Annotated in this window: 43 protein-coding genes and 1 pseudogene; 22 read left to right on the top strand and 22 right to left on the bottom strand. The window is 69.9% G+C overall.

Translation table 11 applies throughout. The annotated features are described in order from the left end of the window. Positions 1 to 175: 175 nt before the first annotated feature. Together ACWCPI_RS01875 and ACWCPI_RS01870 are read left to right on the top strand one after the other, a co-directional pair. Positions 176 to 472: a DUF4193 domain-containing protein gene (locus tag ACWCPI_RS01875; protein WP_005481602.1), complete on the top strand. Its 297-nt coding sequence runs from the start codon at positions 176 to 178 to the stop codon at positions 470 to 472. A gap of 13 nt (positions 473 to 485) precedes the next feature. Beyond that, on the top strand, positions 486 to 1,412 hold the full coding sequence (locus ACWCPI_RS01870; protein WP_451036228.1) for a hypothetical protein: 927 nt from the start codon (positions 486 to 488) through the stop codon (positions 1,410 to 1,412). A gap of 151 nt (positions 1,413 to 1,563) precedes the next feature. Here ACWCPI_RS01870 and ACWCPI_RS01865 read toward each other — a convergent pair whose 3' ends face one another. Continuing rightward, positions 1,564 to 2,025 (bottom strand): DUF3093 domain-containing protein, encoded by a 462-nt coding sequence (locus tag ACWCPI_RS01865; protein WP_388810560.1) that lies wholly within the window; start codon positions 2,023 to 2,025, stop codon positions 1,564 to 1,566. 58 nt (positions 2,026 to 2,083) lie between these two features. Between ACWCPI_RS01865 and ACWCPI_RS01860 the strand changes: the two genes are divergently transcribed. From ACWCPI_RS01860 to ACWCPI_RS01835, 6 genes and pseudogenes are all read left to right on the top strand, one after another. After that, on the top strand, positions 2,084 to 2,668 hold the full coding sequence (locus ACWCPI_RS01860) for a PaaI family thioesterase (RefSeq protein WP_451036227.1): 585 nt from the start codon (positions 2,084 to 2,086) through the stop codon (positions 2,666 to 2,668). Further along, positions 2,665 to 3,216, top strand: a complete 552-nt coding sequence (gene dut, locus ACWCPI_RS01855) for a dUTP diphosphatase (RefSeq protein ID WP_451036226.1) — start codon at positions 2,665 to 2,667, stop codon at positions 3,214 to 3,216. The genes ACWCPI_RS01860 and dut overlap by 4 nt, the downstream gene beginning before the upstream one ends. 1 nt (position 3,217) lies before the next feature. After that, the gene (locus ACWCPI_RS01850) at positions 3,218 to 3,976 is read left to right on the top strand and encodes a DUF3710 domain-containing protein (RefSeq protein ID WP_388810552.1); all 759 of its coding nucleotides are present in this window, start codon (positions 3,218 to 3,220) and stop codon (positions 3,974 to 3,976) included. Between the two features lie 79 nt (positions 3,977 to 4,055). Beyond that, a pseudogene (locus ACWCPI_RS01845) lies at positions 4,056 to 4,648 on the top strand (alginate lyase family protein); the annotation flags it as partial. Between the two features lie 125 nt (positions 4,649 to 4,773). After that, positions 4,774 to 5,172, top strand: coding sequence for an OB-fold nucleic acid binding domain-containing protein (locus ACWCPI_RS01840; protein WP_451036225.1), 399 nt, complete (start codon positions 4,774 to 4,776; stop codon positions 5,170 to 5,172). Between the two features lie 3 nt (positions 5,173 to 5,175). Beyond that, positions 5,176 to 5,970, top strand: coding sequence for a DUF3159 domain-containing protein (locus ACWCPI_RS01835; RefSeq protein WP_451036224.1), 795 nt, complete (start codon positions 5,176 to 5,178; stop codon positions 5,968 to 5,970). A gap of 71 nt (positions 5,971 to 6,041) precedes the next feature. Here ACWCPI_RS01835 and ACWCPI_RS01830 read toward each other — a convergent pair whose 3' ends face one another. Together ACWCPI_RS01830 and ACWCPI_RS01825 are read right to left on the bottom strand one after the other, a co-directional pair. Continuing rightward, complete coding sequence (locus tag ACWCPI_RS01830) at positions 6,042 to 6,719, bottom strand: potassium channel family protein (protein WP_451036223.1); 678 nt, start codon at positions 6,717 to 6,719, stop codon at positions 6,042 to 6,044. Next, positions 6,719 to 7,390, bottom strand: a complete 672-nt coding sequence (locus ACWCPI_RS01825; RefSeq protein WP_388810540.1) for a potassium channel family protein — start codon at positions 7,388 to 7,390, stop codon at positions 6,719 to 6,721. Before ACWCPI_RS01825 ends, ACWCPI_RS01830 begins: the two co-directional genes overlap by 1 nt. A gap of 747 nt (positions 7,391 to 8,137) precedes the next feature. Here ACWCPI_RS01825 and ACWCPI_RS01820 point away from each other — a divergent pair. Together ACWCPI_RS01820 and ACWCPI_RS01815 are read left to right on the top strand one after the other, a co-directional pair. Then, complete coding sequence (locus tag ACWCPI_RS01820; RefSeq protein WP_451036222.1) at positions 8,138 to 10,186, top strand: APC family permease; 2,049 nt, start codon at positions 8,138 to 8,140, stop codon at positions 10,184 to 10,186. Between the two features lie 121 nt (positions 10,187 to 10,307). Continuing rightward, on the top strand, positions 10,308 to 11,636 hold the full coding sequence (locus ACWCPI_RS01815) for a class I SAM-dependent RNA methyltransferase (protein WP_451036221.1): 1,329 nt from the start codon (positions 10,308 to 10,310) through the stop codon (positions 11,634 to 11,636). Positions 11,637 to 11,829: 193 nt separating this feature from the next. On the opposite strand, the gene ACWCPI_RS01810 is transcribed toward ACWCPI_RS01815, so the two are convergent. Next, positions 11,830 to 13,077 (bottom strand): condensation domain-containing protein, encoded by a 1,248-nt coding sequence (locus tag ACWCPI_RS01810; RefSeq protein WP_451036220.1) that lies wholly within the window; start codon positions 13,075 to 13,077, stop codon positions 11,830 to 11,832. A gap of 984 nt (positions 13,078 to 14,061) precedes the next feature. Between ACWCPI_RS01810 and ACWCPI_RS01805 the strand changes: the two genes are divergently transcribed. The 3 genes from ACWCPI_RS01805 to ACWCPI_RS01795 all read left to right on the top strand — a co-directional run bounded on the left by ACWCPI_RS01805 (position 14,062) and on the right by ACWCPI_RS01795 (position 17,450). Then, positions 14,062 to 14,250, top strand: a complete 189-nt coding sequence (locus ACWCPI_RS01805) for a hypothetical protein (protein WP_451036219.1) — start codon at positions 14,062 to 14,064, stop codon at positions 14,248 to 14,250. Beyond that, complete coding sequence (locus tag ACWCPI_RS01800) at positions 14,247 to 16,598, top strand: xyloglucanase (protein WP_451036218.1); 2,352 nt, start codon at positions 14,247 to 14,249, stop codon at positions 16,596 to 16,598. The genes ACWCPI_RS01805 and ACWCPI_RS01800 overlap by 4 nt, the downstream gene beginning before the upstream one ends. 135 nt (positions 16,599 to 16,733) lie before the next feature. Continuing rightward, complete coding sequence (locus ACWCPI_RS01795) at positions 16,734 to 17,450, top strand: GH12 family glycosyl hydrolase domain-containing protein (RefSeq protein WP_451036217.1); 717 nt, start codon at positions 16,734 to 16,736, stop codon at positions 17,448 to 17,450. 169 nt (positions 17,451 to 17,619) lie between these two features. Here the strand turns inward: ACWCPI_RS01795 and ACWCPI_RS01790 are convergent, their stop codons facing one another. From ACWCPI_RS01790 to ACWCPI_RS01775, 4 genes are all read right to left on the bottom strand, one after another. Next, entirely contained in the window at positions 17,620 to 18,642 is a 1,023-nt protein-coding gene (locus tag ACWCPI_RS01790; RefSeq protein ID WP_451036216.1) for a LacI family DNA-binding transcriptional regulator, read from the bottom strand. A gap of 63 nt (positions 18,643 to 18,705) precedes the next feature. Further along, entirely contained in the window at positions 18,706 to 19,542 is an 837-nt protein-coding gene (locus ACWCPI_RS01785; protein ID WP_451036215.1) for an ATP-binding cassette domain-containing protein, read from the bottom strand. Further along, complete coding sequence (locus ACWCPI_RS01780; RefSeq protein WP_451036214.1) at positions 19,539 to 20,552, bottom strand: ABC transporter permease; 1,014 nt, start codon at positions 20,550 to 20,552, stop codon at positions 19,539 to 19,541. The genes ACWCPI_RS01785 and ACWCPI_RS01780 overlap by 4 nt, the downstream gene beginning before the upstream one ends. A gap of 220 nt (positions 20,553 to 20,772) precedes the next feature. Further along, positions 20,773 to 21,789, bottom strand: coding sequence for a substrate-binding domain-containing protein (locus ACWCPI_RS01775; RefSeq protein WP_451036213.1), 1,017 nt, complete (start codon positions 21,787 to 21,789; stop codon positions 20,773 to 20,775). A 244-nt stretch (positions 21,790 to 22,033) separates the two neighbouring features. Here ACWCPI_RS01775 and ACWCPI_RS01770 point away from each other — a divergent pair, with 244 nt between their 5' ends. Together ACWCPI_RS01770 and ACWCPI_RS01765 are read left to right on the top strand one after the other, a co-directional pair. After that, positions 22,034 to 22,996, top strand: a complete 963-nt coding sequence (locus ACWCPI_RS01770; protein ID WP_451036212.1) for a carbohydrate kinase family protein — start codon at positions 22,034 to 22,036, stop codon at positions 22,994 to 22,996. 78 nt (positions 22,997 to 23,074) lie between these two features. Beyond that, complete coding sequence (locus tag ACWCPI_RS01765; protein WP_451036211.1) at positions 23,075 to 23,377, top strand: putative quinol monooxygenase; 303 nt, start codon at positions 23,075 to 23,077, stop codon at positions 23,375 to 23,377. A gap of 160 nt (positions 23,378 to 23,537) precedes the next feature. Here the strand turns inward: ACWCPI_RS01765 and ACWCPI_RS01760 are convergent, their stop codons facing one another. Both ACWCPI_RS01760 and ACWCPI_RS01755 read right to left on the bottom strand, forming a co-directional pair. Beyond that, entirely contained in the window at positions 23,538 to 26,102 is a 2,565-nt protein-coding gene (locus ACWCPI_RS01760; protein ID WP_451036210.1) for a GH32 C-terminal domain-containing protein, read from the bottom strand. A 308-nt stretch (positions 26,103 to 26,410) separates the two neighbouring features. After that, positions 26,411 to 27,679 carry a DUF418 domain-containing protein gene (locus ACWCPI_RS01755; RefSeq protein ID WP_451036209.1) on the bottom strand — a complete coding sequence of 423 codons (1,269 nt, stop codon included), beginning with the start codon at positions 27,677 to 27,679 and terminating at the stop codon, positions 26,411 to 26,413. Between the two features lie 307 nt (positions 27,680 to 27,986). Between ACWCPI_RS01755 and ACWCPI_RS01750 the strand changes: the two genes are divergently transcribed. Continuing rightward, positions 27,987 to 29,777: an ABC transporter ATP-binding protein gene (locus tag ACWCPI_RS01750; RefSeq protein ID WP_451036208.1), complete on the top strand. Its 1,791-nt coding sequence runs from the start codon at positions 27,987 to 27,989 to the stop codon at positions 29,775 to 29,777. A gap of 233 nt (positions 29,778 to 30,010) precedes the next feature. Here the strand turns inward: ACWCPI_RS01750 and ACWCPI_RS01745 are convergent, their stop codons facing one another. The 4 genes from ACWCPI_RS01745 to ACWCPI_RS01730 all read right to left on the bottom strand — a co-directional run bounded on the left by ACWCPI_RS01745 (position 30,011) and on the right by ACWCPI_RS01730 (position 35,018). After that, entirely contained in the window at positions 30,011 to 31,120 is a 1,110-nt protein-coding gene (locus tag ACWCPI_RS01745; RefSeq protein ID WP_451036207.1) for a sensor histidine kinase, read from the bottom strand. Next, positions 31,117 to 31,824 carry a response regulator gene (locus ACWCPI_RS01740; protein WP_451036206.1) on the bottom strand — a complete coding sequence of 236 codons (708 nt, stop codon included), beginning with the start codon at positions 31,822 to 31,824 and terminating at the stop codon, positions 31,117 to 31,119. Before ACWCPI_RS01740 ends, ACWCPI_RS01745 begins: the two co-directional genes overlap by 4 nt. 361 nt (positions 31,825 to 32,185) lie before the next feature. Next, positions 32,186 to 33,487, bottom strand: coding sequence for an RICIN domain-containing protein (locus tag ACWCPI_RS01735; protein WP_451036356.1), 1,302 nt, complete (start codon positions 33,485 to 33,487; stop codon positions 32,186 to 32,188). A gap of 100 nt (positions 33,488 to 33,587) precedes the next feature. After that, positions 33,588 to 35,018 carry an endo-1,4-beta-xylanase gene (locus ACWCPI_RS01730; protein WP_451036205.1) on the bottom strand — a complete coding sequence of 477 codons (1,431 nt, stop codon included), beginning with the start codon at positions 35,016 to 35,018 and terminating at the stop codon, positions 33,588 to 33,590. 1,241 nt (positions 35,019 to 36,259) lie between these two features. On the opposite strand from ACWCPI_RS01730, the gene ACWCPI_RS01725 reads away from it, so the two are divergent. Then, complete coding sequence (locus tag ACWCPI_RS01725) at positions 36,260 to 37,687, top strand: non-reducing end alpha-L-arabinofuranosidase family hydrolase (protein WP_451036204.1); 1,428 nt, start codon at positions 36,260 to 36,262, stop codon at positions 37,685 to 37,687. Between the two features lie 195 nt (positions 37,688 to 37,882). On the opposite strand, the gene ACWCPI_RS01720 is transcribed toward ACWCPI_RS01725, so the two are convergent. The 8 genes from ACWCPI_RS01720 to prcB form a co-directional block, all read right to left on the bottom strand. Continuing rightward, entirely contained in the window at positions 37,883 to 38,740 is an 858-nt protein-coding gene (locus tag ACWCPI_RS01720; RefSeq protein ID WP_451036203.1) for a PhzF family phenazine biosynthesis protein, read from the bottom strand. Then, positions 38,737 to 39,024, bottom strand: a complete 288-nt coding sequence (locus tag ACWCPI_RS01715) for a DUF1330 domain-containing protein (protein WP_388810492.1) — start codon at positions 39,022 to 39,024, stop codon at positions 38,737 to 38,739. The genes ACWCPI_RS01720 and ACWCPI_RS01715 overlap by 4 nt, the downstream gene beginning before the upstream one ends. Before the next feature lie 26 nt (positions 39,025 to 39,050). Continuing rightward, entirely contained in the window at positions 39,051 to 40,040 is a 990-nt protein-coding gene (locus tag ACWCPI_RS01710) for an ornithine cyclodeaminase family protein (protein WP_451036202.1), read from the bottom strand. Positions 40,041 to 40,077: 37 nt separating this feature from the next. After that, the gene (locus ACWCPI_RS01705; RefSeq protein WP_451036201.1) at positions 40,078 to 40,677 is read right to left on the bottom strand and encodes a hypothetical protein; all 600 of its coding nucleotides are present in this window, start codon (positions 40,675 to 40,677) and stop codon (positions 40,078 to 40,080) included. After that, on the bottom strand, positions 40,674 to 41,720 hold the full coding sequence (locus tag ACWCPI_RS01700) for an aminotransferase class IV (protein WP_451036200.1): 1,047 nt from the start codon (positions 41,718 to 41,720) through the stop codon (positions 40,674 to 40,676). The genes ACWCPI_RS01705 and ACWCPI_RS01700 overlap by 4 nt, the downstream gene beginning before the upstream one ends. After that, entirely contained in the window at positions 41,717 to 43,138 is a 1,422-nt protein-coding gene (locus tag ACWCPI_RS01695) for a phenylacetate--CoA ligase family protein (RefSeq protein WP_451036199.1), read from the bottom strand. Before ACWCPI_RS01695 ends, ACWCPI_RS01700 begins: the two co-directional genes overlap by 4 nt. A gap of 36 nt (positions 43,139 to 43,174) precedes the next feature. Next, positions 43,175 to 43,471 carry a Dabb family protein gene (locus ACWCPI_RS01690; RefSeq protein WP_388810479.1) on the bottom strand — a complete coding sequence of 99 codons (297 nt, stop codon included), beginning with the start codon at positions 43,469 to 43,471 and terminating at the stop codon, positions 43,175 to 43,177. 959 nt (positions 43,472 to 44,430) lie between these two features. Continuing rightward, complete coding sequence (prcB, locus tag ACWCPI_RS01685; protein ID WP_451036198.1) at positions 44,431 to 45,282, bottom strand: proteasome subunit beta; 852 nt, start codon at positions 45,280 to 45,282, stop codon at positions 44,431 to 44,433. Positions 45,283 to 46,047: 765 nt separating this feature from the next. On the opposite strand from prcB, the gene ACWCPI_RS01680 reads away from it, so the two are divergent. The 5 genes from ACWCPI_RS01680 (at position 46,048) to ACWCPI_RS01660 (ending at position 57,600) form a co-directional block, all read left to right on the top strand. Continuing rightward, complete coding sequence (locus ACWCPI_RS01680; protein WP_451036197.1) at positions 46,048 to 47,925, top strand: non-ribosomal peptide synthetase; 1,878 nt, start codon at positions 46,048 to 46,050, stop codon at positions 47,923 to 47,925. A 275-nt stretch (positions 47,926 to 48,200) separates the two neighbouring features. Next, on the top strand, positions 48,201 to 49,502 hold the full coding sequence (locus tag ACWCPI_RS01675) for a cytochrome P450 (RefSeq protein ID WP_451036196.1): 1,302 nt from the start codon (positions 48,201 to 48,203) through the stop codon (positions 49,500 to 49,502). Further along, the gene (locus tag ACWCPI_RS01670) at positions 49,502 to 49,711 is read left to right on the top strand and encodes an MbtH family protein (RefSeq protein WP_388810471.1); all 210 of its coding nucleotides are present in this window, start codon (positions 49,502 to 49,504) and stop codon (positions 49,709 to 49,711) included. Before ACWCPI_RS01675 ends, ACWCPI_RS01670 begins: the two co-directional genes overlap by 1 nt. A gap of 11 nt (positions 49,712 to 49,722) precedes the next feature. Beyond that, the gene (locus tag ACWCPI_RS01665) at positions 49,723 to 55,743 is read left to right on the top strand and encodes an acyltransferase domain-containing protein (RefSeq protein ID WP_451036195.1); all 6,021 of its coding nucleotides are present in this window, start codon (positions 49,723 to 49,725) and stop codon (positions 55,741 to 55,743) included. A 72-nt stretch (positions 55,744 to 55,815) separates the two neighbouring features. After that, on the top strand, positions 55,816 to 57,600 hold the full coding sequence (locus ACWCPI_RS01660) for a beta-ketoacyl synthase N-terminal-like domain-containing protein (protein ID WP_451036194.1): 1,785 nt from the start codon (positions 55,816 to 55,818) through the stop codon (positions 57,598 to 57,600). Positions 57,601 to 57,671 lie beyond the last annotated feature (71 nt).

Below are 57,671 nucleotides of genomic sequence, written 5' to 3'. Positions count from 1 at the left end.
TGTACGGTCCCGTTCGCCATCCAAGCCGATCACTCTTGAGGGGTCCGGTTGGGTGTCGATTGAGTAACAGACCTTGATGTGAGGCAAAATCTCCGCCTCGGGTCGGGCACAAGTCCGGCCTCTCACGCGTTACGTGCGCTGGAGACACCGCAGACACCCAGAGGGGGAGAGCGACATGGCAACGGATTACGACACCCCACGCAAGACCGACGACGACGTCGACTCGGACAGCCTTGAAGAGCTGAAGGCCAGGCGGAACGACAAGTCGACCTCCGCTGTGGACGTCGACGAGTTCGAGGCCGCCGAGGGCCTGGAGCTGCCCGGAGCCGACCTCTCCAATGAGGAGCTGGCCGTCCGGGTGCTGCCGAAGCAGCAGGACGAGTTCACTTGCATGAGCTGCTTCCTGGTGCACCACCGCAGCCAGCTGGCCCGGGAGAAGAACGGTCAGCCGATCTGCCGCGACTGCGACTGAGAGCGGGTCGGGCATGACAGGCTCGACCCCTTCTCGGAAGCGCCGCTTCTCGTTCAGGGGAGCGGACCAGGGGCCGTTGGAGGGCCCCCACGGCGTGCGTGACGACGAGCGGGGCTCAGCCGGTACGGGAGCCTCGCTCGAACCGGCGTCCGGCCGGGCCGACCTCCCGGACCAGGCGGCGGTTCCGGTACCGGTCGCCCGGCGAAGGGTCGCGGCGATCCGGCAGAAGGCGCAGGAAGGCGTCCGTAAGGGCGGCAGCCGCGCTCGGGCGGGCCTCGGGTACCTCGCTGACCGGATCATCGAGAACGCCCCGCGGATCCCCGTACGGGACCTCGCGACGCTTCGCCGGCAGTTCCCGGGCCTCGGGCCCGAGCAGATCGCGGACAAGCTCGTCGCGGGCGCCGCGAACGCGAGCTCGACCGTCGGCGCGGGAGTCGGCGCGGCGGCGATGCTGCCGGTGCCGCCCGCGATGCCGGCCGAGTTGGCCGCCGAGATCACCGGGGTGGCCGCGATCGAACTGAAACTGATCGCCGAGCTGCACGAGGTGTACGGCGTACGCCCGCCCGGCGGTCTCAAGGACCGCAGTGCCGCGTATCTGTCCTCGTGGTCGGAGGAGCGCGGCATCGACCCCATGAAGCCCGCGACGTTGAACGCCGCTCTCGGCGGGCAGATGAAGCGCGAGCTGCGTCAGCAGATCATGAAGCGCATGGTGCGCAACCTGCCGAACCTCATGCCCTTCATGGTGGGCGCCGCGGTGGGTGCGCTCATGAACCGCAGAGACACGAAGAAGCTCGCCGCCCGGATCCGCGCGGACCTGCGCAAGATGCAGGTGCCGTGGGAGGAACTGCCGCCGCAGCAGCCGCTGGAGCGGCCGGCGGACGCCCTGGAGATCGAGGACGTCGTGAAGTGGCGCGGGCGCAAGGGGCTCGGGCGCGGCTGAGATCCCGGCGCCGGGCCGCGGAGGGCGCGGCAGGGGCCCCGTGGCGCCCCGGAGTGCGGCGCGTGTTCGCTCGGTGACCGAGGCTCTCGGCGCGCGGCGAAGCCATGGCGGCCGGCGGAACAGGGGGCCGGTAACGGCCCGCTCGGGTGTGCTAGGCCGAGGCCTTCGCCGCCCTGATCGCCTCCGCCAGGCGCTCCGGCTCCCGGGTCGACAGGTACAGGTAAGGGGTCGGGTCCTCGGGGTCCGAGACCTCCACGCGCAGGGCCCCGGGGATGTAGGCGCGCAGCAGCAGGAACGCCCGGGTGTCGGCCTTGTAGGTGCGCCAGGCGCGGGCCTCCTCCGCGTCCAGGACATGCGTCTCGCCCAGCGCCCGCAGCGGAATCCGCGCCTCGCCCGCGATCAGCGAGTCACCCACCACGCGGATGCGGACCGAACCGTAGGAGCTGGCCATGACGGCCGCCGCCGCGGTGCCGCCGACCAGGGCGGTGAGCATGGGCAGAGTGCCGAACGGCAGGACGATCAGGGCGAGGGAGACCCCGACCAGGAACGAGATCAGCCACCACGAGCGGGGGGCGGTGAGACGTTCTTCGTAGGGGGCGGCGGAAAGCTGCATGGAGCCAAGCTTGGCACGGTGTCCGACAGCTGCCGACGCGCGGGTAAGGTCTGCGGCTGTGAGTGGTACTTCAGCGGCTCTCAAGCCGCCGGTCGACGCCGTGAAACCGACCCGTCACCCTGACGCTCCCGCACCCGGGGAGCTTCTCGGCGCGCACTACGGCGAGTGCTTCGGCTGCGGCGGGGAGCAGGCCCACGGGCTGCACCTGGAGGCGCGGGCCGGGGAAGGTGTCCGGATCACCGCCGAGTTCACCGTGCAGCCCGCCCATCAGGGCGCTCCGGGGCTCGCCCACGGTGGTGTGCTGGCGACCGCGCTCGACGAGACCCTCGGCTCGCTCAACTGGCTGCTGCGGACGATCGCCGTGACCGGACGGCTGGAGACCGACTTCGTGCGGCCGGTGCCGGTGGGCACGGTGCTGTACCTGGAGGCAGAGGTGACGGCGGTGGCGGGCCGCAAGATCTACTCGACCGCCACCGGGCGGATCGGCGGTCCCGACGGGCCCGTGGCCGTCCGCGCCGACGCCCTCTTCATCGAGGTCAAGGTCGACCACTTCATCGACAACGGCCGTCCGGAGGAGATCCGGGCCGCCATGAACGACCCGGACCAGGTCCGGCGTGCCCGTGCCTTCGAGGTGAACCCGTGAGCCGTGAACCCCTGAACGTGCTGATCCGGCGCGTCGACCCGGACGTACCGCTTCCGGCGTACGCGCATCCCGGTGACGCCGGAGCCGATCTGCGCACCACTCAGAGCCGTGAACTCAAGCCGGGGGAGCGGGCCGTGCTGCCGACGGGGGTGTCTGTGGCACTGCCGGAGGGGTACGCGGCCTTCGTGCACCCGCGCTCCGGTCTCGCCGCCCGCCTCGGTGTCGCTCTCGTGAATGCCCCGGGGACGGTTGATGCCGGGTACCGTGGGGAGATCAAGGTGATCGTGGTGAATCTCGACCCGCACGAGACAGTGCGGTTCGAGCGCTTCGACCGGATCGCCCAACTGGTCGTCCAGCAGGTCGAGAGGGTCCGCTTCCAGGAGGTCGCGGAGCTTCCCGGCTCGGCGCGGGCCGAGGGGGGCTTCGGGTCCACCGGGGGCCATGCCGCAGTGGGCGGTACAAGCAGCACAAGCGGTCAGGCCGCCACCGGCGGCCGGGCGGGTGGGAATCGATACGCTTCGGTCGTATCCGACCGGGAAGGACAGTGACGTGTTCGGACGTCGCAAGAAGAAGGGTGCCGCCGAGGACGCGGCCGGCGAGCCCGAGCAGGTCGTCGACATCGACACTGAGGCGGACGACGACGGCACGCGCGAGCGCGTGAGGCTCGAGCCGGAACCGCGGCCCGACGGGCCCTGGGACAGCTCCGAGGTGCGCGACCCCGGCGAGGGACGGGTGGACCTGGGCGGCCTGTTCGTGCCGGGCGTCGACGGCATGGAACTGCGCGTCGAGGTAGCGGGTGACGCGATCGTCGCGGCGACCGTCGTGCTGCGTGACAGCGCCATCCAGTTGCAGGCCTTCGCCGCACCCAAGCGCGAGGGCATCTGGGGCGAGGTGCGCGAGGAGATCGGCTCCGGCATCACCCAGCAGGGTGGCATCATCGACGAGGTCGAGGGCCCGCTCGGCTGGGAGCTGCGGGCCCAGGTGCCGGTGCAGCTGCCGGACGGCACGGGCGGCTTCCAGGTCGTGCGGTTCGTCGGCGTGGACGGCCCCCGCTGGTTCCTGCGCGGTGTGATCTCGGGGCAGGGCGCGGTGCAGCCGCAGGCGGCCGGTCTGCTGGAGCAGATCTTCCGGGACACCGTCGTGGTCCGTGGTGACGGCCCGATGGCGCCCCGTGACCCGATCGTCCTGAAGCTGCCGAACGACGCCCAGATGGTTCCCGAGGGCGTCCAGCAGGAGGAGGCCGGTTCGCGCTTCTCCGGTGGCATGGGCCAGCTCCAGCGCGGGCCGGAGATCACCGAGGTCCGCTGAGCACCGTAGAGACACCAGGGCCGCATCCCGTAGGGGGTGCGGCCCTTTCTCGTGCGCGGACCGCCGAGGACGCGGCCGGCGCAACTGGGAACTGTCGATGATGGAGGCCGCCGTCGGCATCTCCGTCCTCCTGGAGGACAAGGCGTCGTACGACAGGGCCATGGCGAAGTTCCGCACTCGCACCGCCGCCTGCGTCTACCTGTCCTCCGACGGCGAGGTGCCCAGGACCGTGCCGAGCCAGAACCCCGACACCCGCGACAAGATCGTCAGGTACCGGCAGGGACAGTCCACCCTCGTCACCGGCCTCACCCAGGAGACCTGCCGCGACCTCACCCTCACCGGGTAAGGCATCTCCGCCGTCTCGCACGTCGCGGAGACCAGCCGGATCCAGGGCCAGGACCTGTAGGCACCGCCGTCGGCGAGCGGCTGCGGCACGCGCTCGGGTTCCAGGCCAGGTACGCGTTCGGGGCGGCCGTACCCGGCTGGCTGTGCGGTGGCTCGCTGCACCGCGGGCTCGGCCCGGTCACCGAGGTCGGGCACAAGGCCCTGGCCGACCGGCCCGGCCGTGCCATGACCGACACCGGGACGCTCAACGACCGCAACCGCCCGGCCGGCAGCAACAACCTCTTCGTCGCCTGGGAGACCCTCACCCACGGCGACAACCCCGGCTGAGCCCCGGCACTGCGGCGCGGGAGCGTCCGGACGCCCTCGGGAAAACCGGCTGGTCGAAAGGGGTCGGTTCGAGCGTCGGTACGGTGGGTACGAAGGTGTCGGCGGGCCCCGGTACGCTTCAAGACATGAGTGCTGTTCCTCGTTCCGAAAAGTCGGTGGGCCGGTTCCGGCGCATGCTCGACCGGCTCTCCTCGTCGCAGGAGGACCTGGAGTCCGAGGAGCTGCGTGAGGACGCCGAGACGGCCGGCTGTATCAAGATCGGTGACTGTCATGACCGACAGGTGGTGACGGTTACTGGTACCTTGCGCACGGTCACGCTGCGGCCCCGTGCGGGAGTCCCGGCTCTGGAGGCCGAGCTGTTCGACGGCTCCGCCGCGCTGGACGTGGTGTGGCTCGGCAGGCGCTCCATAGTCGGGATAGAGCCGGGGCGCCGACTGATCGCATCGGGCCGGATCGCCATGAGCCGGGGCCGCCGGGTGTTGTTCAACCCGAAATACGAACTGAGACCCCTCGGACGGGAGTAGCCGGTGACGTCGCTCGACAAGCCGACCGAAGACACCACCGCAGACGCCGAGCACGACGCCCGGGCGGTGACCGAGGCCGCGCTGTTCGAGGCCTTCGGCGGCATGCGCGGCATGATCGAGACGGTGCTGCCCGGCCTGCTCTTCGTCACCATCTACACGATCAACAAGGACCTGCACCTGTCGGCGATCGCCGCGCTCGCGGTGTCCCTGGTGCTCGTGGTGGTGCGCCTGGCGATGCGGGACACCGTCAAGCACGCGTTCAGCGGGGTCTTCGGCGTCGCCTTCGGCGTCGTGTTCGCGATGATGACGGGCAACGCGAAGGACTTCTACCTGCCCGGCATGCTCTACACGCTGGGGCTGGGACTCGCGTACATCATCACGACCCTGTGCGGCGTACCGCTGATCGGACTGATCCTGGGGCCGGTGTTCAAGGAGAACCTCTCCTGGCGCACGCGCAACCCCGGCCGCAAGAAGGCCTACGCGAAGGCCAGTTACGCCTGGGGCGCGATCCTGCTCGCCAAGTGCGCGATCCTCTTCCCGCTGTACTGGTGGGCGGACACCACGCAGCTGGGATGGGTGCTGGTCGCCCTGAAGATCCCGCCGTTCCTGCTGGCCGTGTGGCTGACATGGGTGTTCCTCGCGAAGGCGCCCGCCCCGATCGACGTGTTCGCGGAGATGGAGGCGGCGGAGAAGGCCGAGGAGGAGCGCAAGGCGGCGTCGGCCGCGGAGCGGTTCACGGAGCAGTCGTCCGCGGAGCAGGAGGAGGCCGCCGGCGGGCGGCACCGCCGAGAAGGCTGACGGTCCCTACGACGACGGAGGGCGCCCCCGAACACTCGGGGGCGCCCTCCGTCGTCACAGCCCGTGAAGGCTCAGCTCTTGGTGCCCTCGCGGCGCACCGACAGCAGGTCCTCCAGCTGCTCCTCCCTCGCCTGGGCGGCGACGAAGAGGAGCTCGTCGCCCGCTTCGAGGGAGTCCTCGCGGGACGGGGTCAGGACCCGGGTGCCGCGGATGATGGTGACCAGGGAGGTGTCCTCCGGCCACTCCACGTCGCCGACCTGGGTGCCGGCCAGGGCCGACTCCTCCGGAAGGGTCAGCTCGACGAGGTTGGCGTCGCCGTGGCTGAAGCGGAGCAGACGGACCAGGTCGCCGACGCTCACCGCCTCCTCGACCAGGGCCGACATCAGACGGGGGGTGGAGACCGCGACGTCCACACCCCAGGCCTCGTTGAACAACCACTCGTTCTTGGGGTTGTTCACTCGGGCCACGACGCGCGGAACGCCGTACTCCGTCTTCGCCAGCAGGGAGATGACCAGGTTGACCTTGTCGTCTCCCGTCGCGGCGATCACCACGTTGCAGCGCTGAAGCGCCGCTTCGTCCAGCGATGTGATCTCGCAGGCGTCGGCCAGCAGCCACTCCGCCTGCGGGACGCGCTCGACCGAGATGGCGGTCGGCGCCTTGTCGATGAGCAGGACCTCGTGGCCGTTCTCCAGCAGTTCGCCCGCGATGGAGCGGCCCACCGCGCCGGCACCGGCAATGGCGACCCTCATCAGTGACCGCCCTCCTCTTCGGGACCCTTGGCGAACGCCGCCTCGACCTTGTCGATCTCCTCGGTGCGCATCATCACGTGCACCAGGTCGCCCTCCTGCAGCACCGTCTGCGACGAGGGCAGGATGGCCTCACCGAGCCGGGTCAGGAACGCGACGCGAACGCCCGTCTCCTCCTGCAGCCTGCTGATCCTGTGACCCACCCAGGACGGGGACGTGTGCACCTCGGCGAGCTGGACGCCGCCGGTGGGGTCCCGCCACAGCGGCTCGGCGCCGGAGGGCAGCAGACGGCGCAGCATCTGGTCGGCCGTCCAACGGACCGTGGCCACGGTGGGGATGCCCAGGCGCTGGTAGACCTCGGCACGGCGGGGGTCGTAGATACGGGCCGCGACATTCTCCACGCCGAACATCTCGCGGGCGACGCGCGCGGAGATGATGTTGGAGTTGTCACCGCTGGAGACGGCGGCGAAGGCGCCCGCCTCTTCGATGCCCGCCTCGCGCAGGGTGTCCTGGTCGAAGCCGACGCCGGTCACCCGACGGCCGCCGAATCCGGGGCCCAGCCGGCGGAAAGCGGTGGGGTCCTGGTCGATCACGGCGACCGTGTGCCCCTGTTGCTCCAGGGTCTGGGCAAGAGCGGAGCCCACCCTTCCGCAACCCATGATGACGATGTGCACGGCGCTTACCCCGCACTCCTCGTTAGGCGTCTGACTTGCGTGAACGTGGTGCTCATAACCTTCTCTCGGCTCGCCGGGCAACACTCGCGGCCCGGTCCCGGACCGCTGGGAAACATCATGCCGGGGAAACCCCCCGATGATCCCTCGTGGTCGGATCCTGGGCTCGGATGTGCCTCAGTCCACCGTAACGTCAGGGTCCGACAGCCCCTGACGGGGTATCCGTACCGGCCGGATCGCGGGTCCGGGCAGGCCGACCGAGGGCAGGCCGACCGAGGCGCCGCGGGCGTGCCGGTGACCTGTCGGTGGCGGCGGTCGGAGGAGGCGGCCGACGTGCTCGGGGCGTCGTGGTTCAGGCGTCTTCGGGCCGGCATCGAGCAGAGTGGCCCAGGCTGCCGGACGGCGGGAGACGGCGGGAGACGGCGGGAGACGGCCGGGCTGTCCCCGTGGACGTGGCAGTGAGCGGGCCGCCATCGGCCCGCGTCTCAGCGGCGGTTGAAGCTCCGGACACTGGCCAGTGCCAGAGCGGCGAGTCCGGCGAGCGCGACGAGGGCACCGACGAGCTGGGCGGTCGCGTGCGACATGAGGTCTCCCGGATGTGATGAGCCGAACCGACGCAGGTCATGGAGGCACGCGCCTGCCTCCCGGGCCGGTGCCCGGCGCGAGCGCGACGGTGAATTCACCCCCGCGCCGCGCGCGATTTCACCCGGATGTGCTCCGCCCCAGGCAGGGGGCCTACGATTCTCTGTTGTGTCCAAACTGACCGACGTGCCCAAGCGGATTCTGATCGGGCGCGCGCTGCGCAGTGATCGGCTGGCTGAAACGCTCCTGCCGAAGCGCATCGCCCTGCCCGTATTCGCCTCCGACCCGCTGTCCTCCGTGGCGTACGCACCGGGAGAGGTGCTGCTGGTCCTGTCCATCGCGGGCCTGTCGGCTTACCACTTCAGCCCCTGGATCGCCCTCGCGGTCGTCGTGCTGATGTTCACGGTGGTCGCCTCCTACCGGCAGAACGTGCACGCCTACCCCAGCGGCGGCGGCGACTACGAGGTGGCCACCACCAACCTCGGCCCCAAGGCCGGTCTCACGGTCGCCAGCGCCCTGCTCGTCGACTACGTCCTGACCGTCGCCGTCTCCATCTCCTCCGGCATCGAGAACCTCGGTTCCGCGGTCCCCTTCGTGGTCGAGCACAAGGTCGAGTGCGCGGTCGCCGTGATCGTGCTGCTGACCCTGATGAACCTGCGCGGCGTCAGGGAGTCCGGCAGCCTCTTCGCGATCCCGACGTACGTCTTCGTCGCGGGTGTCTTCACGATGATCGCCTGGGGCGCGTTCCGCGCGCTCGTCCTGGACGACACCATGCGGGCCCCCACGGCGTCGTACGAGATCAAGCCGGAGCACGAGGGACTGGCGGGCTTCGCGCTCGTCTTCCTGCTGCTGCGCGCCTTCTCCTCCGGCTGTGCCGCGCTCACCGGCGTCGAGGCCATCTCCAACGGCGTCCCCGCCTTCCGCAAGCCCAAGTCGAAGAACGCCGCGACCACCCTCGCGCTGATGGGCCTGCTGGCCGTCACCATGTTCTGCGGCATCATCGTGCTCGCGCTGGTCACCAAGGTCCGCATGGCCGAGAACCCGGCCGTCGACCTGCTCAAGGACGGCGTCGCGGTCGGTGCGGACTACGTACAGAACCCGGTGATCAGCCAGGTCGCCGAGGCGGTCTTCGGCAAGGGCAGCTTCCTGTTCATCGTGCTCGCCGCGGCCACCGCGCTGGTGCTGTTCCTCGCGGCGAACACCGCCTACAACGGCTTCCCGGTGCTCGGCTCGATCCTCGCCCAGGACCGCTATCTGCCGCGCCAGCTGCACACCCGCGGCGACCGGCTCGCCTTCTCCAACGGCATCGTGCTCCTGGCGGGCGCGGCCATCCTGCTGGTGTGGATCTACGGCGCAGACTCCACGCGTCTGATCCAGCTCTACATCGTCGGCGTGTTCGTGTCCTTCACGCTCAGCCAGATCGGCATGGTCCGCCACTGGAACCGCCATCTGCGCACCGAGACCGACCAGGCCAAGCGACGCCACATGATCCGCTCCCGCGCGATCAACACCTTCGGCGCCTTCTTCACCGGCCTGGTGCTGATCGTCGTGCTCGTCACCAAGTTCACGCACGGCGCCTGGGTGGCCCTGCTCGGCATGGTGATCTTCTACGGCACGATGACGGCGATCCGCCGCCACTACGACCACGTCTCCGAGGAACTCGCCGCCCCCGAGGGCCCGAGCGACGACATCGTGCGGCCGTCCCGGGTGCACTCCGTCGTCCTCGTCTCCAAGATCCACCGCCCCGCCCTGCGCGCCCTCGCCTACGCCAAGCTGCTGCGCTCGGACACCCTGGAGGCGCTCAGCGTCAACGTCGACCCGGCGGAGACCAAGGCGCTGCGCGCGGAATGGGAACGGCGCGGCATCGACGTGCCGCTGAAGGTGCTGGACTCGCCCTACCGCGAGATCACGCGGCCGGTCATCGAGTACGTGAAGAGCCTGCGCAAGGAATCCCCGCGCGACGCGGTCTCGGTCATCATCCCCGAGTACGTCGTCGGGCATTGGTACGAGCATCTGCTGCACAACCAGAGCGCGCTCCGGCTGAAGGGCCGGCTGCTGTTCACGCCGGGCATCATGGTGACCTCGGTGCCGTACCAGCTGCAGTCCTCCGAGGTGGCCAAGGCCCGTGCCCGCAAGCGGCAGGAGTGGAACGCGCCGGGTGCGGTGCGGCGCGGGCCCGCTCAGGAACGTGCCAAGGAGCCCGACGCCCAGCACTGACCGGGGCCGGGGCCGGACGGGGAGCACGTAGACTGGTGGGCTGTTGTCGGGCCCGGCCCGGCCCCCCGCGGCCCCTGTTCAGGGCCGTTCCGTCACCCTCTCGATCTGGAGTCACCCCACCATGCAGGCAGAACAGAAGAAGTCGCTGGTGGGCGAGGAGTACGAGGTCGAGATCGGCCCCGTCGCCCACGGAGGGCACTGCATCGCCCGCACCGACGCCGGGCAGGTGCTCTTCGTCCGGCACACACTGCCGGGCGAGCGGGTCGTGGCCCGGGTGACGGAGGGCGAGGAAGGCGACCGCTTCCTGCGCGCGGACGCCGTCGAGATCCTGACGGCGTCCAAGGACCGCATCGAGGCGCCCTGCCCCTTCGCCGGCCCCGGCCGCTGCGGCGGCTGCGACTGGCAGCACGCCAAGCCGGGGGCGCAGCGCCGGATGAAGGGCGAGGTCGTCGCCGAGCAGTTGCAGCGGCTCGCGGGACTGACGCCGGAGGACGTCGGCTGGGACGGCACGGTGATGCCGGCCGAAGGGGACAAGCTGCCCGCGGGCCAGGTACCGCAGTGGCGCACGCGGGTGCAGTACGCCGTCGACGCCGACGGCCACGCCGGACTGCGCCGGCACCGCTCGCACGAGGTGGAGCCGATCGACCACTGCATGATCGCCGCCGAGGGCGTCAGCGAGCTGGGCGTCGAAAAGCGCGACTGGACCGGCATGGCGTCGGTGGAGGCGATCGCGGCGACCGGTTCGCAGGACCGGCAGGTGATCCTGACGCCGAAGCCCGGCGCGAGGCTGCCGATCGTCGAACTGGACCGCCCGGTGTCGGTGATGCGGGTCGGGGAGAAGGACGGCGGCGTCCACCGCGTCCACGGCCGGCCCTTCGTCCGCGAGCGCGCGGACGGCCGCACGCACCGCGTCGGCAGCGGCGGCTTCTGGCAGGTCCACCCGAAGGCGGCCGACACCCTGGTCACGGCCGTCATGCAGGGCCTGCTGCCCCGCAAGGGCGAGACTGCGCTGGACCTGTACTGCGGCGTCGGCCTCTTCGCGGGCGCGCTCGCCGACCGACTCGGCGACCAGGGCGCGGTCCTCGGCATCGAGTCCGGCAAGCGCGCGGTGGAGGACGCCCGGCACAACCTGGCCGACTTCGACCGGGTACGCATCGAGCAGGGCAAGGTGGAGACGGTTCTGCCGCGCACCGGGATCACCGACGTCGACCTGATCGTCCTCGACCCTCCGCGGGCCGGGGCGGGCCGCAAGACGGTGGCGCATCTCGCGTCACTGGGAGCACGGCGCGTCGCGTACGTGGCGTGCGATCCGGCGGCGCTGGCCCGGGACTTGGGGTACTTCCGGGACGGGGGGTACCGGGTGCGGACGCTGCGGGTGTTCGATCTGTTTCCGATGACGCATCACGTGGAGTGTGTGGCGATTCTGGAGCCGGTGGCTAAGGGCTCCTGACCTGCGGTCGCCAACTGGGCGGCTTCTTCGGCCTGTTTCCCCGCGGCGGCAGGTGTCGTGGTGACCAGCAGGCTGCCGCCGACGACGGCGCCGGTCATGGCCAGGGCGGCCGGTTTCTTCATGGTGCGTTCCCCACTAAACGCACCCAGGCCGAGCCGGAATTCGGGTCGGCCATCCTCAGGCCGCCGCGTCTCTAGGCGTCGGTGAAGGAACCACTCCGTGCGGCGTGACCGCCGATCGCGGCTCCGACCAGCCGCCTTTCGAAGGAGAGGAGTATCTGTTCGAGATCCGTCGCGTGGAAAGACGTCGCATCAGTCCCGAGACTGATGCCGGCCGTCTCGGACATACCCCACACATCGAAGCAGAGCTTTCCGGAGTATGGGTCGACAGGTTTGGGGAATCGTCTGCAACGGCTCGATTCCATGGCTCGCTCGATGTCCTGCTGTGCGCTGTCCGCGCGAGCTCGGATCAGCGTGCGGGGCGCTATGGGGCGGATGTTGACCACGTACGGGTTGTGCGCGGAGCGGCCCAGTTCGGCGGAGACCTCGGCCAGGGACCGGGCGTAGCGGTCGGGCTCCCGCAGGCTGACGGAGGAGGACCTGACGAGCGTCGCGTCGACGGCCCGGCACAGCGCCGGGAACCGGTCGTTGCCCAGGGACGTGTCGACCGGGACGAGGACCCTGCCGGCGATATGGGCCACCGCCTCGCGGGCGAAGGCGGTCTGCCGATTGGCCATCACGGTGTTGAACACGCAGCTGCCGATGCCGAGGTGCTCGGCGAGCGCGCACGCGTACGCGGCTTGCAGGACGGCGGCCACGGATGTCCGGTACCTGTTCGCCAGAGCGGCTGCCGCGAGCGCGACCGCCGACGAGTCGAGGCAGGCGAAGTTGTAGACGGCGTCCCCGTCGTGGCTCGCCGGCGCGTGGAGTTCGGGCATGACGGTCTGACGGAGCATGGCCCGGTCATGGGTGTCGACACGATGGGCGTGCCGCAGCCCCGAGGGGCTGGCTTCGAAGCTCGCGATCTGCCGCTGCTGCCACCCCGAACCGAGGTCGGTGCGCGGATCGGTGGCCAGTCGGGCTATGCGTTCGGCCACGATCCGGGCGGCCGTCGTGTCCGCCGAGAAGTGGTGCAGTGACAGCGCGATGTGGATGGGTCTGCCGTCCACGGTGACGACGGCGGCCCGCAACGGCAGGTCGTCCGGGCCGAATCCGGGCTCGGCCAGCCGGAGGGTGAAGGCGCTCAGCTCGTCGTGTGTCGGGGGAGCGTCGGAGGCGTACTCGTCGACCTGGAGCACCCCGGAGGCCACGACGACCGCGCGCGGGTGCCCGTCCGCGTCAGGTGGATACAGCGTGCGCAGCGCCTCGAAGTGGGCCATGACCACGGCGAAGGCATGCAACACCGCGGCCATGTCGGGCGTGCCGTCGAGTGCCCGCCCCATCCGTATGTTCCTGTTGCGGGGTCCGTGAAGATGGGGGTGGCATCCCTCGCGTTCATGGGCCTTCTGCGACCACGTCAGTCCGTGCTCTCCAGCGGTGCCGGCGACGAAGACGACGTCATGGCGCGCGATCTGTCGCATACCCGCCCCGGCCCTCCTCCGCTACGTCGGCGGCGCGCCACGTCTCGTAGTGCGTGCCGCGAGTCCGCCGACCGGACGGCGTGGAGGCCCCCGACTCCCCACGCCGTACGGCGGTACGACGACGCGGCCGGAGCACGGGCGCCCCATCTCCAGGCAGAGGATAGGTTCACGCGGACCGCGTGCGTCAATGCTCGGAAGGCAGGGAATGCGGCGGCGGCGGACCGTTTCACCCGCGTCCGGCCGCCACCGTGTCAGACCGGTCGTCACCTTGTCCCGGCGGGCTTCACCGCATTCCATCGATCGTCACCGCTTGGTGTCGGCGACAGCGGCCAGGTGGTACCGGCCGTCGGTGCCCGCGAGGAAGTGGCGGCCCGCGAGCAATCGTGCCGGTACCGGAATCGCCGTCGGCGTACAACTCGACGGTCGCGTCCTCCACCGTCACGCGGGACACCTCGGCGTGATAACGCCCCGTCCATCTGCCGGGGCCACGGTATCGAAGCGCTTCGATTTCTGATTTCGTGCCGAGTTCTGCGTCAATCACATCTCTTCCAGCCGCCACAACCCGGTCCTCGAGCGCTGGCGTTCCCCTCCGAGAGTGCGCCAAGAGGCGGGTTCACCTCGACCAAAGCCGTATGGAGGCCGGAGCGTTCAGCCGCCCTTCGCCGTGCCTGTTGCCGAAAAGTGACCTGGACGGCCCGTTGTCGCGCCCGGAAACACGGTCTTAGTCTCACCGAAACATCGAAGCGCATCGACTCCGGTTTCACCGCCAGTCCGACTCACCCTCGGACGACTCAGCGTCGGCCGGCCGCCGGTCGGATCTCTCGAAAACGAAGGGCGGCAAACGGCATGAGCCTGGAGACGAACCGCCGAGCTGTCCCGAGCAGCAAGAAGGACCTGACCGCCGCGCTGCCCGCCCATGGCCCCAGCACGGTCGGCGATCCGGACATCGCGCCCGTCGGACTCCCCAACGCAACGGTCACGGAGCCGGGTTACCTGACTTTTCCCGCGCACCCGAACGGCAAGGACCCGTCATGACCCATGCCCCGCACCTCTCCCGCCGAGGGCTGCTGGCCGCCGGCGCGGCCGCGGCCGCACTCCCCGTACTCGCCCCCTCCACTGCCTCAGCCGCGTCCACAGGTGCGGCCGGGAAGGCCAGACGCACGCCCTACACCTTCCGCAACGCGGAAATAGTCGGCGGCGGCTTCGTCACGGGCATCGTCTTCAACCAGTCCGAACCCGGACTGGTGTACGCCCGTACCGACATCGGCGGCGCCTACCGCCTCGACCCGGCGTCCCGGCGGTGGATCCCCCTCACCGACTGGATCGGCTGGGACGAGTACGGACACACCGGCATCATCAGCATCGCCACCGACGAGGTCGACCCCGACCGCGTCTACCTGGCGGCGGGCACCTACACCATGCCCGAATGGGACCCGAGCATGGCGGCGATCCTGCGCTCTACCGACCGCGGCCGCACCTGGAAGACCACCCCCCTGCCGTTCCGCCTGGGCGGCAACATGCCCGGCCGGGGCATCGGCGAGCGCCTGGTGATCGACCCGAACCGCAACAGGATCCTCTACCTGGGAGTGCGCGGGGGCCACGGGCTGTGGCGCAGCACCGACCACGGCAAGACGTTCGCGAAGGTGACGAGCTTCCCCAACGCGGGCGACTTCGTCATCGACCCCACCGACCCCGACGGCTACAACGGCGACAACCTGGGGGTGCTGCAAGTCGTCTTCGACAAGCGCACCGGCAGAGCGGGCAGGGCCACCCGGACCCTTTACGTCACCGTCGCCGACAAGGACAACATCCTGTACCGGTCCACCGACGCGGGGGCGACCTGGGAACGCGTACCCGGGCAGCCCACCGGATTCATCCCGCACCACGCGGTCTTCGACCACGTCGGCGGCTACCTGTACCTGGCGACCAGCGACACCGCCGGCCCGTACGACGGCTCCAAGGGCGACGTGTGGAAACTGGACACCGCCACCGACACCTGGACCCGCATCAGCCCGGTCCCGTCCACCAGCGACGACAACCAGTACGGTTACAGCGGCCTGACCATCGACCGGCAGAACCCGGACACCCTGATGGTGTCCACCCAGGTCAAGTGGTGGCCCGACTGCATCCTCTTCCGCTCCACCGACGGCGGCGCGAACTGGACCCGCGCGTGGGACCTGGGCCCCGACAACGAGCGCACCCTGCGCTACGACATCGACATCTCCGACGCCCCCTGGCTGACCTGGAACGCCTCGCCGTCGCTGCCCGAGATCGCACCGAAGCTGGGCTGGATGATGGAGTCCGTCCAGATCGACCCCTTCGACTCGGACCACTTCATGTACGGCACCGGGGCGACGATCTACGGCGCGGACAACCTGACCGACTGGGACACCGGTGGCACGGTGCACCTGTCCGTACGGGCCCAGGGGCTCGAGGAAACCGCTGTCATGAGTGTGATCAGCCCGCCCGTCGGCGTGGCGCACCTCTTCTCCGGCGTGGGCGACGTCGGCGGGTTCCGGCACACGGATTTCCGCAAGGCGCCGAAGATGTACGACAGCCCGACCTTCGGCGGCACCCCGGCCCTGGACTACGCGGAGCTGGCACCCCACACCATCGTGCGGGTCGGCCACCCCACCAGCGGCTGGACGCAGCACTTCGCCGTCTCCACCGACAGCGGCGGCACCTGGACGCCGTCGCGCAGTGAGCCGGCCGGCGTCACCGGGCCCGGCGTCGAGGACCAGGCCGTCGCCGTCAGCGCCGACGGCAGACGGATCGTCTGGTCCCCGGCCGGCGCGCCGGTCAGCTGGTCCGACGACCACGGAGCGACCTGGACGGCGTCGAAGGGGCTGCCGGCCGGGGCCCCGGTGCGCTCCGACCGGGTCAACCCGGCGGGGTTCTACGCCTACGACGCCGGCGTCTTCCACCTCAGCACGGACGGCGGCGAGAGCTTCGAGGCCACGGCGGCGACCGGTCTGCCCACCGCGGGGAACGTCCGGTTCAAGCCGGTACCGGGCCACGAGGGCGACATCTGGCTGGCCGGCGGCACCAGCAAGCGCACCACCCCCACACCGTACGGGCTGTGGCGGTCGACCGACTCCGGAACGTCCTTCACCAGGTTCACGGCGGTGGACGAGGGCGATGTCGTCGGATTCGGCAAGGCCGCGCCCGGCGCCACGTACCCCGCCGTCTACACCAGCTCCAAGATCGGCGGCGTGCGCGGCATCTTCCGTTCCGACGACGCGGGCCGGACCTGGATCCGCATCAACGACGACCGGCACCAGTACGCCTGGACCGGCAACACCATGACCGGAGACCCCCGGGTCCACGGTCGCGTCTACTTCGGGACCAACGGACGCGGAGTCATCTACGGCGACCCGAAGTGAGATCTGACTTCCGGTCGCCGCGCTCCGCACCCCCGTCCCGAAGGGGAGACCGACGTGGCTCTGCCGCCACGGCAGGACGACCGACCTCTCCTGACCTGTGTGATCCCCCCACTCAGCACGCATTCCGGAGGGCTGATGAAATTCCGTATCGGCTGGGCCGCGCTTCTCGCGGCTCTGGCTCTCGTCTTCACCCTGCCCAACTCGGCGGTGGCAGCGTCGCAGACGTACTGGTTCAAGCACTACTCGACCGGTGGCAACGCCTCGACGTGGTACGCCAACGACAACTCCTGGGGTGTGAACTCCCCGACCGGCACCGGCTTCGTCGCCATGGTCAACGGCAAGGACTGGGGGTGGTCGTCCCCGGTGACCACGCTCCCCAAGAAGATCGGCGCCGTCAGTCCCAACAACACGACGTGGTTCAGCCAGTCGGCGTGGCCGAAGTCAGGCTCGCGCTACAACGCCACGTACGACATCTTCATCGACCCGATCCCCGAGCCGAACAACCGCAACTCCAAGACCGAGCTGATGATCTGGCTCAACTGGCACAACACCAGGCCGCTGGCCGACCGTTACGACGCGAACGGCGAAGCGATCCCGACCGCGACCAACGTCAGCCTGGCCGGCCGCAGCTGGGACATCTACGACTACCACTGGCCGAACGGCGACCACACTCTCAGCTTCCTGGACAGGAGCAGGTCCGGCTGGTGGTCCGGCAGCCTCACCCCGTTCTTCGACTACGGCCTGAACAAGGGCCTCTACACCAACGACCACTACCTCAACAGCGTCATGGCGGGCTGGGAATTCGGGCCGGGTGACTACACCGCCCACTCCTGGGGCGCCGTGGGCTTCTGACGCCGCCACCAGCACTAGGGCGGAGCGGTGACCGGCCGCCCCCTGGCGGAAAGTACCGCCCGACTCTCCGTACGGAGAGTCGGGCGGCCCCGGAGCAGCGCCTCTGGCCTGGGCTCTTCCACGACCCACGCAGGCCGGCATCTCGGCGACCGGTGAGCCTCCTGCGTCTCTACGGCTTGGGAACGGGCTGCTCCCCCGAGCCCCGGATGATCAGCCGGGTGGGAACGGTGATGGTGCGAGCCCGGGAGCGGTCGCCGTCGAGGCGGGACAGGGCGGTGGCCGCGGCGGCGCGGCCGAGTTCCTCGGGGTCCTGGGCGACGACGGTCAGGGCCGGTTCCAGTGCCTCGGCGAGTGATACGTCGTCGAAGGCGACGACGGCGACGTCCTTGCGCTTGCTGCGGGCGAGTTGGGCGACGATGCCGAGCGCCATGATGTTGTTGCCGGCAAACAGGGCCGTGGGGGGATCGGTGAGTTCGAGGAGGTGGGCGGTCGCGGCCTCGGCGCCCGGCTGGTCGTGGGCGTTGGCGACGAGCGAGCGGTCGTAGGGGATGCCGGCTTCCTGCAGGGCGGCGCGGTATCCGGCGAGGCGTTCGCGGCGGGTGTACAGCTTGACCGGCAGGTCGCCGACGAAACCGATGCGGCGGTGGCCGTGGGCGATCAGGTGGGCGACGCCGTCCTCGGCGCCCGCACGGTTGGAGCTGACGATGCTGTCCGTGGACAGACCCACTCCCGGTCGGTCGAGGAAGACGATGGGCAGTCCCGCCGTGCGGTGCGACTTGAGGTGGGAGTGATCGGCGCCGACGGACGGCGCGACGATCAGGATGCTGACGCGCCGGGCGAGGAACTTGTCCGTCAGGGCGCGTTCGCGGTCGGGGTCGTCCGCGGAGGAGCCCATGAGCAGGGTCAGTCCGCGTTCGCGGACAGCGTCCTCTATGGCCCGGGCCACGGCTCCGAAGAAGGGGTTGGCCAGGTCGGGGATGACCAGGCCGATGGTGGTGTCCGGGCCGCCGACGCGGATGTTGCGGGCCATGAGGTTCGGCTGGAAGCCGAGTTTGGCCACGGCGGCGAGGACCTGTTTCCTGGTCTGCTCCGAGGCGTATCCGTCCTCGTTGAGGACCCGGGAGACGGTCTTGGCGCTCACGCCCACTTCTCGGGCGACGTCTGCCAGGGTCGGGCGGCGGTTCGCTGCCATGGAGGAAACGGTCTCCTGTCTCGTCGGTTCCGGCCGCGGCCTCGGCCGGAACCTGTGAGTGCTTCAGTTGGCCTGGACTCCCGCGGCCTTCGCGGCCTCGGAATCCGCTACGACAGTACCCCCGGCCTCGTCGACGCTGAGCGCGCCGGTCATGATCGCGACGACCTCCGCCATGGAGTAGTCCGAGGGCTTGATCACGGCGGCACGCCGGCCGAGGCGGTGGACGTGGATCCGGTCGGCGATCTCGAACACGTGCGGCATGTTGTGGCTGATCAGGACGACCGGCATGCCCTTGTCGCGGACGCGGCGGATGAGGTCGAGGACCTGTCCGGACTCCTTGACGCCGAGGGCGGCGGTGGGTTCGTCCATGACGACGACGCTGCGGGCCCATGCGACGGCGCGGGCGACCGCGACGGCCTGCCGCTGACCGCCGGAGAGGGTCTCGACCGACTGGGTCAGGGAGCGCAGGCCGATCTTCAGGTCGGCCATGTGCTCGGCGGCCTCCTGGCGCATGCGCTTCTTGTCGAGCATGCGGAAGGCGCTGCCGAGGATGCCGGGGCGGCGCAGTTCGCGGCCGAGGAACATGTTGGACGCGATGTCCATGGAGGCGGCCACGGCGAGGTCCTGGTAGACGGTTTCGATGCCGTGGGCGCGTGCGCTCTGCGGGCCGGAGAAGGTGATCGGCTTGCCGTTGAGGCGAATCTCGCCCGCGTCGGGGACCAGCGCCCCCGTGAGGGCCTTGATCAGGCTGGTCTTGCCGGCGCCGTTGTCGCCGATGACCGCGAGGACCTCGCCGGGCATCAGGTCGAAGTCGGCGCCGTCGATGGCGGTGACATGGCCGTAGCGCTTGACCAGACCGCGGGCCTGCAGGACAGGGGTGGGGGAGCCGGTGCTGGTCATCGGGCCTTCTTCCGGGAGATCTGGTCGACGGTCACCGCGAGGATCACCAGGACACCGGTGATCAGGGTCTGGTAGATCGAGGCGACGCCCATCAGCTGCAGGCCGTTGCGGAACACACCGACGATGAGGACGCCGATGAACGTGCCCAGCACCGAGCCGCGTCCGCCGAAGAGGCTGGTGCCGCCGAGGACCACGGCGGTGATGCTGTCCAGGTTGTCGGTCTGCCCGGCCTGGGGGTCACCGACTCCGGTGCGGGAGATGAGCAGCAGGGCGGCGATGCCGTACAGCAGACCGGCCACGGTGTAGACGCCGATGGTGAGGCGGGAGGTGCGGATGCCGTTCAGGCGCGCAGCCTCCGGGCTGTTGCCGAGGGCGTAGACGTGCCGGCCCCAGCTGGTGCTGCTCAGGGCGTAGGCGAGGAGGAGGAACAGGGCGATCGTGACCAGCGAGCCGTAGGTGATGTCGGTGTTGCCGAGCGGGAAGGTCTGCCCGAGGGCGGTCAGCGGGCCGGGCAGGTTGGTGACCGTCTGCTCCTCGGAGTAGATGTGGGTCAGTGCGAACGCCACGTTGAGCATGCCGAGGGTGACGATGAACGGCGGCAGTGGGATCTTCTGCACCAGTGCCCCGTTGAGCAGGCCGAAGCCGCCGCAGACGACCAGGCCCAGCGCGATGGCGGCGAGCGGTGGCAGGGAGCCCTCGGCGGCCATCTTGGCGATCATGATGCTGCCGAACGCCATCACGGCTCCGCAGGACAGGTCGATGCCCGCGGTGAGGATGATCAGCGTCTGGCCGATGGCGAGGGTTCCGACGACCATGACCTGCTGCACGATCAGCGAGAAGTTGCCGCCGGTGAGGAACTGGTCGGTCGAGAGGGAGAAGAAGACACAGGCCAGGAGGAGGGCGGCCAGTGGGCCGGTGGTCGGCTGCGTGAGCAGTCTGCGGACCGTGGTCGGTGCTTTGAGCTCGGCGTACGCCTTGGACGTCGAGGGCGGCGTGGACGTGGCAGTCATGCGAGGTCCTTGTCGGAAGGCTCAAGTCCTTGCCGTTCCTTGTCGGACGGCAGGAGGACGAGGGGGCGGCCGGCCCCGGTCGGGGAGGGGGTCGGCCGGCCCACTGAGGGGTGTCGAACGGCGGCAGCCACCGGGTTCGAACGGCGGCCGCTGCGGGCCGCCCGGCGGCGGCAACCGCAGTGCTTCGAGCGGCGGCAACTGCAGGGTTTCGAGCGGCGGCTCAGCCCCAGCAGTTCTCCAGGCCGTAGGCGGTGTCCTTGGACGTGACACCGTCCTGCGCCTTGTCGGTGATCAGCGTGACGCCGGTGTCGGTGTAACCGGACGCCTTCTTGCCGTCCTTGGCGTATGTCGCCACGGCCTTCACGCCCTCCGCGGCCATCTTCAGCGGGTACTGCTGCGAGGTCGCGGCGATCTTGCCGTCCTTGACGGCCTGGGTGCCGGTGCAGCCGCCGTCCACGGAGACGATCAGCACGTCCTTCTCCCGGCCCTTCGCCTTCAGCGCCGTGTACGCGCCGAGCGCGGCCGGTTCGTTGATGGTGTAGACGACGTTGATGTCGGGCGCCTTCTGCAGGCAGTTCTCCATCGCGGTCTGGCCCTTGGCCTGGTCGCCTCCGGTGTCCTGGGCGCAGACGACGTCCTTGTCGGTGGCGCCGAAGCCCTTCAGGAAACCGTCGTGCCGCTGGACGCCGACGGAGACGCCCGGCGCGAGGTCGAGCGTGGCTATCTTCGCCGTCTTGCCCTTCATGGCGGCCTTGGCGTACTCGCCGATCAGCTCGCCGGCCTTGAGGTTGTCGGTGGCGAAGAGGGCGTCGACCGCGCTCTCCGGGTCGGTCGGGGTGTCCAGGGCGATGACCAGGACACCCTTGGCCTTGGCCTTCTCGAGTGCCGGCACGATCGCCTTGGAGTCGCTCGGGGTGATCAGGATGCCCTTCACCCCGGCGGCGACCATGTTCTCGATGGCGGTGACCTGGCCGGCGTTGTCTCCGTCGAACTTGCCCGCGGCGGTGGACAGTTCGACGCCGTGCTCCTTGGCGGCCTTCTCCGCGCCCTCCTTCATCTTCACGAAGAACGGGTTGGTGTCGGTCTTGGTGATCAGGCCGACCTTGACGCTGCCCGATCCGGCGTTCGCCGAGTCCGATCCGGATCCGGATCCACAGGCGGTCAGGGTGAGGGCCGCGACGCCCGTGCAAGCGGCGACTCTGAGCAGGGAGGAGGGCAGACGAGAGATGCGTGACATGAACGACTCCTGCGGGATTGCGGGCGAGCGGCCGGCATCGAGGCATGCCGTCCAAGGTGTCATCGTTGACTTATGTCATCGTTGACACTGCTTGGCGAGGATGATGGACTCCGTCTCCAGGCAACGTCAATGCCTTGCACCCGTCACAAATCGGCAACGCCCGGGGCGGTCACCCGCCCGAACCCGCTCAGCGACTGCCCGCAACGTGCCCGTTCGCCCGCGCGTTTCGAGAGAAGAGCAGCTCATGACCCTGCCTCGGATCACCGTCCTGGGAGAGTGCGTCGCCGACGCGTTCACCGAACCCGCGAACGCCCGGAACGAACTCGCCCTGCGAGTGCTGCCGGGCGGCGGACCGGCCAACACGGCCGTGTCCCTGGCCCGGTCGGGCACGCCGACCCGCTTCCTCACGCGGCTGTCCGCCGATGTGTTCGGCCGCCTCTTCCGCGCCCACCTGGAGGCATCCGGGGTCGATCTGTCGTACGCCGTCGAGGCCGCCGAGCCCAGCACGCTGGCCGTGGCCGAGCTGGACGCCCAGGGCCGGGCCACCTTCTCCTTCCACGCGCAGGCCACCGCGGACTGGCAGTGGACGAGCGCGGAACTGGCCGGGGTGGACCTGTCCGACACCGCGTGCGTGCACACCGGGTCCCTGGCCCTGGTCAAGGAACCCGGTGCAGCCGCGGTGGAGGACTTCCTGGCAGCGGCCGCCCCCGGGGCGACCATCAGCATCGACCCCAACGTCCGCCCGCTCCTGGTGCACCCCGAGGTCTACCGCGCCCGGCTGGCGCACTGGTGCGGCCTCGCGGACGTGCTGCGGCTCAGCGAGGACGACCTGGGGCTCCTCCTGCCCGGAACGCACCCTGAGCAGGCGTGCGACACCTGGCATGCGGCCGGGGCGCGGCTCGTCGTGATCACGCGGGGTGCCGACGGCGCCCTGGCCTCGCTCGACGGGGAGCGGGTGCGGGTGCCCGCCGTGGCGACGCCGGTCGTCGACACGGTCGGTGCCGGGGACTCCTTCACCGCCGGCCTGCTGCACCACCTCGGCAGTCACGGACTCCTCGGCGGCCGGCTCACGGACGTACGTCTCGGCGATGTCGAGGCAGCCTGCCGGTACGCGACGAAGGTCGCGGCCCTGACCTGCTCGGTCGCCGGACCGAACCCGCCCTGGGAGGGCCGGGCGGTGCGGTCGGGGGCCACCGCCGACGTCTGACGGACCGTCTGCCGTCCACCTCACCGGCTGCGCCTGCACCGCCGGCTCGACTCCACCCATTGACAAGGACCCGAACCCATGACGAAGACCCTGCTCGCCGAGTTCACCGCCCGAGAGGGAGCGGAGGACGAGGTCGCCCGCCTGATCCGGGACTACGCCCTGAAAGTGCGCGAGGAGGAAGGAAATCTGGCCTTCGACGTCTACACCAAGGCCGCCGCCCCGCGCGCCTACTGGATCTTCGAGGTCTACCGGGACGAGGACGCCTTCAGGGCCCACCTGGACGCCCTGTACGGCGCCCCGTTCAACGCCGCACTCACTCCGCTGATCGAGGAGGACGCCTCCGTACTGACGTTCCTCGATCCGCTGGCCACGCATGCGTGACCGGCGTGGAACACCGACGGCGGCCCGAAGTTGGGCGTGCCGACGTGGGGGAGCGGCCGTCGCGCGGTGGCCCACCGCGCTCCACGTCGGCGCCCGCCTCCCACAGAGCCGCGCGCCGGAAACCGCCCCTGGCCGGCCGGCGCACGGCCCTTGCGGCTCGTCACCGCCAGATGGACGTCAGCTGCCACGCCCGCAGGTGGTCGAGGGTGGCGGTGCCGCCCTCGGCGAAGACCTCGACGCCGGTGCTGGAGGGGTCGGGGAAGATCTGGTCGGTGATCACTGCCTCGCCGTTGCCGCCGAAGACCTCGACGGACGACCGGTCGACGAGGATACGCAGCTTGACCTGGCCGTTCCTGGCCTTCAGGGGGGCGGTCTGGACGCCGGTGGAGAAGGCGTTGTGGAAGTCGACGGCGCCGGAGCGGGTGCGGTCGAGATACAGCTCCTGGGTCGTGGTGTCGTAGCCGATGACGGTCTCCTCACCGCCCGCGCCGGTGCGGACCTTCAGGCCGAAGCGTTCGGCGTCCCTGAGGGAGAAGGCCGCCTCGACGTCGAGCGCCCCGCCCTCGGTCGTCTGGCTGATCAGGGGCTTGGAGGTGTTCTTGACGGTGACGCCGTACGCCGTCGCCGGGCGCTTGTTCCGCAGGGCCGCCAGGCTGCTCACCGGCGTGCTGGTCAGCCGGATCCGGCCGTCGACGGTGCGCAGGGCCATCTCGCGGGGGATGCTCTGCGCGCCGCGCCAGGGTGAGGTGGGGACGGACTGGCCGTAGTCCCAGTTGTTCATCCAGCCGATCATGTAGCGCTTGCCGCCCGGCACGTCCTCCCAGGACACGGCCGCGTAGTAGTCCTTGCCGTAGTCGGCCCAGTCGGCGCGCTGCACGACGGACTTGGCGGGTTTGTCGGCGGCGGTGAACCGGTCGGCCAGGATGTGACCCCAGCCGGCGGTGTTCCTGTCGACGACCTGGATCCGCGCCTGCTTGCCGACGTACGGGCGCATGTCGAAGGAGGCCCAGTCCAGGGTCTCGCTGTCGGCGCCCGTGGCGCTGCGGACGACCTTGCCGTCGACGAGCAGGTTGACGGACGTCTCCGTGGACACGCGCTGGGCCGTGGTGTCGGACAGCACGATGTGGTCGATGTCGAGGTGGCCCCAGCCACCGGTGTTGTCGTCGACGATCCTGATCCGCGCCTTCTTGCCGGCCAGGTCGCTGACGTCCCAGGAAGCCCAGTTGAGGGCTTCGGCGTCCTTGCCGGTGGCGCTGCGGAGGACCTGGCCGTCGACGAGGAGTTCGACGGCGGTGGGGTTGTCGGAGCCGGACGGGTGGTTGCCGCCGCCGATGAGGAAGTTGACGTACTTCCTGTCGACGGTGAACTCAGGGGAGGTGAGGGTGCCGGTGGTGGCGTCGCCGTTCAGAAAGGTGTTGGCCAGGCCGTCTCCCAGGTATCCGGAGACCTGCTGCTGGCCGGGGAGGGTGCCGGTGGCCGGTGCTTTGCCGAAGGCGTCCCCGGTGGCCGTCCAGTCGCCGTACGTTCCGTTCTCGAAGTCGGCGAGGACCGTGCCCTCGGGCGAAGTGGTGTCCAGAGCGGTTCCGGCCTCGTGCGGGTGCCGCCCGCCACCGATCTTGAAGTTCAGGTAGGGGCTGTCGACGGTGAAGGAGGGCGAGGTGAGGGTGCCGGTGGCGCCGTCGCCGCCATGGAAGCTGTTGGCGAAGTGCTTGCCCTCGAAGCCGGTGACGGCCCCCTGTCCGTCCACCGCCCCGGTCGCCGGTCCCTGGCCGAACGCGGTGCCGGTGGCCGTCCAGTCACCGAAACCGGCGTTCTCGAAGTCCTGCGTCACCGTGCCGGTGGGCGGGGTGTAGGTGCCCTTGTCGTCGGCGGTGAACTTCTCGCCGTCGAAGTCGCCGATGAAGTACTGGGCGGCCGAACCGCCCGCGATACCACCGGGGTTGAGGTTGACGACGAGCACCCACTTGATGTTGTTCCTGTCTCCGTCGACCGCGAGGGGGAACAGGTCGGGGCACTCCCACACGCCGCCCGTCGCGCCGGCCGGCCCGAACTCGCTGAGCTGCGTCCAGTCCTTGAGGTTCTTCGACGAGTAGAACCGCACCTTGTGCTCGGCGGACAGCGAGACCGTCATGAGCCAGCTCTTGGTCGGCGCGTACCACTGGACCTTCGGGTCGCGGAAGTCCTTGGACCCGATGTCGATGACAGGATTGCCCTGGTACTTGGTCCAGGTACGGCCGCGGTCGGTGCTGTAGGCGAGCGACTGGGCCTGCTTGCCGCCGTCCTTGTAGGCGCTGGTGTAGATCGCCACCATGGGCGGGTTCTTCTCGGTGCCGAACCCGGTGGTGTTGTTCCAGTCGACGACCGCGCTGCCGGAGAACACCATCTCCTCGTCGTCGTGCGACAGGGCGAGCGGCAACTCCTGCCAGTGCACGAGGTCCTTGCTGACCGCGTGCCCCCAGGACATGTCGCCCCAGGAGTTGCCGTTCGGGTTGTACTGGTAGAAGAGGTGGTACTCGCCCTTGTAGTAGACGAGGCCGTTGGGGTCGTTCATCCAGTTCTTCTCCGGGGTGAAGTGGAACTGGGGCCGGTAGGTCTCGGTGTACGGCGGGGTGTCGGCCGCGAGTGCCGTCCGGGGGGCGAGCGGGGCTGCTGACAGGGCGCAGACGGTCGCCACCGCCGCCAACATCCGTATGCGGGCAGGCCGGGATACGCGTACAGAGCTCATGGTGTCTCCTAGTCCCGCGGTCGTCCGGGCAGCGGTGACCGCGGCCCCGGCGCGGACGGACCGAAAAGTGACGTCTCAGGTCGGCGTCGACGTCCACGCCGCCGACCGAGGTGTCATCGTTGACTTGTGTCATCGATGACATCGAGTGGGACCGATTATGAGCCGCAGTCAGGTGACCGCGTCAACGGTTCGGACGTGATCGGGTCCCGTCGGCCGCCCGTCGGCCGGGGCTCGTCGTCGTGGTGTGCCGGATCCATGAGCGATCCAGGCCGGGGTGGAGCGCGGCGGCGCCGCACCCCGGCCGGGGTTCACCGGATGTGCTTCGCCGGCTTGGTGGCGGCGTTGAGCAGGTGCTCCAGGGGGCCGCGGCGGAAGAAGCGGGACCAGATCGCGGCGAACACGATCGCCCCGAGGACGTACATGAGCAGCGGTACCCATGACTGCTGGGTGCCGGTTCCGGCGGGGGTGGACAGTGCGGACTGCGCGAGGAAATGGCCGACGTAGGCGGTCAGGGACATGGTGCCCACGGCGATGACCGGTTTCGCCAGGCGGCGCAGCCGCGGCAGGCGGTCCATCAGCACCGTCGCGCCCACGATCACGAGGATCGCGACTCCGACGCTGCCGATGATGTCGAACGTGGTGCCGCTGTGCGGCCCGGCCGCCAGGAGCGACGACGCCGGCATCTCGGGGAACGACCCGCCGTCGAGGGGCACCGACCCGCTGCCGGGGAGCATCGAACCGGAGCTGCCGGACGACGACCCGTCTTCCGCCATGCTCCTCAACGCGCCCTTGCCGGCGAGCAGCAAGGACATGCCGTACGCGGCCGCGGTGAGGGCGGCACCGAGCGCGGCCAGGCGCCGCTGCACAGTGCCCGAGGACAGGTCGAGACGGCCCAGCGCCATGCCCGCGATCACGAACGACATCCACGTGAGCGCCGGGTAGAAGCCGGTGAGCAGCAGATCGAGGACCCCCACCTCGCCGACGCGGCGGAGCGGGTCGTAGGCGTTGATGCTCTGCTGGGCCGACTCGCTCAGCAGTGAGGTCAGGACGAACGCCAGCTGCGGCGTGACCAGCGCGAACGCGGTCGCGATGAGGGCGAGGGTCCTGGCGCGCAGTCGCACCAGGGGCAGGGCCAGCAGGAAGTAGACCCCGTAGAAGCCGAGGATGATCACTCCCCCGTACTCCATCGCCATCACGGTGCCCAGGGCCAGCAGGACCACGGCGCGGATCGCGATGCGGGCCTTCGCCTGCCGGCCGGCCAGGCCGGTCTTGGGTTCGCGGCGCCCGGCGAGCAGCATCAGCGAGAACCCGGCGAGGGTGGCGAACAGGACCGACGAATGGCCGTCCGCTATATACCGGATCCAGCTGGCGACGCCGGACGTGGCCGACAGCGGGGGGCCGATGTGCACCACGTACATGCCGAACACGGCCAGCGCACGGGCCAGATCCACCCCGACGAGGCGTCCCATCGAGGGACCGGGCGAGGCCGCAACGGCGGCCTCGGGGGAGGTCCGGGGCGGCGGAGACGAGTTCTCCCGCGGAGCTGACGTCTCCTGCGGCGGCTGTGTCTGTGTCATACGGAGAACCTCGCGCGGACGTCAGGGGGCGGACCATCCGGCAGTCTTCGGTGGTGCCCCCGCCGGTCGGCGGGTACCGCCCTGCCGACCGGCGGAGACCCGTCCCAGGGCCGGTCCCGTGCGACCGGACGGCTGTCTTCTTCAGCCACTCGGCGGGGGTGGACCCGACAGGTGCCGGATGGGCGCGGGGCGGACGGGCTTCCAGGCTGGAGGCACAACTCGTCCACCGAGCCGACACCTGCCCACACCCCTGGCCTGCCGGGCACCGCCGATGCCTGCCCGGCAGACCGCAGAAGAAGGGAACTTCGTGAACACCGCCGCATCCGCCCCGACGACGGATGAGACTCCTCCGTCCGCCCGGGAAACGGCCAAGGCACTGTACGCGTACGTCCGGCCGCACCGGTGGGCCGTCGCCCTCGGCCTGCTGTGCGCCCTGGTCGGGGCCGCCGGGGGACTGCTGCAGCCGCTCGCCACGAAGGCACTGGTGGACCGGCTGGCGTCCGGTGAGACCATCGCCGGGATCCTGATCGGGCTCACCGTGCTGGTGCTGCTGGGCACGGCCGTCGAGGCGTTCGGCGCGTATGTGCTGGAGCGGACGGCGGAGTCGGTGGTCCTGGCCGCGCGGCGCACCCTGGCCGGGCGCCTGCTGCGGCTGCGGCTCGCCGAGTGGGAGCGGATCCCGCCGGGTGATCTGATGTCCCGGGTCACCTCGGACACGACGCTGCTGCGTGCGGTCAGCACCCAGGCGGTCGTCTCTGCGGCCACCGGCGCGGTGTCCTTCGTGGCGGCGATCGTGATGATGGCGTACCTGGACGTCGTACTGCTGGGTGTGACGCTCGGGGTGGTCGTGCTGGTCGGCGGGGCGGTCACCCTGGTGATGCCGAAGATCGCGCAGGCCACCGAGCGGGCGCAGGAGGCGGTCGGGGAGGTCTCCGTCGCACTGGAGCGGTCTCTCGGAGCGTTCCGTACGGTCAAGACGTCCGGCGCCGAGGGACGGGAGACCGCCCGGGTGGAGGCGGCGGCACGGCGGGCGTGGCGGCACGGTGTGAAGAGCGCGAAGTGGGAGTCCGTGGCGGGCACGGCCGACGAACTCGCCGTACAGCTGGCCTTCCTCGCGGTGCTCGCGGTCGGCGGGGCACGCGTGGCGTCCGGGGACATTCCCGTATCCACCCTCATCGCCTTCCTGCTGTACCTCTTCTACCTGATCGAGCCGGTGTCCACGCTGATCGAAGCCGGGTCCTCCTATCAGGAGGGGGCGGCCGCGCTCTCCCGGATCGCGCAGGTGGAACGCCTGGCGACGGAGCCGGCCGACCGGCCCACGGGCGCCCTGCCGAAACCGGGGGCAGCGGCCCCTGGTCCGGCGTCGGTGCGCTTCGAGGACGTGTCCTTCCGCTACCGTCCGGGCCTGCCGTACACGCACCAGAAGGTGAGCTTCGAGGTGCCGGAAACCGGGATGACGGCCTTCGTGGGCCCCTCGGGGGCCGGCAAGTCGACGGTGTTCGCGCTCATCGGGCGGCTCTACGAGGCCACCGGCGGCCGGGTGCTGGTCGACGGCAGGGACGTACAGGACTGGCCGCTGCCCGAGCTGCGATCCGTCATCGGCTATGTGGAGCAGGACGCCCCGGTGCTGGCCGGGACACTGAGAGAGAACCTCGTCTTCGCCGCGCCCGGCGCCACGGACGACGACATCCGCGACGTCCTGTCCCGGACAGGACTCGACACCCTCGTCGAGCGGCTGCCCCACGGTCTGGACACCCCGGTCGGACACCGCGGCTCCCAGCTGTCGGGCGGCGAACGGCAGCGCGTCGCGATCGCCCGCGCCCTGCTGCGGCGGCCGAGGCTGCTGCTGTTGGACGAGGCGACTTCGCAGCTCGACGCCGTCAACGAGCTGACGCTGCGGGACGTCATCACGGACATGGCCCGCGAGACCACGGTGCTGGTGGTGGCCCACCGCCTGTCGACGGTGACCGGCGCAGACCGGATCGTCGTCATGGACGGCGGACATGTCCGGGCCGTCGGCACCCACGAGGAATTGGTGGCCCAGGACCCGCTGTACGCACAGCTGGCGGCCACCCAGTTCCTCGCCCCCGCGCGATGACCCCTCACTCGCGGGGTTGTCCGGTCGTCCCCTGCTCCACTCCCGACCGGACAACCCCACGCACCGGCACTCACGCGAACCAAGACCGCGAACGGCCCTGGGCCGCCCCGCCGGGCTCCCCGTGTCGAGTTCGGCCTTCGTGCGCCCGCGCTCACCCGGTTCGGCGCAGGGCCGTCCCGGCGCACCGGTCTGGTGAGCCGGCGCGAGCCGACCGGTCAGCCTGAGGGGGCCGGTCAGTCCGCGTCGAGGGGAATCCGCAGCCGCACCCGGTAGCCGCCCTCCGCGGTCGGACCCGCGTCCAGGGCGCCGTGCAGGATTTCGGCCCGTTCCCGCAGACCGACCAGGCCCTGCTGTGAACCGGGCAGGGGCAGGGAGGGACGCGTGGGCGCCGTGTTGGTGACCGTCACTCCGACGTCATCGCCGTCCTGCCACAGCTCGACGCACGCGGTGGCGCCGGGGGCGTGCTTGCGGACGTTGGTCAGGGCCTCCTGGACCGTACGGTAGAGGGCCCGTTGTGCGGGTGTGCCCACGGCGGGCGGCAACTCACCCGACAACTCCACGTGAGTGCCGCTGGACTCCACAAGTTTGCGCAGGTCGGCCAGGGTGGGCTGCGGGGTCAGCTCGGTGGCGTGGCCGCCGGAGGCACGCAGCAGCGTGACCATGGTGCGCAGTTCGTCGAGCGTGGTGACGCTCAGGGAACGGATCGTGCGGGCGGCGTCCTTGGCGTCCGCGTCCTTGGTGGCGACCTGCAGGGCCCCGGCCCGTACGGCGATCAGGCCGACCTGGTGGGAGACCACGTCGTGCATCTCGCGGGCCAGCTGGGCGCGTTCGCGGGCGAGCACGGCCTGGGCGTGCAGGACCCGCTCGTGCTCCCTGGCCTCCTCGATCTCGGACAGCCGCCGCGCCAGGTCCCGTTGCGCCTGGAGGAGCTGGCCGAACAGGACCGGGGCGACACTGGTCGCCAGGCCGTAGACGAAGAAGACCAGCGTCATGGTCCGGTCGACCTCGGCCAGTGGCCACGGAGCACTGCTCGCGACGGCGGACAGGGCGACGCACACCGCGAGGAGACGGCGGTTGCGGGACCGCTCGGCCAGGCTGAACAGCGCCACGAGCACAGCGACGGCGACATCCTGCGTCAGCGCGATGGGCAGGGTGAGCAGGAACACGCCGAGCGGGAACCGGCGCCGGAACGCCAGCGCGGCGCAGCCGACCGCGGCCAGCGCGACACCGGCACGCGTGTGCTCCCACATGTTCAGCCAGCTGTCCACGGCCGCCACCGCCACCACGACGACGTCGACGACCGGCGCGGGAACCCGCTGCCACACGGCACGTGCACGGCTCATCGGCCGGTCTCCGACCGGGGGCGCTCGTCGAGCAGTCCGGCCCGCTGCGCCAGCAGCGCGGCCTGCACCCGGCTCGTCACCCGCAGCTTCGTCAGAATCGCGCTGACGTGATCCTTGACGGTGCCGGCACCCAGGTGGATGCGTGCCCCGATGTCGGCGTTCGACAGCCCTTCCGCCACCAGGACGAGGACATCTCGCTCACGCGCGGTGAGCAGCCGGACCCGGGCGGCCCCCTCGTCGACGGCCGTCTGGGTGCCGGGGTGACTGTGCAGCAGGGTCCGCGACGCCTTGGGGGAGAGCACGACGCCACCGGCGGCCAGGGTGCGCACGAGGTGGGCGAGCTGCTCCGGCTCGGTGTCCTTGAGCAGGAAACCGGCCGCCCCGCAGTGCAGCGCGGTCACGATGTACTCGTCGGCGTCGAACGTCGTCAGCATCGCCACCACCGGCGGATCGGGCATCGTCCGCAGCTCGCGCAGCACGGTGAGTCCGTCGGTGTCCGGCATCCGGATGTCCAGCAGCACCACGTCGGGCCGCTCCCGCCGGACGGTCTCCACGGCACCGCCGCCGCTCGCGGTCGCGACGACCTCGATGTCCTCGGACGCGCCCAGAATGAGTTCGAAGCCCGAGCGGACCAGTGCCTCGTCGTCCACCACCACTACCCGGATCACGCGCTCCGCCTCACTTTCGCATGCCGTCCGGCCCATGCCGTTCTGACCCTAAGGCCACGCAGAGCTTCCGCGGCCCGACGAGCGGGACCTCCAGCCACACGGCGGGGGAGCACCCACCAGTCGGCAGGGACGGCGCAGCCTGCGGCCGGATGGTCCGTGATCGGTCCGGTCTCCGGCCTGAGTGGCATGACACGTCACCCGGCTCGCTGCCACTCCTGGCCGACGCGCTGCCCCCGGCGGGCGAGCACACCGAGCCGGCGCGAGGCCGCTCGCTCCCCACCGTCGGCCGGGCCGACGACGTCGTCTCGCCGCTCCTCATCGGTGGCCGTCCGGCCCTGACACGGGTCGGCGGGGTGGAGCCAGGACCGTCCTGGCTCCACCCCGTGGTGCGGGCGTGTCACTGGAACTGTGCGAAGAACCTCCAGATCTCTGCCTTGGTCCACGTGGCGACGCCGCTCTCGTTGGGGGAGCCGTCGACCGGACCGGGTATGTGGCCTCCGTCGAACGCGGCCCACTGGACCGGGTATCCGGCACGGCAGCCCGAGTAGGTGGTGGTGATGTGCGTGCGGCTGCCCTGCGCGGGCTCGCGCGGGCTCTGGGAGGCGCAGCCGTTGTTGCTGACGAATCTGTCGCGCAGGGACCGTCCTTGCCCGATGTTGAGGACGGAGTCGCTGATGCCGTGGATTCCGAAGTAGGCGATGGGCTGGGTGCCGCCGCTGCACCCGCTGATCTGGGCGCCGGAGATGACCGCGACGGCCCTGAAGACGTTGGCCCGGCTGCACGCGAGTGCGTAGCTCATACCGCCGCCCCAGCTGAACCCGGTGGCGAAACGCTGTGCCGGGTTGACACAGAGGCCGCCCTCGATGCGCCGGATCATGTCGTCGACGAAGGTGACGTCCTCACCGCCGGAATTCGCCCAGCCGTTGCCGAGGCCCTGGGGGGCGACGAGGATCGCGGAGTTGTTCGACTGTTCCTGCTGGCCGTAGTAGGACCAGGCGCTTCCGCTCGTGCCGCCGGAGGCGACGTCGCCGGCTGTGCCGCCCCGCCAGTGGAACGCGAAGATCAGCCGGTAGCGGTGGCTGCTGTCGTAGTTGGCGGGAACCCTGAGGATGAAGCTGCGGCTCTTGCCGCCGCTCTGGATCGTGTGCGTACCGCTCGCCAGGGTCGGCGCGCTGCCGCAGGCCCCGCCGCCGCCGGACGACAGTTTGACCAGCTGCCACTGCTGGTTGGCGCCGCCCCAGTCGGTGTACTGGACGACGTTGCCGCCGTCGGCGGTGGAGGCGCCCTGCACCTCCACCGCCTTGCCGCTGGTGCGGTTGATCAGCCGGACGTGGCCGGCGTCGGAGTCCGCCAGGCGGAACTGCTGGTTGGCCCCGTTGTGGTCGGCCCACTGCTGGATCGCGGCACCGTCCGCGGTCGAGGCGCCGGCCACGTCGAGAACCTTGCTCGAATGCCGGGCCTTGAGGCGGTAGAAGCCGTCGCCGGAGGCGACGAACTGCCACTGCTGGTTGGTTCCGTCGCCGCGCGTCCACTGGCTGACCCGCGCGCCGTCGGCGGTGGAGGCGCCGGAGACGTCCAGTGCCTTGCCGCTGTTGCGGTTGACCAGGACGTACCAGGCGTTGGTGTCCACCGTCGCCGCCTCGGCGGGCGCCGGATTCACCACGGCGAGCATGCCGGCCGCGAGGGTCGCCGCCACCACGGCGGCGATCCGGGACCACCAACGATGTCGTCCCGGAAGGGCGGGGGAAACCGCACCGTGAGTCTTCATCGATTCGCCCTTTCGTTCGTGGCAGGGCCCATCAGGTGCGGGTCCAGCGCTGGTTGCTGCTGTTCGAGCAGGAGTAGAGCTGGATCAGGGTGCCGTTGGCGGTGCCGCCCGCGACGGCGTCGAGGCAGAGGCCGGACTGGACGCCGACGATGGATCCGTCGGAGTTGAGGCGCCATTTCTGGTTGTCGCCGCCCCAGCAGCTGTAGATCTGGACCTTGGTCCCGTTGCCGGTGCCGGCGGCGTCCAGGCACTTGTTGCCGTAGACCCTGAGCTCGCCGGCGGCGGTGTGCGTCCACTGCTGGTTGGTGCCGTTGTGGCAGTCCCACAGGTGGAGCTGGGTGCCGTCGGTGGTGCTGGTGCCGGGCACGTCCAGGCAGCGGCCGGAACCGACGCCCTTGATCTGTCCGGAACCCGAAGGCGGCGTGGAGGAGCCGCCGTTGAGTGCGTCGAGGACGGCGGTGTAGGCGGGCTTCTTGCTGCCGTCGCGGTTGAACAGCAGCGGCGTGTGCTCCGGCCGCCAGGAGTCGGAGTCGCGCACACCCCAGACGGTGATGCCGAGGCAGCGCGGGACGGCCAGGCAGTCGTTGGTCACGGCGGCGTAGGTCGAGGCCGGGGCACCCTGGATGTCGAGTTCGGTGATGGCCACGTCGACGCCGAGGGCGGCGAAGTTCTGCAGAGTGGTGCGGAAGTTGCTGTTGTAGGGGCTGCCGCTGTTGAAGTGCGCCTGGAAGCCTACGCAGTCGATCGGTACGCCGCGCTGCTTGAAGTCGCGGACCATGGCGTACATGGCCTGGGTCTTGGCCCACGTCCAGTTCTCGACGTTGTAGTCGTTGTAGCAGAGCTTGGCGGCCGGGTCGGCGGCGCGCGCGGTGCGGAACGCGACCTCGATCCAGTCGTTGCCGGTGCGTTGCAGGTTGGAGTCGCGCCGGGCTCCCGAACTGCCGTCGGCGAACGCCTCGTTCACGACGTCCCACTGGGCGATCTTGCCCTTGTAGTGGGCCATCACGCCCTTGATGTGGTCGATCATCGCCTGGCGCAGCGAGCTGCCGCTGAGGGCCTGCATCCAGCCGGGCTGCTGGGAGTGCCAGGCCAGGGTGTGACCGCGCACCTGCTTGCCGTTCTGCACCGCCCAGTTGTAGACGCGGTCACCGGCGGTGAAGTTGAACTGGCCCCGCTGGGGTTCGGTGGCGTCGATCTTCATCTCGTTCTCGGCCGTCACCGAGTTGAACTCGCGGGCCGCGATCGCCGTGTACGCCGAGTCGCCCAGCCTGCCCGAGGCGATGGCGGTGCCGAAGTAGCGGCCGCTCTGGGCCGCCGCGGCGCCGAGCGTGCTCTCGGCGGCGTGTGCGGTCGGCGGCGCGGCCAGTGCACCGACCGCACCGAGGGCGCCGACGACCAGGGCCGACAGCACGTTGCGGAACTTCCGGCGGACAACGTGTCTGGGAAGGGCGTACGAGCCCATGGCTGTGCCTCCAAAGGAGAAGTCGGGGAAGGGCTGAAGGGCGGGGGACGGCACCGTCCGCTCCGGTTCGGCGGACGGACAGGGCCGGCCGGAGCCAGGGCGGCACGGAATCACCGGACACCGTGGTCATGGGACCGGGACGAACCCAGCCGGCACGGGCCGCACCCGGTCGGCCGTCGGGTGACGTCCGGGGGACGGCGGCGGCGTTCCGACACAGGCATGGGGTACTCCATCGCGGCTCAGCCGGGGGGCCGTCGCGCGGCATCGCGTACCTCTCCAACTGGGTGAAGAGACAGGATGCGCGGGTGCGAACCTCACCGGGACGAAACGGGTGGCGCAGGTGCGTTGGTGCGCGACCTGACGTGCGGCTGTGCGGGCAGCTCCGTGCGGCTCGAACTGCCCAAGGACGCTGTGCTTCGACATATCGAACAGCGGCCGGTTCTCAGACAGGGAGATTGAGGGATTGACGATGCATCGTCAATACTCTTCGCGGATAAAGTTTCCGCTCTTCTATCGAAAGTTTCGATTTTCCAGTGATGTGGCTGGCTAGCTCCCGGCACCGTCGTGCGGCGGGTGTCGTGGGGCTGGGACCGGGGGTGGATGCGCGAAGGGATCGGCGACGGAGCTGGCCAGAGGCTCTTCCGCCGCGCTTTCGAGGTTTGGTCAACAGGCCGGGTTCGGCCGGGTTCGAGGCGGGTGGTGATCTCCCGGACGGTTGCCGACGCGGTCTCCCGTCGCCTCGGTCGGCAATCCGTCCGTGCCGGGAGAGCTGAATGCCTCGAATGTTTCGGTTTAGATGGCGACACATGCGAGAGGTATTGACGCCGCTCACCCGTTCCTTATCATTCAGAACGCTCGCCATCTCGAATTTTGTTCGAAATTGCGAATGCATCGAAGTCTCTCCGCTCGCGGCGGGGCGACTGCGGATCGCTGTCCGAACGTGGAGCCGCAAGGAGCCGTGTCGCGCCCGCGTGTCATGACCTCGCCAATCCATTCCGTGGCCAGGAGAAGCACGAACCCGCTCCCACGCTTCGGACGTCGCCGGGCAACGGTCCCGACCCCCGCGCCCACGCCGTCCGAAGGCGCGGGTGCCACCGGTCTCGCGGAAGGCCGCGGAAGGACAAGGACGTCACAAGCGGTCCGCCTCGGTGCAGGTCGCCGCACGCCGTACTGCCCCGACAGTCCGGACCACCTCTGACGAGGCCGGCCGGAGCCGCCTACTCGAGGGTGAGGAAGTCCCCATGCACACAGGAAGTTTCAGCCGCAGGCATCCGTCTGCGGTGCTCGCCGCCGCGGTCGCGGTCCTGGCCGCGCTGGCGGCGATGCTCGTCGCCACCCCGGCTCAGGCGGCTTCCACCGGCGCCCTGCGCGGTGCCGGTTCGAACCGGTGCCTCGATGTGCCCGGCGCCAGCCAGACCGACGGCACGTACCTGCAGATCTACGACTGCTGGAGCGGGACCAACCAGCAGTGGACGCTGACGGACGGCAACCAGCTCACCGTCTACGGCAACAAGTGCCTGGACGTTCCAGGCCACGCCACCACGCCCGGTACCCGGGTGCAGATCTGGACCTGTTCCGGCGGTACGAACCAGCAGTGGCGGGTCAACGCCGACGGCACGGTCGTCGGCGTGCAGTCCGGGCTCTGCCTCGAGACCGCGGGCGCCGGTACGGCCAACGGCACAGCGGTACAGATCGGCACGTGCAACGGCGGCAGCAACCAGAAGTGGAGCGGCCTGTCCGGGACCCCGACCCCGCCGGACGGCACATGCACCCTTCCGTCGACGTACCGGTGGACCTCGACGGGTGTGCTGGCCCAGCCGGCGCACGGGTGGGCCTCGGTGAAGGACTTCACCACCGTGACGCACAACGGCAGGCACCTGGTCTACGCGTCGAACTTCTCGGGCTCGTCGTACGGCTCGATGATGTTCAGCCCCTTCACGAACTGGTCGGACATGGCGTCGGCCGGTCAGACCGGGATGAGCCAGGCCGCGGTGGCGCCCACGCTGTTCTACTTCGCGCCCAAGAACATCTGGGTGCTGGCGTACCAGTGGGGTGCGTGGCCCTTCATCTACCGCACGTCGACCAACCCCACCAACCCCAACGGCTGGTCCGCCCCGCAGCCGCTGTTCACCGGGAGCATCTCCGGCTCCGACACCGGCCCGATCGACCAGACCCTGATCGCCGACGGCCAGAACATGTACCTGTTCTTCGCCGGTGACAACGGCAAGATCTACCGGGCGAGCATGCCGATCGGGAACTTCCCGGGCAACTTCGGCTCGTCGTACACGACGATCATGAGCGACACGAAGGCCAACCTCTTCGAGGGCGTACAGGTCTACAAGGTCAAGGGCCAGAACCAGTACCTCATGATCGTCGAGGCGATGGGCGCGAACGGGCGCTACTTCCGCTCCTTCACGGCCTCCAGCCTCAGCGGCTCGTGGACCCCGCAGGCCGCCACCGAGTCCAACCCCTTCGCGGGCAAGGCCAACAGCGGTGCCACCTGGACCAACGACATCAGCCACGGCGACCTGGTCCGCAACAACCCCGACCAGACCATGACCATCGATCCCTGCAACCTGCAGTTCCTCTACCAGGGCAAGGCCCCCAACGCGGGCGGTGACTACAACCGACTGCCGTGGCGGCCGGGTGTCCTGACCCTGCGGCGCTGACACCGCTGACCAGCCTCACCGTCCTGAGGAACCCCAGCCGTGCGGCGGCCGGGGTTCCTCTCGTGCCCGGTGCCGGCCGACTCACCTGCCGGGTTCACGACCACGGTACGGCGACGGCGCCGACAAGGCGGGTGCGACGTTCGCCTGGGCTCTTCCCCCTGCCGACGGGCGGTTCGTCACGCGGCGGAGCGAGGATCACACATTGACGGTGCCACGGACACAGGTGAGGGAGCGGCCACCGACCCACACCTCTGCCTCGTGGGCCTCGATGGTCACCACACCCTGACGACGGACGCGACCGCCCTGCCCGGCGCGGTAGCAGCGGGGGGCGGCGCCGGCGCGGATGAGCCACTGGGCGATACCGGCGTGCAGACTGCCGGTCACCGGATCCTCTCGTACACCCGCGGGCATGGCGAAGGCCCGAACCTCGAACGCGACGGGCGAGCCCTCGGGGTGGGCGCCGACCACGCCGAGCATCAGGTCGCCCATGTGACGGTCGTCCGGATCCAGCGCCAGGACCTCCTCGGCGGTGGCCAGTCGCACGGCCGCCCAGCCCGGCCCGTTGTCCACCCACTGGTGGTCGACGATCCGCTCCCTGCCGATCCCGAGCCCCCGGGCTATCCGGTCGAGGTGCGCCGAGTCCAGCGGGCCGTCGCGCTTGAGGTCGGGCGCGCGGAAACTCAGGCCGCTGTCGGACCGCCGTATGTCGATCAGCCCGAGCGGACACTCCTGGACCAGCTTCCCCGGCGACTTCGGTACGCCGCCCGCCTCCAGCCACGCGTGGGCGGAGCCGAGCGTGGGATGACCGGCGAACGGGATCTCGCCGCCCGGGGTGAAGATGCGCAGACCGTAGTCGGCCTCACCGGAGGCGGGCGGTACCACGAAGGTCGTCTCGGAGAGATTGGTCCACCTCGCGAGCCGGGCCATGTCCCGGTCGGTGATCCCGTCGCCGTCGAGGACGACCGCCACGGGATTGCCGAGAAGGGGCTCGTCGGTGAACACGTCGACCTGGGAGAAGGCCCGGGTGCGCGGGCCGTCCGCGGCCGAGGTCACTCGCCCTCCACCAGGATCAGGTCCATATGGGTGCCGTCACGCAGCGGGACGATGTCCCGGTACTCGGGAGAGGAGTACCACTGTCTGGCCTGGTCGGCCGTCGGGAACACCATCACCGACAGGTGCGTGGGCTTCCAGTCACCCTCCAGCACCTCGAACTCACCACCCCGGATCATGAATCCGCCGCCGTACAGTTCCAGTGTCCGGAGCACCTTCGCGCGGTACTCCGCCATACGTTCCTCGTCGCCGATGACTCCGACGTTGCCGATCAGCAGTGCGGTCATACGCCAACTCCCTCGTCTTCGGTGGTTCAGCAGGTGAAGTCGGTGACCGTGCCGATGCCGAGGCGCCGGGCGGCCCGTACGACGGCGAAGCCGGACGCGACGTCCTGGGCCGCCATCCCCAGCGACTTGTAGAGCGTGCGCTCGGCCGGGTCCGTACGGCCGGGGTGCTTGCCGAGCAGCACCTCGCCGATCTCGGTCAGGGGCCGGTCGGCCGGCACGAGGCCCGCCTCGACCGGAGCGGCGAGTTCCGAGGACTCGCGCTGAGCGCCTTCCCTGCTGTCCACGAACACCGTGCAGGACGCCACCGCAGCCGCGTCGAGTTCGCGCTTGCCGGGCACCGAGGATCCGACCGCGTTGACATGCGTTCCCTCAGCCAGGTCCCCGGCGCTCACCACGGGCTCGGTCGTGTCCACCGTGGTGCACACCAAGTCCGCGCCGTACAGCGCCTGGGCAGGCGTGCCCATCGGCTCGACCACGATGCCGGCCTCCGTACGCGCCCACGCGACGAACTCCTCGGCGCGCGCCGACCCCCGGTTCCACATCCGTACTCTGCGCAGCTCCCTGATCTCGCGCAGCGCCAGGAGATGGGCGCGGGCCTGGGTGCCGGCCCCGATCAGAGCCAGGTCGCCGGCGTCCGGCAGGGCCAGCGCGTCCGTGGCGACGGCCGACGCGGCAGCCGTACGCAGCGCGGTCACCGCCGCCCCCTCCAGCATGGCCAGCGGCTGACCGGTCTCGGGGTCGAACACCACCACCACACCCACGTGCGTCGGCAGTCCCCTCGCCGCGTTGCCAGGAGCATGCAGCACGGCCTTCAGCCCGTAGCCGGAGTCGGACTCACCGCCGACATGACAGGGCATGGCGGCGAACAGTGAGGTGTCACGCCCTGACGACAGGACCGTGCGCACGGGCTGGACGACTTCGCCGGCGCTGTAGCGGCGCATCACCTCGGCCACCACCCGGTACGCCTCCGCCACCGGGAACGCCTCTCGTACCTGGTCTCCACTCAGCAGCAGCATGGAGTCCCCTCCTGACTCGTCTGGTGTGTCATGGTGCTCATGCCGTCCGGGCGGGCGGCTCGACCCGGGTGAAGACCGACCAGACCATCAGGATCGGCCGGGTGTCCGAGATGAACTCCAGGCCGTTCAGCTCGGCCGACGGAACGGTGGTGAGCGCGAGGTCGGCGATGCCGTCGGAGGCCGCCTGGGCGGCGGCACTGGTCGAGGTCGAGTGGATCACCTTGTAGGAGCTGTGTCTGCGGGGCAGCAGCTGGCCGATGATCGGTTCGGGCGCGGGGTGAGTCGCGATGGTGGGGGCGTCCGGCACCGCGGCGTTGGGCGGCACGGCGATGCCGTACAGCGGGGTGTCCAGGACGAACACGTTGGCCAGTGCCAGGTCGGGGTCCATGTAGAACTGGTTGACCGCACTGTAGGCGTTGGCCACGATCACATGCGTGACCCGGCCGTCGCGCAGCGCCGCTCCCGCGTCCTCGTAGGTGTCGAAGAGGTGGATGGGGGGCTGGGAGCCGTCGGATCCGGAGAGGCGTATGAAGTGCCGCGCGGCGGCCTCGCTGCTCGTGCCCTGCGGTCCGAGGGTGCCCACGGCCGACACCTGGTCCGAGCCGCGTAGGAGGGCCGTGAAGCTCAACAGCGTCATGCTTTGCTCCTTGAGGGCTGGCGATGAGGTGAGGCGGGAGTGCTGCGGACTTCCGGTACGTCCACGGGAAGGCGCCATTCGGGATGGGGCCCGTCGGCATGCCGGGTGACCGCGTCGTAGAGGGCGGCGAGCCGGCGGGTGACCTCGCCGACGGTGCCGTCTGCGATCATGCGGCCCGCGAGGCTGACCACCGGGACCACGCCCTTGCCCGTGGAGGAGAGGAAGACCTCGTCGGCGGTGAACACGTCCGACGGGCTCAGCTCGCGTTCGACGACCTCCGTACCGGACTCCCGGCACAGCGTGATCAAGGTGTCCCTGGTGATGCCCGGCAGTATGTCGCTGGTGCCGGGCGGGGTGAGGACCCGGCCGGCGGCCACGGCGAAGACGTTCGCGGTGGTCGCCTCGGCCACATGTCCCGAGCCGTCCAGGAGAAGTGCGTCGTCGTAGCCGGCGGCACGGGCTTCGTCGGAGGCCAGCGCGCTGACCACATAGCCACCTGTGATCTTGTTCTGGGAGGGCAGTGCGTCGCGGGGCGGGCGCCGCCAGGTGCTGAGTCCGCAGTGCGCCGCCTTCGCGATCCCGTAGGACGGGAAGCCGAACGTCGTGATGGACAGCCCGTCGGAGACGCCCGACAGCGAGACGCCGGGGGGCGCGTCGGGAAGCAGGGCGAGCTTGTGGGCCAGCGGCCGTACGTAGACGTCGCCCTCGTGGTTGTTGCGCCGGATCAGCTCGACGGTGATGGCGATGAGGTCCTCGACATCGGTGGGGATGTCGGTGATACGCAGGATCCGGCAGGCACGCAGCATGCGTGCGTAGTGCTCGCGCACCCTGAACAACTGCTGAGGGCCCTGGTCGCAACGGTAGGCGCGGATGCCCTCGAAGGTGCCGGTGCCGTAGTGCAGCGCCTGGGTGGACAGTGGCAGCCGTGGCTCGGCCGCCGGGACGAACTCGCCCCGGTCATAGGCCCATGCCCCGAGGGCGATCCCCGATGCCGGGCGCCTTTGCGGGCCGGTCGCGGTGTGGTCCGGGTCATGAGTGGTCATCGAGCCCTCGCCGCCGCGATGCGCTCGGCCGACGTGTTCTCGAGCGAGGACTCGGCGCGCAGATCCACGACCCGGGCGGCCTTCCAGCTCACCATGGCACCGGTGCTCGTGATGGGGCCGGGAGAACCGGTCGTGACCGTCAGAGGGGTGTCCAGCTCCCGTCGGCAGTCCTCGGCGGCGGCTTCGACGGCATCCCAGTGGTCGCCGGCGGGGCCGGCCTGCAAGGTCAGCGACAGCACGTCCTGGCCGACGGCGTTCCGGTCCACGGTGACCTGGTAGTCCAGATAGTCCCGGAACCGGCGCAGCAACAGGTCTTCGAGGTCGTATCCGTTGACGAGGTGCCCGTTGAGGCGCAGCCGGTCACGTACCCTTCCGATGGCCTCCAGCGCCGGGGCCGGTACGGCGGCATCGGGACCGGGGTCGGTCATCCGGACCATGTCGCCGGTGCGGTACCTGATGAGCGGTTTGGCGCCCGCGTAGAGGTTGGTCACGACGAGTTCGCCGCACCGCACGCCGTCCGCGTCCGGGGCCACCGGCTCGGTGCCCTCGGGCTCGATCACCTCGTAGTGGTTGATCAGGGGCGCGGTGCGGAGCGAGCCGTCCGCGGTGGCCGCCGCGAGCACCGACGCCTCCTGCGAGGCGTAGAGGCAGTTGCGCGCCTCGGCCCCCCACACCTCGCCGATGTTCCGCAACAGACTGGGTGACATCAGTTCACCCGTGAGCATCAGGATGTCGAGCGAGAAGTCCCGCTTGAGGTCGAACCCCGCGTCCAGCGCCTTCTGAGCGAGACTCATGGCCATGCCCGGGGTGCAGAACAGCCCGGTCAAGGGCAGGGAACGCATGAGCTCCAGCGCACGGTCGAAACCGACCAGCGGAGAGTGCGGCCACATCTTGGCCACCCCGTGGCCCAGGTTGCGGCAGACATCGCCGAAGGTGTCCCCGGTCGCGTGCAGTTCGGTGGGGCCCGAGACCCCGATGACCTGGCCGTCCCCGTACCGGGCGAGTACGTCGCGGTAGTACGCGGTGAGAACGGTGTTGTTGTGAATGGAGTCGGAGTTCGTGCGCGGGCACGGTGTCGCCGCTCCGGTCGTGCCGGTGGTCTCGTAGAAGATCCATGCCTGGGAGACCGGCAGGGACAGGATCTCGAGCTGGGCCTTCCTCAGGTCCTCCTTGGTGGTGAACGGAAGGGACCGCAGGTCGTCGATGCTCAGTGCCGAGATCTCGTCGTCCGTGAGAGCCGACAGCCTTTCCTGGTAGAAGGGCGATCTGGCCCGTGCGTACGCCACGACCTCGCGCAGCCGCCGCGTCTGATGGGCTGTCAGTCGTGCGGCGTCCCACTCCCCTGAGGCAAAGGCGTCGAACTGGTCACGTAACTCCCGTGTGAGAGCCCCTGCTTCGGGGTCGTACTCGGTGAACACCCGGGTCTCCAATCGCTCGACTCGTAAGGAAGCGGTTCACGCGTCGTTCAGATCGATTACCACCCAGTCGGAGATGGCTCGCCACAGCTCCACCGAGGCGCGGTGAAAACTATTGACCTGATACCTTTCCAGGGCTGCCAAATCGGGCAATACGCCGATGATGGCAAAGTCGTAAGAAATGTCGCGGTCGACTGTGTTCCAGCCCGTGCGCCAGGTGAGAAGCTCGGGGACGTTGCGTCCGACGTCATTCGCGAATTTCTCGGCCTCGATCACCGCCGGTGAGCTCCGCTCGAATCCGTCCTTGAGTTTGAAGAGAGCTATGTGCGTGATCATCGACACCCTTCACGCACGTCCCCGCAGGGCACATGGGGATTGTGCGGTTTAGTCGTTGTGGAGCGCAGGCCCCGACGGCACTTCCTGTGGATTCCCCTTGCTGCGATCATGCCGACACATCGGGTGCCGATCAATCGCACATTGTCGATGGTGTGTATCGAGGGATTGGATGAACCGCCCGTTCGGACAAGCCTGGAGACGGTGCATCCTGGAGAGGGAAGTCCTGGCGGATATCCATGCCCGGATGAGCGATATGACGAGTACGGCCCGGTTCGCAAAGGCCGAGGGGCACCGGTGGACTGATCACCGCGGCCGCTGATGCCGGCCGGCGCCGCTGCAGGCGTGCGGAAGGAGCAGGGCAGAGCGAGTGGCTGCAGGCCGGAGCGTGCCGAACCACCGTATGCCGACGCGATGTTGAGGGCGGCGTCGGCTTGTGCCGCGCCGGGCTCGACCGGCCGTCCGGGCGCTCGCGGCGTGCAACGCACCGGCCACAAGCGAGAGTTGGTGCCGGTGCCGGGCCTGTGCCTTGTCCGCGGTATCCGTGGCCCGTCGGCAGCCGCGTCGCGAGCCCGGTCCGGGAAGGCGCCCGGCGTGGCGCCGGGGAGGAGAGAGGCCCGCACCACCGTGCGCGTGCGCGAGGACGTACCGGAGCGTGCGGGCCTGGCTGCTGATGCATGGTTTCACCATGGCCCGGCCGACGGGTGCGGGACCGTCGGCTTCGTCTGCGTGATGCGGTCGGGAATCAGCCACGTCGCATGCGCCGCCGACGGCCTCGATACGGCCCTGTGGTCCCACGACGCACATCGCCGTCATCCCGTGGAGGCGCTCGCGCGGGAGACCTGCCGTTGTCGGAGCGCGACCCGAAGACCCGGCGCGAAGACGCCGGAACAGGCTCCTCTACGGGCGCCCCGGAGAGCAGATGGCCACCCGGCCTCCGGGCACGCGCCGATGAGGAGCGCTCACAGTGAGGCGACCGGGCCGTCCGGCTGCCTCTGGCGCTGCGCGATCATCTCGCGGCTCAAGTCCTCCGTCTCCTGCTCGGAGAGACGCTCGAAGCCGTCCTCGGTGATCACCGAGACGATGGGGAAGATCCGGCGGCTCAGGTCCGGGCCACCGGTGGCCGAGTCGTCGTCGGCCGCGTCATAGAGAGCCTGCAGCGCGGCGAGCGCCGCCTCGCGGCGGGACATCCCCGGGCGGTACAGCTTCTTCAGTGAGCCCCGGGCGTACGGGGATCCGGAGCCCTCGGCGTAGAAGTCGGGCTTCTCGTACGGACCGCCGGTGACGTCGAAACTGAAGATGCGGCCGCGCTTTCCCTCGGGGGCGGACGGCTCGTATCCGGCGAGCAGCGGAACCACGGCGAGCCCCTGCATGGCCTGGCCGAGGTTCTGCCGGATCATCGTGGCCAGCCTGGTCGCCTTCGCGTTGAGGGTCATGGGGATGCCCTCGATCTTCTCGAAGTGCGTCAACTCGACCTGGAACAGCTTCACCAGGTCGATCGCGAGACCCACGGTGCCGGCGAACGCGACGGCCGTGTAGTCGTCCGTCGGATGGACCTTCTCCAGGTCGCGCTGGGCGATGAGGTGCCCCATCGTCGCCCTGCGGTCGCCGGCGATCATCACTCCTTCGCCGTAGGTGAGCGCCAATACCGTGGTGCCGTGCGGCACTTGGTCCGGCGCGGCCCGAACTCCCTCAGGCAGGACCGGGTGCAGGCTGAGCAGCTCGGGCCGGTAGGCGTGGACGAACTCGGTGAAGGAGCTTCCGGGGGCGAAGAACTCCGCGCCCAGGCGGCCTGCGGACTCGTGCCCAGTCATGTTTACCCTCCCGAAGCCCAGCGGACGATCAACTACTACCATGAACGGCTCGTCGGAAAACGCCGCCCGCCATGAACGGCTTGTCCGAGAACCGCCGTCCCTCATGAACGGCTTGTCCGAGAACTGCCGTCCGCCATGAACGGCTCGTTGCCGACCCCGACGACGAGGGCGACGGCAGGGCCATGTCCCTGGTCCTGCAACGCCTTTGCGTGCGGCTCGCGGAGATCGAGGACGGCGATCCACGACCTGCCTCGCGGCCCCTGGTATGTCGCGTGACGGCGCGCAGAACCCGTAGGCCACCGGCACCGCCCGTTCCCGCTTCCGCTCACCGGCCGGAGCCGTGGAACCGGGCGTGCGCACGTGGCGGCGGGGCGGGGCCGGGCATGCGCGAAATACCGAGCCAAATGGCACTGATTCAGACGCCTGTCGTCCGAGTCCATGCGTTGGATCATGGATCACATAAGGCGTTCCTGTGCATCGACAAAGCACGTTTGGAGATCGACTCCGGCTGTCGGATAGTAGGTGGACCAGCCCCTATTCCCATGTTCGGCATTGTGCTGGGCGCCTGCCTGTCCCCTTGAGACGGCGTTGACGGGTGGGTGCAGCTTCAGTCGCAAAAATGTGGTGCAAGCCAAGCGCCCTGGAAAGGGAGATCGTGGCTACATTGCTCGCCTATTCCGACTCCGTGCTCTTCCAGGTGGTCGACAATCCGGATCTCGAACTCCGTCGCAGCGCTGCGGAGTCGGAGCAGAAAGGAATCGAGCTGTGACGGTCACCACAGGAACATTGCACGGGAGGTTGCTGGAGTACGCCACCCAGGCCCCGGACGCACCGGCGATCTACTCCGCCGCGGGCGTGATGACCTATGGAGAGCTTGACCGGCGATCCGCGCTTCTGGCCGAGCAACTGGTGGTGGAAGGCGCGGGGCCGGGGGTACCGGTCGGCATCTGCGTGGAGCGGACACCGGATCTGTTCGTCGCCATTCTCGCGACCCTCCGCTCGGGCGCCTGCTATCTGCCGCTCGACCCCAAGTACCCGGACGAGCGGCTGGCCTTCATGGTGGAGGACAGCGGCACGCGTCTGCTCTTGTCCACACCCGCGTCGGCGGACCGCTGCCCGGTCGGCCCCAGAACGCTGGTGCTCGGGGAGTCCGTCACCGTCAAGGCGCGGTCCAGCGCCACGCGGGCCCCCGCCGCCACGGCTCCGGCCGACACGGCGTACGTCATCTACACCTCTGGTTCCACGGGCCGGCCCAAGGGCGTCCCGATCAGGCACAGCAGCTGCGCGGCGATGCTGTCCGAGGCGGACCGGATCTTCGCGGAGTGCGATCTGAGCGGTGTGGCCGCCGTGAGCTCGATCTGCTTCGACCTGGCGGTCATGGAGTTCTTCGTGCCGCTCTCTCGTGGCGGCGGTGTGGTGTTGCTGGAGAGCGCGGTCCACCTTCTGGAGAGTCCGCATCTGCACCGGGTGACGCACATCAACTCCGTGCCGTCCGCGATGGCGAGCCTGCTCGACGGGGGCAGCATGCCGACCGGGCTGCGGTCCGTGGTCCTCGGGGGCGAGCCGGTGCGCCGCCAACTCGTCGACCGGGTGTACGCGGAGTCGAAGGTGGAGCGGGTCTTCAACGGGTACGGCCCCACGGAGGGCACCGTCTTCTGCACCTTCAAACTGGTACCGCGCGACGAGGCCGGCGAACCGTCCATAGGCAGCCCCAGCTCCACCGCCCGGATCTACGTCCTGGACGACAGGCTGCGACCCCTGCCGGAGGGGGAGCCCGGGGAGCTCTATCTCGGCGGCGAAGGCCTGGCCTGGGGGTACCTCAACCGGCCGGGGCTGACCGCGGAACGTTTTGTACCGGATCCGCGGCTGGCCGGCGAACGCATGTACCGCACAGGCGACATCGGCCGCTATCTGCCCGGCGGCGAACTGGAGTTCATCGGCCGTGCGGACCACCAGGTGAAAGTGCGCGGGTACCGCATCGAACTGGAGGAGGCCGAGTCCTGGCTGTCCGGATGCCCGGAAGTACGCGCGGCGGCGGTCGCGGTACAGGCGCGCGACGGGCAGCCGCACGCGGGGTCACTGGTGGCATACGTGGTGCCGGAGGAGCCCTGGGCGCGGGACGCCGAAGGCAAGGACCTCTGGCTGGACGAAAGCCTCCAGGCTCGTATCACCAAGAGACTGAGCGGGTCGCTGCCGGACTACATGGTCCCCGAGAAGGTGGTGTTCCTCGCCGGGCTCCCGGTGTCGCCCAACGGCAAGCTCGACCGGGCGGCGCTGCCCGAGCCACCCGCGTCGGTCGCGTCGGCGACGAAGGAACCCCCGGGCACCCCGACCGAGGCCGCTCTCGTCGAGCTGTGGGCGCAACTCCTCGAACGTGACCCGCGGACGATCGGTGTCCACGACACGTTCTTCGACCTCGGCGGAGACTCGCTGCTGCTGATCCGGCTGGCCAAGCAGATGACCCGGCGGTTCGGAAAGAGGGTCGGGGTGTCGGACCTCTTCCGGTTCCGCGAGATCACCGCACTCGCCGACTGGCTGGACAACGGTGACGGTACGGAGTCCGAAGCGATCACGGAGGCGAAGCGTCGCGCGTCGAACCGCCGCGCGTTCGTACGCGGCCGGGGCCGACCGTCGGCCGGCTGAGCCGATCCCGTGCACGACCACTGGCACGCACAGGAGGTTTTCACGCCGATGCGGAACCCGTCAGAGCGAGATCACGGCGGAATCGATCTCGTCACCGTTCGGACCCCGACCCGATGTCCCGGAGCGGGCGACGAAGAACACGGCAGGAGGGCTGTGGCCGGCCCGGGCCGGACGGCGGCCATGATGCCGCTCCGGCACCGCCTGGACAGGGGCGGCGGCCGGCATGTGCCTGAGGATTCCGGACGCTGTCCGGACCGGGTCCGGGAGACGGACCGGTGAGCACGGAACGCGTCGGCTCCTCCTCGGCCCGGGCCGTCCGGAGGGACGGAACGGAAGCGGCTGATGTCACCTTCGACCTGGGCGATCCCGCCACGTTCGCGGAGCACGATCTTTCCGAGTTCTGGCGCGGGCTGAGAGACACCCGCCCCGTCCACTGGAACCCGCCCACGCAACACCGCCGCGGATTCTGGGTCCTGTCCCGCCATGAGGACATCATGGCCGTCCACCGCGACGACGAGACCTTCACCTCGGAGCGCGGAAACGTACTCGTCACCCTGCTGGAAGGTGGCGACGCGGGGGCGGGCAAGATGCTCGCGGTCACCGACGGCCCGCGGCACGAGCAGTTGCGCAAGATCCTGCTGCGATCCCTGGGACCACGTGTTCTCCAACCCGTGGCGGACGCCGTGCGGGCGAACACCCGTCAGCTGGTCCGGGAGGCGGTCCTGCGTGACGAGTGCGACTTCGCCCTGGACATCGCCAGCCGTATCCCCATGACCACCATCTCCAATCTCCTCGGCGTCCCCGAGAGCGACCGCGACTTCCTGCTGAAGCAGACGAAGACCGCGCTGAGCGCCGATGACGACGACGTCGACGAGATGGAGTCGGCGATGGCGCGCAACGAGATCCTGCTCTACTTCATGGACCTGGTGGAGGAGCGACGAAGCGCCCCCGGGGACGACCTGATCAGCACGCTGGCCGCCAGCACGGTCGACGGGGCCGGGCTGAGCGACGAGGACGTCGTGCTCAACTGCTACAGCCTGATCATCGGTGGCGACGAGACCAGCCGGCTGACCATGATCGACAGCGTGCACTCGCTCGCCGCGCACCCGGAGCAGTGGCAGCGGTTGAAGGACGGCGACTGCTCGATCGACACGGCCGTCGACGAGGTGTTGCGCTGGGCGTCCCCCTCGATGCACTTCGGCAGGAGCGCCGTACGGGACACCGAGATCCACGGCGTCCGTATCGCGAAGGGGGACATCGTCACCCTGTGGCACATCTCGGCCAACCATGACGAACGGGTCTTCGACCGGCCCGACGTGTTCGACCTGGGACGCCGACCCAACAAACACATCTCGTTCGGCTACGGACCCCATTTCTGCGTCGGCTCCTATCTTGCCAAGATCGAGATAGCCGAACTCCTGATGGCTTTGCGGGACTTCGTCCTGGATGTCGAGCAGGCCGGCGACGCGCTGAGGATCCACTCGAACCTGCTGAACGGCTATCACAGCCTGCCGGTGCGACTGCGGCCGAACCACGTCGGACTGGCACGCGACGACGAGCTGAACGGAGCGAAGTGATGACGGGCAATCCGTTCGACACGGATGAAGGTGACTGGCAGGTGGTCGTCAACCACCAGGGACACCACGCTCTTTGGCGGCCTTTCCTGGATCTTCCGGCCGGCTGGGACATCGTCTTCTCGGATACCGGCCGGGAGGGCGCGCTGAACTACATCGAGCGGAACTGGAAGAGCCTCGGCCCGGTGGATCGGCCGGGGGAAGCGCCGTAAGGGGAGCTGGAATGTCGAAAGAGCGTGTAGCGCCAGACTTGCATGCTGTAACAGAGTTTCTGCTCTCTCGGGTTGTCGAGCTGCTGGACGTGTCCAGGAGCGAGGTGCATCGGGGGGTACCGGTCCATCGGTACGGACTGGACTCGGTGAAGTCGGTGGCTCTTGCCGCGTCGTTGTCCGAGTTCGTCGGCTGGAAGGTCCCGGCCACGTGGATGTGGCAGTACCCGACCGTCGACGAGCTCGCCCGTGCGCTTGTCGACGGTCCGGGTGCGGCCGAGCCCGCCCCGAGCACCGACCGCCGCGCGGGATCGCATGAACCCATCGCGATCGTGGGCATCGGCTGCCGGTTCCCCGGCGGACCGGATCCGTCCGCGTTCTGGCAGCTGCTGGTCGAGGGCGGCGACGCCGTCGGACCGGTGCCGCCCGCGCGCCGCGAGCTCCTGAACGACAGGGTGCGCTGGGGCGGGTTCATCGACGGAATCGACCAGTTCGACCCGCTGTTCTTCGGCATCTCACCCCGCGAAGCCGTCCAGATGGACCCGCAGCAGCGTCTCATCCTGGAGCTGTCCTGGGAGGCGCTGGAGGACGCGGGGATCGCGCCCCACAGCCTCGTCGGCAGCGACACCGGCGTCTTCATGGCCTCCTGCTGGGGCGACTACGCCGCTCTGGCGCACTACCGCGGCCCCGACAGCCAGATCACTCCGCACACCGCCACCGGCATGCACGACGGCATCATCGCCAACCGCGTCTCCTACATCCTCGGCCTGCAGGGCCCGAGCATGGCCATCGACGCCGCCTGCGCCGGATCGCTGGTCTCGGTGCACGTGGGATGCCAGTCGCTGTGGCTGGGCGAGAGCGATCTGGTGATCGCCGGTGGCGTGAACCTGAGCTTCGTCTCCGACTACTACACCGCCATGGACGCGATGGGCGCGCTCGCCCCGGACGGCCGCTGCAAGTCGTTCGACGCCCGCGCCAACGGCTACGTCCGCGGCGAGGGAGCCGGGGTCGTCGTCCTCGCACCGCTGAGCGTGGCACTCGAACGTGACCTACCGGTGTACTGCCTGATCAAGGGCAGCTCCTCCAACAACGACGGACTGAGCAACGGCATGACCGCGCCGAACCCCCAGGCGCAGGAGAAGATGCTCCGTACCGCGTACCAGCGGGCCGGCATCGCACCGCACCTCGTGGACTACATCGAGTGCCACGGCTCCGCGACGCCCCTCGGCGACCCGATCGAGGCCAACGCCATCGGCGCGGTCCTCGGCGGTGACCGCGCGGAGCCGCTGCGGCTCGGTTCGGTCAAGTCCAACGTCGGGCACCTGGAGGCGGCGGCCGGCATCGTCGGCCTGGTCAAACTCGCGCTGTCGATGCGCAACGGCGTGCTGCCGCCGAGCCTGCACTACACCGCCCCCAACCCGCAGATCATGTTCGACGAGTACAACCTCACCGTCCAGGACCGGCTGACGCCGTGGCCGCGACGGTCCGACGCGCGCAGGGGCGGCGTCAGCTCGTTCGGCTTCGGCGGCGCGATCTGCCATGTCGCCGTCGAGGAGCTGCCGCGGCCGGAGACCTCACTGCTCCTGCTGGCCGCGGACTCCCGCGAGGCGCTGGCCGAGCGGGTCGCGGCGCTGCGCGACGAGACCGACCTGCGCGCCGTCTGCAGCCGGACACCTGGGGAGGGAACCTTCCGGCTCGCGGCCACCGCCCGCGACATGACCGAACTCAGGACGCTGCTGGACGCCTTCACCGGCGGTGCGACGGTCGCCGGGCTGAGTGTCGGCGAGAAGGCCGAGCGCAAGCCGCGGGTGGCCTTCCTGTTCTCCGGCAACGGTTCGCAATGGGTGGGCATGGGCAGGCAACTGCTCGCCGGCATGCCCGTGTTCCGCCGGTCCATGATGCGCTGCGACCAACGGATGCGGGAGTTGCTGGGCTTCTCGCTCGTCGACCAGATGCTGGCACCCGACGGCCGCATCGACGACATGGACGTCTTCCAGCCGTTGCTGTTCTCCATACAGGTCGCGCTGGCCGAGGCCTGGCGCTCGTTGGGGGTGGAACCGGACGTCGTCGTGGGACAGAGCGTCGGTGAGTTCGCCGCCTCCCACATCGCCGGCGCACTCGACTTCGAGGACGCCTCCCACCTGGCCGCCCACCACGGCCGACTCCTCCAGCAGCTGGCCGTCGGACGCGGCGACGGCATCGTGGTCATGACCGGAGCGGACGAGGTCGAGCAGTACCTGAGCGGACGGCTCACGGTGTCCGGCTACAACGGCCTGAACTCCACCCTGGTCACCGGCACACCGCAGGAGATCGACGATCTCGTGCAGCGGCTGACCGACAAGGGCGTCACGAACCACCGGGTGCGGATGGGCCACGCACCGCACTCGCCCCTGATCGACCACGTCCTCGCCCCCCTGAGGGCCGAACTCGAAGGTCTCACGCCCCGTTCCGCACGCATCCCGATGATCTCGACCGTCACCGGCGAACCGGTCGAGGGCACGGAGCTCGGACCGGACTACTGGGCGAGCAACCTGCGCCAGGAGATCCGCGTGGTCGACGCCCTGAAGAACCTGCGGGACCACGACATCGACGCGGTGATCGAACTCAGTCCGCACCCCGTCCTGCTGAAGTCGGTGTCGGAGATCCTCACGGCGGCCACCCTGCCCTCGCTCCGGCGCGGCGCCGACGAAGCCTCGACCCTGCTCGGCTCGCTCGGCGCCCTGTACACCGCCGGCCTCCCGGTACCGGCCAACCCGTTCCTCGCGGGTGACCGGGGACGTCATGTCACGCCGATCCGGCGCGACGTCGTCGCCGACGAGCGGGTACATCTCATCCCCGTCTCGGCGCACACGCCGGCCGCCCTGGCCGACACCTGCCGTGAGTTGTCCAACCACGTCGAACGCGACACGGGCCTGCGGGTCTGCGACCTCGCCTACACGCTCGCGACCAGACGCACCCACCATGGGCGACGGCTCGCGCTGCTCGCCCGCAACCGTCAGGACGTCCTGGACGGGCTGGCCCGGGTCGCCGCCGGTCAGTCGCATCCCGACGTCGCCACGGGCACGGTCTCCGGCAACGTCGACCGGCGGGTGGCGCTGGTCTTCTCCGGCGGTGGAACCCAGTGGGTGGGAATGGGGCGGGAGCTGATGCGCTCGCACCCCGGGTTCCGCGCCTCGATGGAGGCGTGCGACGCCGCCGTGCGCCTGGCCGGTGGCTGCTCGGTGCTCGACCAGCTCGCCGCCCCGGCCGACGAGGCCAGGTTCGAGGAGATGGACTTCCAGCAGCCCGTCCTGTTCGCCCTGCAGGTCTCGCTGGCGAAGGTCTGGCTCGACCTCGGCATCGAGCCCACCGCCGTCGTCGGGCACAGCCTGGGCGAGGTCGCCGCCGCGTGTGTCGCCGGAACGCTGTCGCTGGACGACGCCGCCCGCGTCGTCGTGGCCCGGTCGCACCTGCTCGAACGGAAAGCGGCGCCCGGCGTCATGATCTCGGTCGACCTGCCGGAGCAGGAGCTGCTGCCGCGGCTCGCCCCGTACGCCGAGCACGCGGCCGTCGCCGTGGTCAACAGCCCCACCAGCGCCGCGGTCTCCGGCTCGCCGGAAGCCGTACGCGCCCTGGAGGCCGACCTGCGGCGGGACGGGATCTCGACCAGGAACATCAGGGTCGAACGGCCGGTGCACAGCCCCGGCATGGATCCTCTCATCGAGCCGCTGCGCGAGCGCATCGACGGCATCACCCCCCTGACCAACACCATCGAGTTCCGTTCCACGGCACTGGCCGACACGGTGAACCCGGTCACCGACGTGGACTACTGGGTGCACAACCTGCGCAACCAGGTTCGGTTCGCCGAGACCATCGGTGCGCTGGTCGACGACGGCGTCAGCACCTTCATCGAGATCGGCCCGCACGAGACGTTGCGCGGCGCGGTCGAGGAGATCGCACTGACCCGTGGCGCCCAGGTGCACGCGATCAACTCCTTGCGCCGCGACGAAAGTGACGTCCGCTGCCTGCTGGCGGCCGTCGCGTCGCTGTACGTCAGAGGCATCCCGCTGACCTTCGACTCGTTGTTCGCCGACGACGTCGAGGTCGTGGAGACACCGCTCGTGCAGTGGCAGAAGGACCGCTACTGGCTGGACACCGCGCCGCGCCGCGACATCGCGCCGGCCGCGGCCGCGGCCCCGGCCGCCGAGACCGTGACGGAGGCCGAGGTCGAGCCGGTGGAGAGCCGACCGGCCGCGGACAGGCCGGTGGCGGAGGTCGTCCTCGCCGAACTCGCCGACGCCCTGGGCGTACCGGTGAGCAGGTTCGACTCGAACGCCGGCCTGCGCGAGTTCGGCCTGGACTCGATGCTGGCGATCCGCCTCGTCAACAGGTTGCAGGCGCTGTTCGGGCAGCGGGTGTCGCCGGTGGTGTTCCTGGACGGCCGGACGATCTCCGAGGTCGTCGCCCATGTCGTCGGGGCCGTCGAGGGGACGACGCCGGCCGTGGCGGCACAGCCGGCCCCGGCGCCGGTTCCCGAGGTGGTGGCCGAGCCGACGCCCAGGGCCGAGCCGGCACCGGCGTTCCTCGACGACCTGTCCGAGCTGGATGCCGAGGAACTGGTGGAGGAACTGGCCGTGCGCGGCCTGCTCGACCCCACCGACGCCCCGGCATCGGAGCAACTGCGCGCCGACGGTCTCGGGTTTGAGCTGGCGCCGGCGTCGCACGGCCAGGCCTCGCTGTGGTTCATGCAGCAGGTCGATCCGGACGCGGTGCCCTACAACTTCATGGTGGCCGCCCGGATCAGGACCTCGGTCGACCACCAGGCGCTCGACGACGCCGTACGGTCCGTGATGGAGCGGCACCCCGCGCTGCGCACGGTCTTCGTCGAGGTGGGCGGCCACCCGTACCAGGTCATCCTGGATGAACCGGTGTACGAGTTCATCGTGGTGGACAGCTCGGACCTGGACGACGAACAGGCCCGTGAGGAACTGGCCGAGTACGGGCACCAGCCCCTCGACATGGACAACGGGCCGCTGGTGCGGGTCGTGCTGATGACCCGTGGGCCCGCGGACCACTACCTGCTGGTGCTCGTGCACCACATCGCGTCCGACGCGGCGTCGGCCGATGTGATGATCCGTGAACTGCAGGAGTTCTACGAGGGTGCCGACCCCGCCGCGAGCGATCCGGTCCCCCCGTACACGGACTTCGTCGAGTGGGAGCGCAAGTGGCTGGCCGGCCCGGCGGCCGACGCGGCACTGGACTGGTGGTCGCAGCAGCTGGCCGACCCGCCCGCCCACGTCGACCTGTCCGCCGCGGAGCGCCCACCCGGTGTCACCTACGAGGGGCGCGACCTCACGTTCCGCTGGAGCGCCGAGGAGACCCGTCGGCTCAGGGAGTTCGCGGTACGCGAGGGTGTGTCGATCAGCACCGTCGTGCTGGCCGGGTTCTTCGCCACGCTCAACCGCGCGGCCGGCGTCAAGGACTCCGTACTGGCCACCGCCATCGCCCAACGCGGCGAGCCCGGCTGGGAGTCGGCCATCGGCTACTACCTGAACACGGTTCTGGTGCGGGCGAAACCCGCCGGAGACCGCAGTTTCCGGGACCTGCTGGGAGAGGTCCACGCTTTCTCCCTCGGCCTTCTCGAGCACATGAACTACCCGCTCGACCGGCTGGCGTCCGTCCTGAAACCGCCCAGGTGCGAAGGCCGGCCCCCCTGGTTCGACGTCGCGGTGAACTGGCTGTCCTCGGACGCCTTTCCCCGCTCCACCAAGCTCTTCCACGGCAGGGGCGACACCATCGCCCCCGACAGCGCACTGCCGCTCGAACCGATGGCGGTGCGCAGGCACATCGCCAAGTTCGACCTGGAGATCTCGATGGCCGACATCGACGGCGAGGCGTTCGGCCACGTCCAGTACAAACCCCGCTACCTGGAGAAGGAGACCGTGACGGAGCTCCTCGCGCTGTACCGCACGGTGCTCTTCGCATCGATGGCCCAGCCCGACCTGGCACTGGAGGACATCACGCCGAGCAGCGGTCCCGAGGGGACGGGCCGGTGAAGGAGTCCCCGCACGCCGAGTTCCTCGATCGAGCGGCCAAGAAGACCGAACCCCCCAAGGCAGGAGCCTTCCATGTCCGACAGCCCTGAGCAGAGCTACGACCCGGGTGACGTGGCCGTCATCGGTATGTCCGTGCGGGCGCCCGGGGCCCGCACCAAGGAAGAGTTCTGGGACAACCTCGTACACGGCAGGGAGTCCGTGTCGATCCTCGACAAGGACGACATCCACGTCGACGAGACCCTGATCCACAGCCCGTTCTACGTCCCGGCCTGCGGCGTGCTCGACACCTACGACAAGTTCGATCCGTCGGTTTTCGGCATCAGCGACCGGATGGCCGCCGCGATGACCCCGGAGAACCGGCTGTTCCTGGAGAGCGCGTGGGAGTCGCTGGAGGACGGCGGGTACGACCCGGATCGCGTCGAGGGCGAGGTGGGCATCTACGGTGCCAACAACGCGCAGACCGCCGCGCTCTACAGTTCCCCGCCGGACCGGGTGTCCGTCGGCCCGGAGGCGATGGAGGCCGGCGCGGCATGGTCGCCGGACACCATGACGTCCAACGCGCTGTACTACATGGGGCTGAAGGGTGAGGCCGTCACCCTCGCGGCCGTCTGCGCGGGCTTCCACTATTCGGTGCACATGGCCTGCCAGTCGCTGCTGCTCGGCCAGACCGACATGGCGATCGCCGGTGGCGCGATGGTCCGCCTGCCGCACCCCCGGGGGCATCTGTGGGAGGAGAACCGCATCCTGTCCAAGGACGGGCACTGCCGTCCGTTCGACGCCAACGGCACCGGCACCGTGCTGTCCAGCGGCGTCGTCACCGTGCTGCTCAAGCCTCTGGACGCGGCCGTCACCGACCGCGACCACATCTACGCCGTGGTCAAGGGTTCGGCCGTCAACAACAACGGCGTCAGCGCGGTGGCCTACGGTCTGGCACAGCCCGAACGGCTGAGCGCGTGCATCGCCAACGCCATGCAGGTCGGTGGCGTCACCCCGGACACCGTCTCCATGTACGAGGCCAACGGTCTCGGTCTGCCGATGACCGACGAACTGGAGGTGCACGCGGCGAGCATGGCGTTCGGCAAGACCAACGGCATCACCTCGATCGGCGGTGTCAAGGGCAACGTGGGCCACGGCGGTGTGGTGTCGGGTGGCTTCGGCGCGATGAAGGCAGCGATGGCCCTGTACCACAAGACGCTGCCGGCGACGATCAACCTGACCGAGGTCAACGAGGACATCGGCTTCCCCAGCACCCCGTTCGTGCCGCAGATCGAGGCGGCGGACTGGGAGACGGAGTCCGGCATCCGCCGTGCGGGCATCACGTCCATCGGCGGTGGGGGCTACAACGCGCACCTGGTGCTGGAGGAGCCGCCGAACGGCGTCGAGCGCGCTCCCGAGGCCGAGGGCAGGCCGCGACTGGCCACGCTGTCCGCCCTGGACGACGAAGCGCTGGCTCGTCAGCGCGCGCGGCTCAAGGACTGGCTCGTCGCCAACCCCGACCTGCGCCTGGACGACGTCTGCTTCAGTCTCACCATGGGCCGCAAGGTGATGGACCGCCGCTGGGCCGCCGTGGTCCGCAGCCGTGCGGAGCTGATCACCGCGCTGTCCGACGACGCACCCCGCGGCCTGGCCACCGAGACCGCGGCCGCGCCGCAGGCGAACGTGGATTCCCTCCAGCGCAACGACAACGGGATCGTGCCGTCCGGAAACGACGCACAGGCGCTGTCCGACCTGGCCGCCGCCTGGGTGACCGGCCAGCGCGTGGACTTCGCCTCTCTGCACCTGGGGGAGGACAGCCACCGCGTGCCGCTGCCCACGTATCCGTTCCGGCCGCGCAGGTTCTGGCGCACGGACTGGTGACATGAGCACACCGGCGCCGGCCATGCCGGACCCGGGCGACCCGACCATACGGGCGGGACGCGGCCTCAAGG

The organism is Streptomyces sp. NPDC001920 (assembly GCF_053594495.1).
This window is presented reverse-complemented; position numbering and strand designations above follow the sequence as displayed.

What these genes read in the sequence shown, in the direction of transcription:
- ACWCPI_RS01795 (WP_451036217.1), top strand. Translation starts at nt 16,734, where the DNA reads ATGAAATTCCGTATCGGCTGGGCCGCGCTTCTCGCGGCTCTGGCTCTC.
- ACWCPI_RS01765 (WP_451036211.1), top strand. Translation starts at nt 23,075, where the DNA reads ATGACGAAGACCCTGCTCGCCGAGTTCACCGCCCGAGAGGGAGCGGAG.
- ACWCPI_RS01775 (WP_451036213.1), bottom strand. Translation starts at nt 21,789, where the DNA reads ATGTCACGCATCTCTCGTCTGCCCTCCTCCCTGCTCAGAGTCGCCGCT.
- ACWCPI_RS01790 (WP_451036216.1), bottom strand. Translation starts at nt 18,642, where the DNA reads ATGGCAGCGAACCGCCGCCCGACCCTGGCAGACGTCGCCCGAGAAGTG.
- ACWCPI_RS01800 (WP_451036218.1), top strand. Translation starts at nt 14,247, where the DNA reads ATGACCCATGCCCCGCACCTCTCCCGCCGAGGGCTGCTGGCCGCCGGC.
- ACWCPI_RS01700 (WP_451036200.1), bottom strand. Translation starts at nt 41,720, where the DNA reads ATGACCACTCATGACCCGGACCACACCGCGACCGGCCCGCAAAGGCGC.
- ACWCPI_RS01705 (WP_451036201.1), bottom strand. Translation starts at nt 40,677, where the DNA reads ATGACGCTGTTGAGCTTCACGGCCCTCCTACGCGGCTCGGACCAGGTG.
- ACWCPI_RS01690 (WP_388810479.1), bottom strand. Translation starts at nt 43,471, where the DNA reads ATGATCACGCACATAGCTCTCTTCAAACTCAAGGACGGATTCGAGCGG.
- ACWCPI_RS01810 (WP_451036220.1), bottom strand. Translation starts at nt 13,077, where the DNA reads ATGGGGCGGGCACTCGACGGCACGCCCGACATGGCCGCGGTGTTGCAT.
- ACWCPI_RS01865 (WP_388810560.1), bottom strand. Translation starts at nt 2,025, where the DNA reads ATGCAGCTTTCCGCCGCCCCCTACGAAGAACGTCTCACCGCCCCCCGC.
- ACWCPI_RS01780 (WP_451036214.1), bottom strand. Translation starts at nt 20,552, where the DNA reads ATGACTGCCACGTCCACGCCGCCCTCGACGTCCAAGGCGTACGCCGAG.
- ACWCPI_RS01715 (WP_388810492.1), bottom strand. Translation starts at nt 39,024, where the DNA reads ATGACCGCACTGCTGATCGGCAACGTCGGAGTCATCGGCGACGAGGAA.
- ACWCPI_RS01730 (WP_451036205.1), bottom strand. Translation starts at nt 35,018, where the DNA reads ATGGGCTCGTACGCCCTTCCCAGACACGTTGTCCGCCGGAAGTTCCGC.
- ACWCPI_RS01840 (WP_451036225.1), top strand. Translation starts at nt 4,774, where the DNA reads ATGAGTGCTGTTCCTCGTTCCGAAAAGTCGGTGGGCCGGTTCCGGCGC.
- ACWCPI_RS01815 (WP_451036221.1), top strand. Translation starts at nt 10,308, where the DNA reads ATGCAGGCAGAACAGAAGAAGTCGCTGGTGGGCGAGGAGTACGAGGTC.
- prcB (WP_451036198.1), bottom strand. Translation starts at nt 45,282, where the DNA reads ATGACTGGGCACGAGTCCGCAGGCCGCCTGGGCGCGGAGTTCTTCGCC.
- ACWCPI_RS01785 (WP_451036215.1), bottom strand. Translation starts at nt 19,542, where the DNA reads ATGACCAGCACCGGCTCCCCCACCCCTGTCCTGCAGGCCCGCGGTCTG.
- ACWCPI_RS01670 (WP_388810471.1), top strand. Translation starts at nt 49,502, where the DNA reads ATGACGGGCAATCCGTTCGACACGGATGAAGGTGACTGGCAGGTGGTC.
- ACWCPI_RS01740 (WP_451036206.1), bottom strand. Translation starts at nt 31,824, where the DNA reads ATGGGCCGGACGGCATGCGAAAGTGAGGCGGAGCGCGTGATCCGGGTA.
- ACWCPI_RS01725 (WP_451036204.1), top strand. Translation starts at nt 36,260, where the DNA reads ATGCACACAGGAAGTTTCAGCCGCAGGCATCCGTCTGCGGTGCTCGCC.
- ACWCPI_RS01660 (WP_451036194.1), top strand. Translation starts at nt 55,816, where the DNA reads ATGTCCGACAGCCCTGAGCAGAGCTACGACCCGGGTGACGTGGCCGTC.
- ACWCPI_RS01745 (WP_451036207.1), bottom strand. Translation starts at nt 31,120, where the DNA reads ATGAGCCGTGCACGTGCCGTGTGGCAGCGGGTTCCCGCGCCGGTCGTC.
- ACWCPI_RS01875 (WP_005481602.1), top strand. Translation starts at nt 176, where the DNA reads ATGGCAACGGATTACGACACCCCACGCAAGACCGACGACGACGTCGAC.
- ACWCPI_RS01755 (WP_451036209.1), bottom strand. Translation starts at nt 27,679, where the DNA reads ATGACACAGACACAGCCGCCGCAGGAGACGTCAGCTCCGCGGGAGAAC.
- ACWCPI_RS01870 (WP_451036228.1), top strand. Translation starts at nt 486, where the DNA reads ATGACAGGCTCGACCCCTTCTCGGAAGCGCCGCTTCTCGTTCAGGGGA.
- ACWCPI_RS01805 (WP_451036219.1), top strand. Translation starts at nt 14,062, where the DNA reads ATGAGCCTGGAGACGAACCGCCGAGCTGTCCCGAGCAGCAAGAAGGAC.
- ACWCPI_RS01760 (WP_451036210.1), bottom strand. Translation starts at nt 26,102, where the DNA reads ATGAGCTCTGTACGCGTATCCCGGCCTGCCCGCATACGGATGTTGGCG.
- ACWCPI_RS01665 (WP_451036195.1), top strand. Translation starts at nt 49,723, where the DNA reads ATGTCGAAAGAGCGTGTAGCGCCAGACTTGCATGCTGTAACAGAGTTT.
- ACWCPI_RS01710 (WP_451036202.1), bottom strand. Translation starts at nt 40,040, where the DNA reads ATGCTGCTGCTGAGTGGAGACCAGGTACGAGAGGCGTTCCCGGTGGCG.
- ACWCPI_RS01830 (WP_451036223.1), bottom strand. Translation starts at nt 6,719, where the DNA reads ATGAGGGTCGCCATTGCCGGTGCCGGCGCGGTGGGCCGCTCCATCGCG.
- ACWCPI_RS01770 (WP_451036212.1), top strand. Translation starts at nt 22,034, where the DNA reads ATGACCCTGCCTCGGATCACCGTCCTGGGAGAGTGCGTCGCCGACGCG.